Origin of the sequence: Acinetobacter sp. ANC 4218 (assembly GCF_002135245.1) — a bacterium.
Classification (GTDB): domain Bacteria; phylum Pseudomonadota; class Gammaproteobacteria; order Pseudomonadales; family Moraxellaceae; genus Acinetobacter.
Genome location: NZ_NEGD01000003.1, coordinates 1 through 57671, shown reverse-complemented (window position 1 = coordinate 57671; position 57671 = coordinate 1). Strand labels below are relative to the sequence as shown.

Below are 57671 nucleotides of genomic sequence, written 5' to 3'. Positions count from 1 at the left end.
CCGAACAATATACCTTGGAATTTTTATTTGCGGTTTATTCTGATTTGCAGCAAGCTAAACAATATATTGAGCAAAATGTACAAAGCAATTTAGTGCTTGATCAATTGTGTATAAAACTAATGAACATTTAAATATTTTTAAGGGGAATAAAAATGCAACCACGTATGGGCGGTATTATTCATGCCAATATCCCGGATATAGAAACTCTGTATGCCAGCTATATGCCTTATGTTATCGGTGGAGGATTGTTTATTCCGACCAAACAGCCGGTTAAGCTTGGTGAAGAAGTGTTTGTGCTGGCAACCTTACCCGAACAATCACAGAAAATTCCTTTAACAGGCAAGGTCATCTGGGTCTCCCAAAAACAAAATGGCATCAAATTACAAGGTTTTGGTATGCAATTGACCGGAGAAAAAGGCGTTTATTACAAATCAGAAGCTGAAAAGTTGCTTACAGGCCTTAAGTCTGAAGGTCGAACTAGTTACACTATGTAGATATTTAAAAGATTTAGGAAATCACTGTGTTTGTAGATACTCACTGCCATTTAACCATGCTGGATCTAACGCCTTATGATGGCAATCTGGACTTGGCATTAGCTCAGGCGCGTGAAGCAGGGGTATTCAAATTCATGACGATCTCTGTTGATCTGGATGACCATATCGAGCTGGCTAAAATTGCCTCACGCCATGCTGATGTAGGTTACAGTGTCGGTGTTCATCCCTGTGAAGATCCCGAAACTATGGCGCGTGCAACTACAGATTATCTGATTGAACTGGCACAGCCTGAAAAGGTCTGGGCGATTGGTGAAACCGGCCTGGATTATTTTCATAGCACCGATTTTATTGATGAACAAAAAGAATGTTTTGCCCGCCATATTCATGCCTCACAGGCAGTAAAAAAACCGGTGGTGGTGCATACCCGTGCAGCGAAACACGATACAGTCGATATCATTCGGGCTGAAAAATCCACGCATGGTATTTTGCACTGTTTTACTGAAGACTGGGAAACCGCAAAAGCTGTGCTGGATTGTGGTTATTATGTGTCATTTTCCGGAATTGTCTCTTTTAAAAATGCGCAGGATTTACGTGATGTGGCCAAGCAGGTTCCACTAGATCGGGTGCTGATTGAAACCGATAGTCCTTATCTGGCACCGATGCCATATAGAGGAAAATCTAATGAACCAAAATACGTGCCTTATGTAGCCAAAGCCCTAAGTGATGTATATGATAAGTCTGTTGAGGAAATTGCTTTCATTACAATGCAAAACTTTGAAAACCTCCTTAATTTAAAGTAAATAAATTAAATTGATATAAGCGCAGAAGAGAATTACAGAGTGAAGATGGATCGTCAGGCTCAGTTTCGAGCAAGAGAAGCGTTAATTTTTCAGGTTGCAGAGCAGTTGCTGTTAGAAAATGGCGAATCAGGGATGACACTGGATGCGTTGGCAGCAGAACTCGATTTGGCGAAGGGAACTCTATATAAGCATTTCCAGAGTAAAGATGAACTGTACATGCTTCTGATTATTCGTAATGAGAACATGTTGCTCGAGATGATTAAGGATGCAGAGAAGGCTTTTCCCGAGCATCTGGCATTCTTTATGTTGCATCATTTACATCATCCTGAGCGCACGGTACTGTTCCATCAAATTGAAGAACGTTTGTCTACGACCGGTATTGGGATTAATCTACTATTTAGTGAACTGTATCAGGTGAGAAAACAGCGTTTACGGATTATTATCCGTATGACTGAAAGCTATCTGGAAAGTATTCAAAGCAGCATGTCGACACGCGATTATCTGGCCTCTATTTGGGCCCTAACTCATGGTGCTGCGGCTATTCTAAATTCCAGTTTTTACCAGCGTTATTTGGGTTCACGTGACACATTGCGCGTAGCCTATATTGATCAGGCACTGGCAATGCCAAAACAGGTCAGTTCTGCGGAACAGTTTGCTTAAAGGTATGCTATGAAGCCAATCCGACCATTATCAGTTCGTGGTTTTACCTTAATCGAGTTGATGGTGGTCATTGTGATTATGGCAATCATGGCTTCTTTAATTTTGACCAATATTAACGGGGTAGACCAGCGTAAAGCGATGCAGGCACGGGAAGTGTTTATTATGGATTTACGCAGGATTAACCGTGAAGCCAATGATCAGGCGCGCATTTTCGCCCTAGATGTGCACAGCGCGACAGATGTATCACCATTCCGTTACGGGGTGGTTGAATACATCATTCCTTCCATTCAAACCGTAGCCCCGCAAATTGTTGAAGAAAACAAAAAATGGCAACCATATGCGGAATTTGCTCAAAGGGCTTTACCCGAGCATGTTTCTTTTAGCATCACTTCACTCGATCATGCTTATGAAAATGCCAATAATGAGGATTTATTGAATTCGAATGCACCGCAGCTGTTGTGGCTGGGCAATGGTGAGACCAAGCCGGTACGAATTCAATTTTATTTTGAACAGCGTCCGATTGGCGAAGAAATCGAGATTGATCATCTGGGTAAAATCAATGCAAGCTAGATACTCCAGGCATAGCTCTTACTTATGTGTAGCATCGAAACAGCAGTTTATTTATTGCTGCTCCTCAAGCACAGCTTTCGGACTTTCTTGCGAGGAAGCACCTCTCAGGTCGAGTATTACTCGACTTAATCTTCACTCCGAGCATAGCTCTTTGTCTTGCGCAGCGGTGAAACAGCGTTTCACTCATCGCTGCTCAGGTTTTACGCTACTGGAAGTCATGGTTGCTTTGGCGATTTTTGCCACTGCTGCAATTGCTTTTACCAAAGTGGCGATGCAATACACCCAGGCAACATCCAATGCCATTTTAAGAACCAAGGCGCAATTCGTGGCCTTGAATGAAGTCGCCGTGATGGAAATCAATCAGGAATGGTTGCAGGGAACCCAATCCAAACAGGTCACCCAGCAAGGTGAAACCTGGCAAATTGACAAATCTGCACAATCGACCATTAGTCCGAATGTACAACGCATAGAAGTACAGGTCAGTTTGTTTAATGTGGAAACTGGCAAGGTTGAATCAGGAGTGACGCATTTGGTTTTCTTCAACCCGAAGGCCAAAGCATGAAAAAGCAGACTGCAAAAAATAAAAAAGGTTTCACTTTGGTTGAACTTTTGGTGGCAATTGCCATCTTTAGTGTGCTTTCCGCGTTGGGCTGGAAAGTCTTTGATTATTTAATTAAAGTCAAAGACCGTAATGCTGAACATGAGATCAATTTGGGTCAGTTGCAGGAAGCCTACCAGCAGATTCTGCGTGACACCGTTCAGGTTGTGCCACTGAATGCCAATATCAATGGCGATATTCAGCCTGCTTTGGTTTTGCAAAATGGTCGATTTAATTTTAGTAAAACCGGGGTCACTGATCCTTTACAGCAAGGTATTTCTCCGGATGAGCGTGTGGAATATCAATATCGTGCCGATGAAAAGAAACTGTACCGACTGAAATACCGTAATTTAAACAGTACAGGGCGGGATCAGCCTGAATCCAGTGTGCTGTTAAATGATGTTGACCAGTTTCAAATTGTGGTGTTGAATCCGAATGAACTCAATGCATGGCCAGAGGGTCAGGTAGATTTAAACGATGTCACGCAAAAACAGATCTTGCCGAAGGGCATTAAAATTAAACTGACCGTCAAAGATGTGTCCTATGAGTGGATTTTCAGTTTATTAAATACCGATTATTTAAAACAGCAAACTGGCACTTCAAATAACAATGCAAATAGCGATACAAATAACTCTACATTATAAGGTTTGGTCCAATTGAACATAAAGCCGCAACAGGGTGTTGCCTTAATTACGATTTTGGTCATGGTGGCATTAGCCACCATCCTGGTTGCGACCATTGCCAAAAGACAAGCCAATACAGCTGAAAATACGGCATATTTGATGCGCCAAAATCAATCCTTGCTATATGCCAAAAGTGCTGAAGCCTTTTTTTCAGAGCTTTTGGTCGATGATGCTGAAAATGCGGGTGCTATTGATCATTTACAGGAAAACTGGGCCAAACCGATGCCGGCTTTTCCTGTAGAGGACGGTTTTATTGCGGGCACTTTAGAGGATCAATCAGGCAAATTTAATTTAAACAGCTTGGTGAATATGGATGGTACGTCCAATCCTCAGGCAAAAGTATGGTTTGAAAAACTGCTGCTACGTGTGGGATTACCTGAAAAGTTAAGTGAGGCAGTGATTGACTGGCAAGATGCCGATAATGAAACCATTGGCTCGATGGGTGCAGAAGCCAGTTATTATCAGGGATTGGCACAAGGTTATTTACCGGCAAACAGTAAATTCCATAATGTGGAAGAACTGAAACTGGTACGTGGCTTTGAGGGGAAAAAATATCAGCAAATTGCTGATTATGTCAGTGCTGTTCCAACCATGGATAGCAAGATAAACATTAATACAGCTCCGGCGATGCTGTTGGCCAGTCTTGATCCTAAGCTGGATATCAAAGTGGTGCAGCAGGTTTTACAACAGCGCCAAGCCAAGTTGGAGCATTTTTCCAGTGTGAATGAGTTATGGGGCATCGAACCTTTTAGTCAGGTCAGTGCCGAAGTGAGAAGTGAAGCAAACAATCTGTTAGATGTAAAATCTGCGTATTTTAAAGCCAAAATTGAAGTGCAGCTCGGTGGACGTAAACGCCAGTTCAGTAGTGATCTGGTACGAAAAGATAAGTCGGTGTATATCGCATCTCGCAGCATGGCTCCATTCTAATCAGATCCCGAGATATGATGAAAAATGAGAAACACATCCATTCAACTGCATGTGTTTCTTCAATGCTATTGAACAGTAAAATTAATGTTCAGAATTTCACTTTTGCTTTATAACTTTCACTTTTGCTTTATAATCAAATTTAATTCACAGATTTTTGATTGCATCACGGCACATGTTAATTCGTAAGTTATTTAAGTTTGAAAATGCTCATATTGTGCGAAACTGCACATCGGATCGCTGTAAGCGTTCGATTCATGGTCATAGCTATAAAGTGGAATTGTTGCTTAAAGCGTCCAAGCTTGATCATGGTCAAATGGTCTATGATTTCGGATTATTAAAAGGCGTAATCAAAGATATTTTTGACAGTTTTGATCATGCGATCTGCTTCTGGCAATATGATGATGCTGAATATATAGCCGCTTGCAAAAAATTTAGTGCCCGCTGGGTATCTTTACCTGTTTCACCTTCTGCAGAACAGTTCTCACGCATTTTCTTCTATCTGGCACAACAGGTGCTTGCATCGACCATTACCCAAAATGGGGAAGGCGACGTAGAGATTTATTCGGTGATTGTGCATGAAACCGATACCGGTTATGCGCAAAGCTTTATTGAAGATATTGAAAATGAACAAATGGGTGTGCTCAGTCTTGACCAGATTGTATTTTCTGAACAGGTCCAAGCGGAATGGGCAGATCCTGGAATGTATGAAAAATTACAACAAGGCATTAAATTCCAGAATCCAGCGGTCGATCTTCAAGTACAAATTTGAAGAAAATGAAAAAAGTTTGGGCTGGTCAAAAAATTAGGAAGCAAGTATGTCTTTAACGGAACAACAGCAAGCTAAACTCGATAAAATCCAGTTGGATGCAAGTTGGAAAAATGCATTGAGCGATTTTTTGCTCAGTGCCAAAATGGATGATCTAAAACAGTTCTTGCTGACTGAAAAACATGCCGATAAAATTATATATCCCCCTAATTCACTCATTTTTAATGCCTTAAATACAACACCTTTCAACCGTGTTAAAGTCGTTATTCTGGGTCAGGATCCTTATCATGGGCCCAATCAGGCACATGGATTAAGTTTTTCAGTACAAAGAGGGGTTGCATTACCGCCATCTTTACGTAATATTTTCCATGAATTAAATACTGATCTGGGTATTCCTGTTCCCAAGCATGGTGATTTAACCCGTTGGGCTGAACAAGGTGTGTTATTGCTCAATGCGGTATTGACTGTTGAAGCAGGACAGCCGACATCACACCAAAAACGTGGATGGGAGGATTTTACTGATCATGTGATTGATGCTTTAAATGAGCAGTGTGAACATATCGTATTTATCCTTTGGGGAGCCTATGCACAACGTAAAGGACAACGTATTGATCAAAATAAACACCTGGTATTGAAAGCTGCACATCCTTCTCCTTTGTCAGCAAATCGTGGTGGTTTTTTTGGTTGTAAAGTATTTTCAAAAGCAAATAATTATCTGAAACAAAATGGCATTGAGCCGATCAATTGGCAGCTGGACGCATGACACAATCTCCTGAACTAAAAAGTTATCATCCTGATCTGATTGTAGAGGAAGCAATCAACGGCTGGCGCATTGTTCGCCTGAACCGGCCGAAATCTCTACATGCCCTAGATGAATCTATCGTTACTGCACTCTTAGAAGTGTTCCAAGATTTTCACCATGATGATGCGGTAAAAGCGATCTGGCTGGATTCGACCACCCCGAAGGCTTTCTGTGCTGGTGGTGATGTCCGTAAACTTCGTCAGTTGGTCATTAATGATGAAGTTGCAACCGCAAACAAATTCTTTGAACAAGAATATGCGCTAGATTTATTGCTGCATAACTATGCCAAGCCAGTACTGGTTTGGGGTGAAGGTTATGTGATGGGTGGTGGTCTGGGCCTGTTTATGGCTGCACCATTCCGTCTGGTGACGCCTTATTCGCGTTTGGCAATGCCTGAAATTAATATCGGCTTGTATCCGGATGTCGGTGCGACACGCTTCTTGGCCGATCGAGGCGCGATTGGTCTGTTTACTGGTTTAACCGGTTCCATTATGACCTCTGCCGGTGCATATGGGATTGGCTGGGCAACTCATATTTGTGATGCGCAGCGTGATAATGTGCTGGACAAAGTGCTGAATATTGATTGGGGACATTATCCTGCAGGGGATTTTCGTGCCATTGATGATACTTTAAATAGTATGCACCGTCCGGTAGGTCCCGGACCTTTACAAAATTCACTGGATGTCATTCATAGCGTTTGCCGTGGGGTGAACTTTGAACATGACTATGAATCTATTATTGGCCTGAGTGATGCACGCAGTGATTGGCTTCGTCAAGCGAGTGAAAATTTGCAAAAAGGTTCGCCTACTACAGCAGCATTAACCTGGTTATTATGGCAGTGGGGCAAGCGTGTTCATTCTTGGAATGAAGTTTTTGAGCTTGAAACGCAAATCTCCAACTGGAAGATTCGTCACCCTGATTTCGTCGAAGGTGTACGGGCGCGTCTGGTTGATAAAGACCTGTCTCCGGAATGGATAAAAGGCAGTGATTTCTCTTTAAAAACCATCTTGTCTGACTGTCCGCCTGTGACCAATATTCAAAGCTGGAATGATCTGTTGAAGCATTACGGTATCATCAGTTAAGCAGATGACTGATGCTACACAATTGACTGACGAATACTGGATGCAGTTTGCGTATGAGCAGGCTGCTATTGCCGCTTCAAAACAGGAGATTCCTGTGGGTGCAGTCATCGTCAGTCAAAATCAGATTATTGGCGCAGGACATAATGCACCCATTTCTTTAAATGATCCCACGGCTCATGCTGAGGTTCAGGCTTTACGCCAAGCCTGTACAAATCTGAATAACTACCGATTACCTGAAGACGCGGTACTTTATGTGACTTTAGAGCCGTGTACCATGTGTGTTGGGGCTTTGATTCATGCACGGGTCTCCAAGGTCGTGTTTGGTGCAACTGAACCGAAAGCAGGTTCCTTAATTAGCATGCGTCGATTATTTGAAACCGGTTACTACAATCATGTTTTCGAGTATGAGGCAGGGTGTATGCAAGAACAGTGTTCCCAGCAGCTCAGCAATTTTTTCAAGATGCGCCGTGAGCAAAAAAAATTGCAGAAGTTACAAGAAAAATCTCTAAATAATCAAAATCATTAATTAAAATCATATAAACTATAATGACAATGAGTATTGTCAATAAAAATCAGGATAAGTCATGAATTCTATTCAAGTAAAAAAAGAATTTAACGCACCCATCGATCAGGTTTTTGATTTGCTATCAAAGCATGCCACCTACAATGTGGCTTTTGCACCGATTCAGGTTGAACGGATTAAAGACTCCAATGATCCTGAGCGTCCGGATGGTGTGGGCTCGGTACGCCGTATGGGTTTTGGTCCCGTCAAGCCTTTACGGGAACAGATTACCTTGCTGGAACCGAATCAGCGTATCGAATACCAGATTGTGAAAAACCCTTTGGTGAAACACCATTTAGGCATTATCGAGTTTGAGGCTAAAGATGATGACAAAACCTTGGTCACCTATACCATTGAATTGCAGGCACGTGCACCTTTTATCAGTAAATTAATCCTTGCACAGCTTAAATCTGCGATTAAACTAGGTTTTTCGAAATTAGCTAAAACTGTATAGGGTAAAGTGGAAAATTAATGACAGTTCAAATTATTACCATAGATGGGCCGAGTGGTTCCGGGAAAGGCACACTTGCGGCTAAACTGGCAGCACATTATCAATTTCATCTGCTTGATTCGGGTGCTCTATATCGTCTGCTCGGGCTGTCATTACATCAACAGGATTTACTCGATTGCCTGGATTCTGAACTGGAGCAATGCGTAAAAATTGCAACAAATTTAGACATAAAGTTTGTTACAACTGAGTCAGGTACGGTGGTCCAGCTTGATGGTGAAGACGTTACTCAAACCATTCGTACTGAACGAGTAGGAGAGTTTGCTTCAAAAGTTGCGGTAGTTCCTGAACTTAGAGCGGCGCTATTGGAGCGTCAACGTGCATTTGCACAAGCCCCGGGGCTGGTTGCAGATGGTAGAGATATGGCAACGTCCATTTTCCCTGAGGCGCAAGCCAAGATTTATCTGACTGCATCGGCTGAATCCCGAGCGGAGCGACGAGTAAAGCAGTTGCAGGGGATGGGGCTAGATGTTAAAATGAACGACATTTTAGCTAATATACAAGCTCGAGACAAAAGAGATATGGAGCGCACGGTCGCCCCACTCAAACCGGCAGCAGATGCATATATTATTGATAGTTCAGAATTGAATATCGATGAAGTATTCAAATTGATGACCCATTTTGTCGACAAGCAGTTAGCCAATTAACGAATTTTCAGCAAAAGCATAGCTAGATCAGTTTATTACGGACTATGTGGAAGCTTAATTAAACCGGCCTTGTCTGATCCAAGACCGCTGACTTATCAGGTATATCATGACCGAATCTTTTGCAGCCCTCTTTGAAGAAAGCGAATTAAACCTCAACGTTGAAAAGGGTGCAGTCATCCAAGGCGTTGTAGTAAATATCGACTCTGACTGGGTAACAGTTGACACTGGCCTTAAATCAGAAGGTATTGTTGACCGCGCTGAATTCTTAAACGACCAACGTGAACTTGAAGTTCAAGTTGGCGATACTGTTGATGTTGTTGTTGAAGCTCTTGACAACGGTATGGGTCAAACAGTTTTATCACGTGAAAAAGCGAAACGTGCTGAAACTTGGACTAAACTTGAAAAAATCTTTGAAGACGGCGAAATCGTTACTGGTGTTATCTCTGGTAAAGTTAAAGGTGGTTTCACTGTTGACATCGGTCCAGTTCGTGCGTTCTTGCCAGGTTCTTTGGTAGACACTCGTCCTATCCGTGATACAACTCACCTTGAAGGCAAAGAGTTAGAATTCAAAGTAATCAAACTTGATGCTAAACGTAACAACGTTGTTGTATCTCGTCGTGCTGTTATGGAAGCTGAATCTTCAGCTGACCGTGAAGCTCTTCTTGCTCAGCTTGAAGAAGGCCAAACAGTTACTGGTACTATCAAGAACCTTACTGATTACGGCGCGTTCGTTGATCTTGGTGGTATCGATGGTCTTCTTCACATCACTGACATGGCTTGGAAACGTATCAAGCACCCTTCAGAAGTTGTTGAAGTTGGACAAGAAGTTACTGTTAAAGTACTTAAATTCGACCGCGAACGTAACCGCGTATCTTTAGGCCTTAAACAATTAGGCGAAGATCCATGGTTAGCGATCATGAACCGTTACCCTAAAGGTTCTATCGTTAAAGCGCGCGTAACTAACCTGACTGACTACGGTTGCTTCGCTGAAATCGCTGAAGGCGTTGAAGGTTTAGTACACGTTTCAGAAATGGACCACACAAACAAAAACATCCACCCATCTAAAGTTGTTCAGATTGGTGACGAAGTTGATGTTATGGTTCTTGAAGTGGACGAAGAACGTCGTCGTATTTCTTTGGGTATCAAACAAACTCGTGCTAACCCATGGGAAGAGTTTGCTAAAGACCACGACAAAGGCGAAAAAGTTTCAGGTACGATCAAATCAATCACTGATTTCGGTATCTTCATCGGTTTACCAGGCGGTATCGATGGTCTAGTTCACTTGTCTGACATCTCTTGGAACGAACAAGGCGAAGAAGCGATTCGTCGTTACAAGAAAGGTGACACTGTTGAAGCAGTTATCCTGTCTGTAGATGCTGAAGGTAACCGTATCAGCCTTGGTATCAAACAAATGAACAGCGATCCGTTCAACGATTTCTTGGCTGCTAACGAACGCGGTGCGCTTGTTAAAGGTACTGTAACTGCAGTTGACGCTCGTGGCGCTACTGTTAAGTTAGCTGACGAAGTTGAAGCGACTCTTAAAGCATCTGAAATCAACCGCGACCGCGTTGAAGATGCAACTAAGTTCCTTGAAGTTGGTCAAGAAGTTGAAGCTAAGATTATCAATGTAGACCGTAAATCTCGCTCTATCAACTTGTCTATCAAAGCGAAAGACGAAGCTGAAGAGAAAGAAGCGGTTGCTAACTTGAAAACAGCTGCAGCTGGTCAAGACAATGGTCCTAAGACTATTGGTGATTTGATCAAAGCTCAAATGGGTAACTAAGTAGATGTTAAAATGTATTGTTAATGTAAATTAACTAATACTTTTTACACAAATACTGTAAACGGTAGCGTAGTATTAACTTATTACGCTACCGTTTTGTATTTAAACAGGTTATTATCGTTTCATCTACAAAGTAGCTTGATAATTAAAGAGGTCGCAGATGACTACTGAAGCACTGAATAAGTCTGACTTAATAGAGCGAATTTCCCTAAAAAATCCACACTTGGCAGAACCTTTGGTTGAAGAAGCTGTTAAGATTATGATTGATCAAATGATAGCCGCATTATCATCTGATAATCGTATTGAAATCCGGGGTTTTGGCAGTTTTGCTTTGCATCACCGTGATCCACGTGTGGGGCGTAATCCTAAAACAGGTCGATCTGTTGAAGTAGCTGCGAAAGCAGTTCCGCATTTTAAACCTGGCAAAGCATTGCGTGATGCAGTAAACGAATCGGTACAGTAATAAAAAATTTATGGGGTGTTTATGCGTTACATTTTAGTCGCATTGCTCATTGTACTTTTTGGCTATTCATTGGCTCTTGTGCTGCAAAATGGTACTGAACTTTCAGTTGACCTATTGTTTACACAGGTACCGGCAATGCGTTTAGGTTTATTGCTGTTATTAACCTTGGCATTAGGTGTGGCATTGGGTTTGTTGTTAGGGGTACAAATTTTCCGGGTATTTCAAAATAATTGGGAAATTAAGCGACTACGTAAAGACATCGAACATCTTCGAAAAGAACAAATACAGGCTGCACAACTGGCAGCAGCTGAGGCAGCAGCTCATAGCAGACATGAAAAAACAGTTTTAGACATTCATTCGAATGATCGTTCGTCTAATCCCTTGTAGTGCTGTGTGTTAACGATAATGTTTGGGTTTTAGCCAGCCAGCTTGAAACCGAAACATTGAATAAATTTTGGGACACCCTAAAGTAAATGCTTTAGGGTGTTTTTTATTTTTTACAAGCTAACCTTATAAGGAAAATTTAAAGCAATAACGTCAATCAACTAATTTTTTATCACTTTGTTAAACCTTGGAATACCTTTTATAATAAGCTTTCTTTTTTGTCTGAGCGAAGGTAAGTCTCTTGAGTATCATTGTTGCACTGGATGCTAAAAGCCAATATGACGCATTAACGATTGCAGAGCAGTTAGACCCTGCATTATGTCGGGTGAAAGTTGGTAAAGAGCTATTTACTCATGAAGGCCCAAATGTGGTAAAGGCATTACATGACAAGGGTTTTGAAGTTTTCCTGGACTTGAAGTTTCATGATATTCCCAATACTACGGCTCAAGCCGTATGTGCAGCAGCAGACCTAGGTGTTTGGATGGTGAATGTGCATGCATCAGGTGGCCGTAAGATGATGGAAACCTGTGTAGAGCGCTTAAAAGCGGGTAACTATAATACGCAGCTGATTGCAGTGACTGTGCTGACTTCAATGGGGCGTGAAGATTTAAAAGATATTGGTTTAGATGTTGAACCATTTGAACAAGTGCAACGTCTTGCAAAACTCACTCAGGAAAGTGGTCTGGATGGGGTAGTCTGTTCTGCTCAGGAAGCCAAAATGCTGCGTGAAACTTTAGGACAGGGCTTTGCTTTAGTCACTCCGGGCATTCGTCCGGCGGGTGCTGCGGCAGATGACCAAAAACGTATTGTCACACCTAAGCAAGCCATGCTGGATGGTTCTACACATTTGGTGATTGGACGACCAATTACCAAGTCGGACAATCCACGTCAAATGCTAAAAGATATTTTGGCGACCTTGTAACTTTACACCCTCTCCCTTGCGGAGCAGTGCTCCTCATCTCCCAAAGGGAGAGAGAACGTCCCATTATTGTAAAAATGGACAAGTTCTCCTTCTGGGAGAGGAGGTAGGTGAGGGATAAATATAAAAATTAAACTGCTGCCAGCACACTCACCAATATGGGTGCTAGTATAGAAAGAATAAAGCCGCTGACCATGGCGTGTGGAATAAAATCATTGCCACAGGCCTGTTTTACCATCGGCAAAGTGACATCCATTGCTGTTGCTCCTGCTGAGGAAATTGCAGAGCGTGGATAACGCCAACCGATAATATACATAAACACAATTGCCAGAATTTCTCTAAACAAGTCATTCATCAGTGCAATACTGCCAAGATGGGCATTTTTGAGTTCTGTGACCACAATACCGGTCATGGAATAAAAGCCATAACCTTGGGACAGCATGATGAGATCTTTTAAACTGATGTCTTGAATCAGTGTAGCTGTAACGAAAGCACCCAGTAGTGAACCGACTATACAGCCCAATGGCACCAGTAAAATTTTCCAGTTCAGCCAGGATCGGTCTAAGGGTGAATAGGCAAGATCCAAGCCAATCATGAACATGAACGCCAGCAATAGGTTCCAGGTACTTATATGCAATGTGTAGCCCATGTAGGCTGTAGATTCAGAAAGTACATAACCTAATAGTAAGGCAATAAAAGCATAACTGATATTGATGAGGGATTTGCTCACAAGGCTCATAGACACTTTGCCGTGACTCGGTTGATAACCCAAAAGCCTGAATAACACATAACAGCAGAGGAATGCGCCGAGGCTGGTGAGTATGGCTAAAACAGCGGCCTGATTCAGGATTTGCCAAGGCTGAACAATCGTATGCAATGTTTGCCTAAACTCAATGGCAATAGCAATCAGCAGAATATAGGTAAAATAGGGCAGAATCTTAAAAGCAAGATGCTCAAGCCAGTGAGGTAAGCATCTTGCCAAAACAAATCCGAGCGCTAAACAAAGCAGTAACTGGAAAATCAACCAAAAGGATTGCATAAAGAATTAAGCAGCTAATAAATAACTGTTTATTATGACCATTAAATATTTAGGCTGCACGACTTCCAGCTGTTTTATTTAGCAGATGGAAGTCAGCGGGATTAAGCTTTTTTGTCTGTAGCCAGTATTTCCAGGTATAAGTAGGCCACAGGGCAAAGTTCTTGCCGCTATCTTGCTGGTACCAGCTCACACAGCCAGACTGTGCCATCCAGCCATTTTTGTACACGCTGGTTGAATCGGTCTTGTACCTGATCTTTAACTACAATGGCATGACTCTGCGTGTTTTTGACCAGTTCAATCATTTGTAGAATATAGTTCACCTGAGATTCAATCATAAAAATCACGGAGTTGTGTGCCAAAACCGTATTAGGCCCCAGCAACTGAAATAAATTGGGAAAGCCTTTGGTACACATCCCATAGAAGCTTTCTGCACCCTCCTGCCAGGCACCGCGCAAATCTTGTCCGTGTTCACCACTACATTGAAATGATTTTAGATAGATGCGTGGATCTGTAATAAAACCGGTTCCATAAATTAAGCAATCAATCTTACGTTCTTTGCCATCTTTGGTAATGATGCTGTTTTCAGTAAATTCCTGAATAGCCTCGGTCACCAGTTCAACATTGCTTCGGTTAAAAGTGGGATAGTACTTATTGGATACCAAAATACGTTTGCATCCCATGATGTAATCAGGTGTCAGTTTTTGCACCAGATTTTTATCTTTGACCTGAAACTTGATAAAAGCTTCTGTCAGTTTTTGGGTGTATTTCATCACTGCAGGTTGAACAATCGGAACCACGCGAGATTCATTGGACCAATATAAGCGTACCCGGTGCAGTTTTCTAAACCAGTCTAGTTTTTTAAATAATTTCTTTTCAACATTCCAATAGCGGCGTTCATCTCTAGGAATGACCCAAGCCGCAGTACGCTGGAACACATAGAGTTGCTTAACTTTAGCTGCAATTTCTGGAATGTATTGAATTGCACTCCCACCTGTCCCAATTGAAGCAACATTTTTGTCTGTCAAGTCATATTGGTGATCCCATTGTGAGGAATGAAAAACTTTACCCTGAAACTTTTCAATGCCCTTGATATGAGGGATATGGGGTACATGTAAAGGGCCGGATGCAAAAACCACAAATTGAGCAATTAAAGTTTGCTCATTATTGAGGATGAGTTTCCAGTCATAACTTTGTTCATTGTATTGGGCAGCCAGAACTTCACAATTAAATTGGCAATATTTTTCCAGGTTAAAGCCAGTGACTAAATCTTGTATATATTTAAAGATTTCGGGTGCTTCAGCATAGCGTTTTGACCAGTCGCTTTTGGGGGCAAAAGAAAGGGAATACATATGGGACTGGACATCGCAGGCTGCACCGGGATATTGGTTTTCGCGCCAGGTTCCCCCTACATCACTGGCTTTTTCCAGGATCACAAAATCATGCATATTGCTTTGTAGTAGACGTATAGCCATCGCCAAACCGCCAAAGCCTTCACCAATGATAGCGATTTTTGTTTGTGTTGGCATAGATTGCGGCAGTGTTTGATTGTGCATTTTTTATTGGCCTTATTGCTTCTATTATTTTTGTATCTTATAGCAAGGGTGAGATAACCGACATGATAGCCATGACAGAAAAATTGATAGTTTCGGCAATTTGCAAGCATGAAAAATTATAGTAAAAATTAAGAGGTTATTTTGATGTGATCCTGCTATGAAACGTTCCATTCTCGGCTTGATGTATTTAATTCAAGGCATGCGTAAAGCTGGGATTGCTGTTGATCCAAAACTTCAAAGTATTGGACTGCGTGCGGATGCATTGGATCCTAGCTCAATTATTCATCCAGGTCTGGAATGGGATGTGCTTAAAGTTATTGGGCAGGATGTGGCACCAGAAAAAGGTCTGTTTATTGGGCAGCATTATGCACTTGCGGGTTATGGTCCTTTACTGATGTTACTGGTTACCAGTGAAAATATCCGTACTGCTTTAGAGCAGGGGATTCGCTATCAGGCATTAACTCATTTAACAGGCGTGTTAAGTTTAAAATATAAAGCTCAAAAGGTGGCTTTGTGCTATGTACCTGAAGATTTAAACAGTGACCTCGGACTGTTGCGAGCACAATGTGAAATATCGGGAACTTATAAATTTATTCAAGATCTGTATAACATGATGGGCTTAAGTATTCCCCGAATGCAGATTGAACTGCCGTTTGTGCTGCCTGAAAATCAGCAGGATCTAGATGTCTATCAGGATTACTATGGTACTGAATTACAGTTTGCTGCTGAGTCGGCGGCATTCTGGTTTGATGATGCCGTGTTAAATGTACAAATCCCTTCAGCAGATAAAATGACCTTTAATCTTTATGAGAGCAAATGTATTGCTGAGTTGGAGCGTTTAAAGATGAATAAATCTGTACCCTCCCTGGTGCAGCGTGTGCAAGATTATCTGGAGCTGCAAGCAGGTGTAATGCCTAGCATGGCAGAGACGGCACAAGCGCTGCAAATTCCAGAACGTACGTTGCGGCATCAACTGCAACAGTTACAAAGCAGTTATAAACAGATACGTGAACAATTGATTAAAGACAAGGCATTAAGATTGATGGAATATAAAGAATATTCCATTGAAATGATTGCAGAATTGCTGGGTTATTCAGAGCCTGCAGCTTTCAATCATGCCTTTAAACGCTGGTTTGGACAAAGTCCACGCCAGTACTTTAAGTAGTTTTGTAAATAGCCTAAGTATATTAATGCCAAAGTGTTATATATTTCACCTCAACCTTCGCTATACTTTCAATAGCCTAAAATAGTATTCAATCCTATGTCAGATTTAAATTCTAAGCACAGTACAGCCTTTATTCCCTTATCACCTGCGGAGCGCTATGCACAGGCCATCGCGTCTGGTCAGTTCATGCCGGATGAGGCACAGGCGCAAGCTGTACATGAGTTGGATCGCGTTTGGCAAGAGTTGATTCAGCGTTTCAAAGCTTCAAAAAAAGCGTTTCGCCGTTTTCGTCGTCAAACCTCACCACGAGGTGTATATATGTGGGGTGGTGTGGGGCGAGGTAAAACCTGGTTAATGGACCAGTTTTTTGAGTCGATTCCGTTTCGCCGTAAAACGCGCATGCATTTTCATCATTTCATGCAACATGTACATCGTGAGCTGAATAAATTATCAGGGCAGCGAAATCCGTTGGATCAGGTTGCAGACCAGATTTACCAGCAGGCAGTGGTCATCTGTTTTGATGAATTTTTTGTTTCCAATGTCACAGATGCCATGATTCTGAGCGAGTTATTCCAGAAACTCTTTACCCGTGGCATTACCTTGGTGGCGACTTCAAATATTGCACCTGATGGTTTATATAAAAATGGAATCCATCGTGACCGTTTTATACCTACCATTGAAATGGTGAAAAAACATTGTGTAGTTCTCAATGTGGATGCCGGCGTGGATTATCGTTTACGTGTGCTGAAACAGGCACAACTGTTTAAACATCCATTAACACATGAGCATAAACTCTGGATTGCGCAGCGCTTTACTGCTTTAACTCAGACTCAAACTCAATCCCAAGAACCGATTATCATCAATAACCGTATTGTTGAAACCATTGGTCATACTGAAGATGTGTTGTGGTGTGAATATTCAGAGCTGTGTTTAAAACCGCGCAGTCCGGCTGACTTTATTGAAATCGCCAATATCTACAATACTGTACTGGTCAGTAATGTGCCGCATTTGACCGATTATCTATCGGAAGGTACACGCCGTTTTATCTATCTGGTCGATGAGTTTTACGATCGTGGGGTCAAACTATTGCTGACTTCGGAAGACAGTATTATTGACATTTATCAAGGCGAAAAACTGGCTTTTGAAATTGAACGCACACGTTCACGTTTACTGGAAATGCAGTCTGACGATTATCTGAACTCTGAACATAGACAAATACAGGGGTCGGCCTCAGAAGCCAGCTAAAGATCAAGCGCCTAAACAGGCGCTTTTTTTTACATAAATTGTTTGAGTGTTTTATCGACATTTTGTTCTATTCGTGGCTTAATCTTTGCTCGACAGTGATAGAAATAGCGTTTTTGGTTGGTTTTAAAACAAAATTCTGCACTTAAGTCTAATTTCGACATTTTAAAAACTTTATAGACTATAAAAAGGTATTCAGGCAGATAATAATGTTGCATTTGTGATCTTTATTTTATTGAGTGATGTGTACATTCATTTATTAAGAAATGATCATTATTTAGGAATGTGATAATACTATTCAGCTAGGTATAAATCGGTATACTAGAATCTCTTGTTATAAAAAGTAGCAATATCAGGAAAGACAATGACTGCACGTATTCAAAAAGGCAAGTTAGCGATTGCTAAAGAACTTTACGATTTCATCGAAAATGAAGCATTACCAGGTTCTGGTTTGGACAGTGAAACATACTGGAAAAACTTTGAACAAGTCGTTGTCGATCTTAGTCCAAAGAACAAAGCACTATTGGCTAAGCGTGATGACCTTCAAGCTAAAATTGATGAATGGCACCGCAACAACAAATTTGAACTCGAAGCTTACAAAGCTTTCCTTACTGAAATTGGCTACTTATTACCAGAAGTAGAAGATTTCCAAATCAGCACAGAAAATGTAGATGAAGAAATCGCATTATTGGCTGGTGCGCAATTGGTAGTACCTGTGCGTAATGCACGTTACTGCTTGAATGCGGCAAACGCACGTTGGGGTTCTCTATACGATGCGCTTTACGGTTTTGACGTGATCTCTGAAGAAGATGGCGCGGAAAAAGGTAAGGGCTATAACCCGGTTCGTGGCGCAAAAGTTATCGAATTTGCTAAAAACTTCTTAAACGAAACCTTCCCTCTGGTAAATGGTTCGCACGCAGATGCAACCAAATATGCGGTTGAAGGCAAAAAAATAGTTGTGACGCTAAAAGATGGTTCAACAACGACTTTAGCAAAAGAAGCTCAGTTTGTAGGTTTTAATGGTGATGAAGCTGCACCAACTGAAATCGTACTTCTAAACAATGGCTTACACGTTATTGTTGAAATTGATGCAACCAGCCCGATTGGTCAAACTGACGCTGCTGGCGTAAAAGATCTGGTACTGGAAGCTGCTGTAACCACCATTCAAGACTTGGAAGACTCTATTGCAGCTGTAGATGCTGAAGAGAAAGTTGAAGGCTACCGTAACTGGTTGGGCTTGATGCGCGGTACACTTTCTGAATCAATAGAGAAAAACGGTAAAACCGTGACTCGTACATTGAACCAGGACCGTACTCATAAAAACCTGATTGGTGGTGAAACGACGCTTCATGGCCGTTCATTGATGTTGCTTCGTAACGTGGGTCACTTGATGACAAACCCTGCGATCTTGGTAGATGGTCAAGAAATCTACGAAGGTATCATGGATGCGTTAATCACGCCGTTATTGACTTTTGCTGACATTAAAGGCGAAAACACGATCAAGAACTCGCGTAAAGGTTCTATGTATATCGTGAAGCCAAAAATGCATGGTCCAGAAGAAGTTGCATTTGCAGTTGAGTTATTTGAACGTGCTGAACAGGCACTTGGTTTACCTGCGAAAACTTTAAAAATCGGCATCATGGATGAAGAACGTCGTACATCTGTGAACCTGAAAAACTCTATCGCTCAGGCCAAAGACCGTACCATCTTCATTAACACCGGTTTCATGGACCGTACAGGCGATGAAATCCATACGTTTATGGAAGCAGGTCCATTTGTTCGTAAAGGTGAAGTGAAGTCACAAATCTGGTTCCCGGCTTATGAAAACCGTAACGTGATGATCGGTCTTCAAGCAGGTTTACGTGGTAAGGCACAAATCGGTAAAGGTATGTGGCCAAAACCAGATATGCTTGCAGACATGTACAAAACCAAGATTGAGCATCCAGAAGCTGGCGCAAGCTGTGCATGGGTTCCGTCTCCATCTGGCGCTGTGATTCACGCGATCCATTACCATCAATGCAACGTGTCTGAGCGTCAAAAAGAATTGTTGAATACTCAGCCGTTATCATTAGATGACTTGTTAACGCCTCCTTTAGCAACCGATACCAACTGGACTGCTGAAGAGAAAACTAAAGAGCTTGAAAATAACCTTCAAGGTATCTTGGGTTATGTAGTTCGTTGGGTTGATCTGGGTGTAGGTTGTTCTAAAGTGCCAGACATCAACGATGTTGGCTTGATGGAAGACCGTGCAACCTTACGTATTTCTTCTCAACACGTTGCAAACTGGTTGCGTCACGGTATTGTAACCAAAGAGCAAGTGGAAGAAGTATTCAAGCGTATGGCGAAAATTGTGGACGAGCAAAACGCAAATGATCCAGCTTATACACCAATGGCACCAGGTTTTGATGGCTGTGCTTACAAAGCTGCATATGACTTAGTCTTTAAAGGTGCTGAACAACCTTCTGGTTATACTGAACCGCTACTTCATGCATACCGTTTGAAATTAAAAGGTTACACAGGTGATTAATCCTGCGTAATCAAGCTACAATATAAAAAAGCCTCTTCGGAGGCTTTTTTATTGTCTAAAAGTAACAAAAATCCTTTTATTCTGGCACTTTAATACAATAGGTTTTACATTAATCTTCAAAGCAAAATAACTAAAGGATTTGATGATGCAAGCTTATCAATTTAATGATGAACAATTTATAGCAGGACATTGGCTAAAAGGAACGTCAACCCATACGCTTAATAATCTCAATCCTTATACTCAAGAACTTATTTTAAAATTGAAGGCTGCCAGCCTTGTCGATGTGGATAGTGCTTATTCGGCTGCAGAGCGTAGTTTTGCTACCTGGTCGCAAATGCTTCCATCCGAGCGTAAAAGCATTATCCTCCGAGTTTTGGATGTGGTCAAAAATAGACGCGAAGAAATCATTGACTGGCTCATTCAGGAGTCTGGTAGCACACGTTTTAAAGCCAATATTGAAGTAGATGCTGTATTGGGTATTATCAATGAGGCCATCACATTTCCTGAAAGAATGGAAATCCAGAAATTGCAATCTATAGACCCTACTCGCAAAAGCCATGTTGTACGAAAAGCGCTCGGCGTGATTGCAGTAATTAGTCCTTGGAACTTTCCATTTCATCTCAGTATGCGTTCTGTAGTCACAGCCCTGGCGATTGGAAATTGTGTGGTGTTAAAGCCTGCAAGTGATACACCTATTACAGGAGGAATGCTACTTGCTAAAATTTTTGAAGAAGTGGGTCTCCCTGAGGGGGTATTCAGTGTGGTTGCAGGTTTAGGTGGTGAAATAGGGGATTATTTTGTTGAGCACGATACGCCTAAAATGATTTCATTTACTGGTTCTACCTCGGTAGGTAAGCGCGCTGGTGAATTGGCTATGGCTTCGAATAAGATCAAACGGCTTGCCTTGGAGTTAGGCGGTAATGCGCCTTTAGTGGTGCTGGATGATGCTGATCTGGATCTGGCAGTGGAACTCGCTGTGGTGGGACGTTTTTTGCATCAGGGACAAATTTGCATGAGTACCAATCGGGTGATTGTCGATGCTAAAGTTTATGATACTTTTGTTGAAAAACTGGTCATTCGCACTAAAAACATTGTCTACGGTGACCCTGAGCAAGAGGATACTCTCATTGGCCCGATTATTAATGGGGCACAAGTTGAAAAAATAAAACACATTATTGCTCAGGCACTGCAAGAGGGGACTAAGCTTATTGTGAGAGGCGATATTCAAGATAATGTGGTGCCACCGCATATTTTTATTGATGTCAATCCTGAATCCAGTTTAGCTAAAGAAGAAAGTTTTGGGCCAGTCTTACCAATCATTAAGGCTCAAGATGAAGCCGATGCTTTACGTTTGGCCAATGACACAGCCTATGGACTATCCAGTGCAGTATGTACCACCGATCTCGAGCGCGGAACTCGTTTTGCAATGCAGATTGATGCAGGTATGACACATATCAATTCCATAACCGTGGCAGATCAGCCGAATGCACCCTTTGGTGGAGAGCGAAATTCAGGCTTGGGGCGCTTTAATGGACAGTGGATATTGGATGAGTTCAGCCGTACACATTGGTTAACGCTTCCGAATAGTCATGTGAAGTAGAAATGATGTGATTAAAGTTATAATGGAATAAGTTTTAATTTAAATCTTATTGTATGTGCGCTAATTTTAAACCGCTTACTTTAAAGCAGCTTCGTGAGTTGAATCTTCCGGATATTCCTTTTGAATATCCGGATGAGGTCTATCCAAATTATGAGTTGCCCTTGCTGTTCAAATCAGCGCAAGGTTTGGAGTGGCGTAAGGTTGGTTTTGGGATGGTACCTAAATGGGCTGAAGATAAAACTATTGCCTTAAAAACCTATAATGCTCGAAATGAAACTTTGCTACAAAAACCGACATTTATAAATGCTGCTTCAAAATGCAAATTTGGCGTGATGCCGGTGAGTGAGTTTTATGAGTCAAAATATATTGAGAATAAGCCTCAACGTTGGGGGGTACGCCGAAAGGACGGCCATGCTTTTTATATTGCAGCGCTCTATGAAATTTGCCGAATTAGAGATGAAATTATTCGTTCAGCAACCATGCTTACGATGGATGCCATAAATCACCCTATGATGAAAGATTTTCATGAACCCGGAAATGTAAAACGCTCAGTGATTATTATTCCTCACGAGCGTTTAGAGGAATGGCTAAGTTTGAACTCACCAGATATTCGTTCTTTCGTAGAAGGGTTTCCGGAAGTAGATTTTGAATGTTCACATGTTCCAAAGGCAAAAATCGAAAAAATTAGTCCCCAACTTAATTTTTTCGATTAAGCTTAGATGATTACGATAAATTTTTAAAAATATGTTGCAGGCTTTCCATCATTTTTTCAATTTGTAATGGAGTTAGGCCCTGGTAAGATTGTTTGAGAACTATATTGCTCAGATCTTTAATCTTCAGGGTCATTCGTTGTCCTTTCTCGGTTAAGACAACTCGGGTAATACGGGCATCATCTTCACAGGAATAGGTTTCAACCAGTCCTTCATCTTTTAAACGATAGACGATTTTTGTGGTGGTCGACATTTTGGAAATGACCATTTCGGATAGATCTGACACGCTGGCATGAGGTTTGGATTTTAAAGCGAGTAAAATACGGCGACGTGAATTGTCCAGACCATATTTTTTCAAAGCGTGATCTAGTTTTTTTACACTTTGTGCATGAACCTGAGTAATCCAGTAGTAGGGGAAATCTCCTAAATCAAAATTTTCACCAGATAGAAGTAAAAATCTACTATATTTCTTGGGCATTGTTTATTTTCTCCCCATTAATTTTTTATTTATAATTTATTACTTCAACATTTTTTAGAAAATGTAAAAAATGCATGAATTGTATATTATCTGTAAAGTCCAAAAGAAAAAATTCAGTATTAAACTGAAATTTTAAATTTACAGCTCTATTACTATTACATTATCGTGATAAATTTTTAAAAATATGTTGCAGGCTTTCCATCATTTTTTCAATTTGTAAAGGGGTTAAACCATCGAATGATTGTTCCAAAACCACATTGGTCAGGTCATTAATTTTCTGAGCCATTTGTTGTCCTTTCTCGGTTAAGACAACTCGGGTAATCCGGGCATCATCTTCACAGGAATAGGTTTCAACCAGTCCTTCATCTTTTAAACGATAGACGATTTTGGTGGTGGTCGACATTTTAGAAATGACCATTTCAGATAGATCTGACACGCTGGCACGAGGTTTGGATTTTAAAGCGAGCAAGATACGGCGACGTGAATTGTCCAGACCATATTTTTTCAGTGCATGATCAACATTTTGTACGTATTGAGCATGTACTTGACTTACCCAGTAATATGGAAAATTTTCCAGCTCAAAATTGTCTGTAGATGGTAAAAACTTACTGTATTTTTTTGTCATCTATACTCTTCCCAATAATAATTGTTGTAATTGTATTTTATTATTGTAACTTATTTTTAATAAATTTAAAGTGAAAACGATATCTTTTAAAATATTGTAAAGTAAAACTTAAAAATCATTTGTTTACTTTCGAATTTAACCCGACTTAATGGGCTAAATTTTTAAAAATATATTTTAAACTTTCCATCATTTTTTCAATTTGTAGGGGAGTCAGACCTTCAAAAGATTGTTCCAAAACCACATTTGTCAGGTCATTAATCTTATGTGCCATTTGTTGTCCTTTCTCGGTTAAGACAACTCGGGTAATCCGGGCATCATCTTCACAGGAATAGGTTTCAACCAGTCCTTCATCTTTTAGGCGATAGACGATTTTGGTGGTGGTCGACATTTTGGAAATGACCATTTCAGAGAGGTCTGATACGCTGGCATGAGGTTTGGATTTTAGTGACAGTAAAATACGGCGACGTGAATTGTCCAGTCCGTATTTTTTCAAAGCGTGATCTACATTTTGTATATATTGGGCATGCACTTGAGTGACCCAATAATAAGGAAAATTTTCCAGAGAGAAATCTTCTGCAATAGAAGGTAAAAATTTACTGTACTTTTTAGTCATGGAGAAAAGCCTCCCTAAGATTGTTGTATTTAATTTGTTGAAAAGCGTCTTATTTAAATCCAATTTTGCCTAACAACGCACATTATTTTTATTGTTATTAATATATCTCAAGTTTTTTATATTGCAATAAGGAAACTTATATTTATAAATTTCCTTACAAAAGAATTAAAATTTGAGCATAAGGATTAGAAAAGACAGGGTATAGCTGTCTTGGTCTTGATGAAATCCGACAATATTTTGAACGAAATTCAATACGTGTACTTAGATTTCAGGATTTTGATAAGTTCTGAAGATAACGTTGTTCTGGGGATGTTGTATTGTAAAGTGGCAGGCTTAAGCATTTCAAACTTTTGGGCAGTATGCCTGAACATGATCTTATTTATGAGGTATTGCACATCATCCTGTAAATTTTAATAATAGAATTAGAAGCTTGCCTATCTTAAGTTTAGCTATCATTTATTCAATTCAATAATCTTGATCATCCTTGATTCGAATGAAAAAGGCTGGGGAACGGGTCTTGTTAATAAAATATTTTCGACATTGGGATTGTACATACAATAAGTCAATCCTATGTATGCAAGTAAATCCTCTAAATAAGTCTTTAAATAAATAATTGTTTAATAATATTTTTTGAATAATTTATTCATTGAAGGATCAATCTTAATTTTCTTAATCTAAAAATCGGATGAGGTCGAAATAAAAGCGTCAAAAGTAAGCTAAATTGTATGGCAGGCTAAGATGAAACTGCTCAAAATACAAAAATTTGATTACAAATTTAATAGATTGTGCATAATAAATTTATCTATTGTTGAAAAGGTCACTTATATGGATCCGTCGCCGTGCCGGTTTAAATTTTTTTTAACCAAATTCTTGAAAACGGAGATATAAACTAATGGAGTTTTTATTAGATCCGGGAATTTGGGTTGGTTTGCTTACCCTTATTGTTTTAGAAATTGTTTTAGGTATTGATAACCTAGTATTTATTGCCATTTTGGCCGAAAAACTTCCTCCAGAACAACGTGATAAAGCACGTGTAGTAGGTCTTTCCCTCGCTTTATTCATGCGCTTGGGGTTATTGTTTGCTATCTCTTGGTTAGTCACTTTGACCAAACCGCTTATTACCGTCTTTGATTGGACATTCTCAGGGCGAGATCTTATTCTTTTATTCGGTGGTTTATTCCTGGTCTATAAAGCTGTGACTGAACTGCATGAAAAAATTGAGGGCAAGCCTGAAGTTAAAGTTACCACCAATATTGTTTATGCAAGTTTTACCGCAGTTGTTGCACAAATTGTAGTGCTAGACGCGGTATTCTCTCTAGATTCGGTGATTACCGCAATCGGCATGGTCGACAACATCTATGTAATGATGGTGGCCATGATTGTTGCCATGGCTGTGATGTTGCTGGCTTCTAAATCGTTAACTGCTTTTGTAAACAGACATCCGACTGTCGTGATTCTGTGCTTAAGTTTCTTGTTGCTGATTGGTATTAGCCTGATTGCAGAAGGTTTTGGTTTCCATATTCCGAAAGGCTATATCTATTCAGGTATTGGTGTTGCCATTGCAATTGAAGCATTTAACCAGTTTGGTCAACGTAATGTAGCCAAACATGAATCTAAAATTCCATTACGTCACCGTACTGCAGATTCCATCTTGAAAATGATGGGCGGCAAAATGGAAACGGTCACTAACAGTGCTCAGCACTTTGAAGCGCAAGAAGCATTTGCTGATGAAGAGCGTTATATGATTGGTGGGGTATTAACCCTGGCAGAAAGGTCAGTTGCTTCGATCATGACTCCGCGCAGCCAGATTTCTTGGGTGAATCTGGATGACACTGCTGAACAGATTCGTGAACAGGTACTCGCTGTACCGCATAGCTTGTTTCCAGTTTGTCGTGGCAGTCTGGATAAGGTTTTAAGCGTGGTTCGTGCCAAAGAACTCCTTGATGTCATTGAAGAGCCAGAACAGCTCAAGGCTTTAATCAAACGCCATCGTCCGATTTATATTTTTGAAAAAATGAAAGTGATTGATGCCATTAATACTTTGCGTAGCTCGAAAGGTTCATTGGTATTGGTGAGTGACGAGTTTGGAAATGTGCAAGGTTTGATTTCTCCTCTGGATGTATTTGAGGCGATTGCAGGTGAGTTTCCGGATGCTGATGAGCAGCTCGATCTGGTAAAAATTGATGATCATACCTGGAAAGCCTCTGGTATGCTTGATGTGTATCAGCTTGAACTGGAGCTGGGCATGCTGGATTTAGTTGAAGAAGAGGCGGGTTATATCAGTCTTGCGGGGCTGATTTTAGAGAAAACTCATGGCAAAGTCAGTCTTGGGGCGCAACTGGAATATCACGGTATTCACTTTGAAGTGACTGAACTGGAAGATAACCGGATTAAGTCTGTACTCATTACCTATCCTTAGAGAGTGTGATCGAGTAGAGTTGAGTAAAGAAGGTGATTCAGGATTTAAACTCGAGATTTATATCTTTTAATCACTCTTTTTCCCTATCGAAAAAGCCTAATAGACTCGATCTGTTGGGCTTTTTTATTGTGCTTTGCCGTATTTTTATACAAAAAATTTTCCTGAAATACTGCAACAAGATAAAAAATGGATGAATTGAGTTTAAATCCCTATTTCTAGTGATATTTAAGTAGATTGGAATCAGGAATAATTAATATATCAAAAAATTGGATCAATTTGATGCGTATTACAGAAACGATTTTCGATTTTGCAAAACTTGCATCTGAAGAAAAGCATCGTTTTTTTAAACTGGTCTGTGAGTTTGATCAGCACATTTTTCCGGATTCTTGCGAAGAAGAAATTTATAATTTTGTCTATGATCAGGATGCTGTTTCAGTTCTGGTCGTTCATTATTACCATAAGGACACACTGGTCGGACAAAATATTATTCCTGTGCTTAAGCTTTCTCTAGAGGGACAGCCTATCTTTGTGGTGAGTTACCGGGCGAGTATTTTACCCGCTTATCGTAAAGGTAACAGAACACTTAAAACCGCAATCCGAGTGGCAATCAATCAGCGAATTCGACATCCCTCCATTCCATTATGGTTTGTACCGACCATCATACAGCCTAAAATTTATACTTATTTTGCGTCTCGCTCACAGAATTTCTTTCCACGTAGATGCAAAGAAATTCCCCAACAATATTTAAAAGTTCTACAGATGATTCAGCAGCGTAAATCTGAAGTGCATAAACGTCGCGAAGATATTTTTGTCTATCCCTATGTGATGCCTCGCACTACACCTGAGCACATTCAACGTCTTAGAAATAAGGCAACACCGCATAGCAATTTTTTTATGCAGCATGTGCCGGACTATTTTGATGGCATGGGCTTGCTCTGTATCTGCAAATTGGATTTGCCAACGATTTTGGAAACGGTATTTAATTTATTTACAGGTCGAAAAATCTATTAAATTTCCGTCGTCATTCACTTTTTTATACCGATACTGGCATGAATATAAGCCCAGACCCGGTCATTACAATCTGAACCAGGTCAACCTTAGTAACCGGAATGTAGACTAAACTTAAAGGCTAAGAATTTTAAGATCCGCATATTGCTGGATTAAATCCGGATTTAAACTTTGAATTTGATCCATAAAGGCCACATTAAAACGTCCGACCGTTTGAGCTTGATCGAAGGCCAGTTTTCCTGCAATGGCAAAATGGGTATGGGCTGCAATCGTCGCAATAGTTGGTGATGTAACAGCGCAATAAGCTGCGATTAATGCACCCAGTGCACAACCTGTCGCAGTGACTTTGGGCTGTAAATAAGAACCGCCATTGACCTGAATTACGACATCTAGCTCTTTAGTCAAAATAAAATCGGATTCACCAGAAATGGCAATACAGTCAGCATGGGCTAACAGTACTTTAGCCTGATGATAGACATCGGCACTATCCAAAGTGCTATCCACGCCTTTGGATTCTACCTGGTTGCCTGCAAGCGTACTGATTTCTGAAGCATTACCTCGAATGACCGTGGGATGATATTGCAGTAATTTATCTACCATATCCGAACGCCATTTTAGAATAGGTCCATAACCTACTGGGTCGAGCACCCATGGGGTATGGGTATGCTGTGCTGTTTGTGCAGAAATTTGCATGGCCTGCATCTGTTCATGGGTGGGTGTACCCAGATTAATACTGAGTGCAGCGGCAATCGTAGTAAAACTTTCCGCTTCAAATGGATTGTCAATCATAGCCGGAGAGGCACCTGCTGCCAGCAATACATTGGCTGCATAATTTGCTGCAACACTGTTAGTAATACATTGCACCAAAGGCTGCCGGCTTTGCAGTTGTGTCCATGCTTCAACAATCTGCTCGACCAATGTTGACGTTTGATTCATGGGATTATTCCTTGAATTGTACAGGGTAGAGTCGGAGAAACTGGACATATCAATCACCATCTAGTGGGTGAAATTCTATTGGGTAAAATAGTGGTCTTGATGCTTACAGGTTCGACAGCAGAGTGTCACATAATTTTCAGCATCATAATCGACAGTAAGTTCATTAGAACCACAATACATACAGCGTTTTTGTGAATAAAAACTTAATCGCGGTTCAATTTTTTTCCATAACTTCCAGATGGGCTGGAAAAAAATACTTTCATCATAGCCCAGAAAGCGGAACAACAGGATTTCGCTCATCTTGCTAAAAGGAATGTTGTGTGGACGAGGCAGGGTGGAGGTTTCCCATTTTTCAGTTACGGAACGTTCACGATATTGTTGTAAGGTTTTCTTTAACAAATTGGTGTTAATGAAGTTTTCATTGCGTGCTTGTAGTACTTTTTGCTGATGCAAATATTCTAAAGCAGTTTGTACTAAATAGTAGATTTGACCTACTGCCAGAGAATCCATCAGGCGATAGCAGAAGGTCTGAAAGCTGTTGTTCCCTGCAATTTGAATGCCCCAAGTCCGACAATAAAACTGGGCGAACTGAATAATTTCCTGATACAGCACCAGATAAAGCGTATTTTTGACTTCATCGGCATTTTTAAAAGGCACACCCAAGGTTAAATTTTCATAGAACCAGTTTCTCAGTTGCTGGGTAATACTGAACAGACTCGGTTCCGAATAACCGTCCAAACGGACATTGACGTAATAATGATGGGCTTCGGATGCAAAATCCTTGGCAATCAGGATCTGTTCTTTTACCAGTTGCTTGATCAAATAATTCTGGAACAGATAATTTGGTGTAAGGGAATGATATTTAATGTTTTCCCAGTCTATATATTCATGATGCGTAGTATGTTCCTGAACCTGATTATCCAGAATACTGAGTAAAAACAATTTATTTAAAAAACTGATTTGATCCAGCCGGTATTCAACAGCATCTTTGTCTTTGGACTTCAGCTTACGCTGTTCTTGCAGCCGTGTTTCAGCCAGCATTTTTTTACGCTTGGACAGACATGTTTCACAGTGGCAGTTGCCACGTCCATCTTGAAACAGGCGATGATGACAGTGGCTGCATTCATGAAAATTCATTGCTTGATCGTACTGTTCAGCCTCTATCCAGAACATGGATGCCTGACATAAAGGACATGATGTACTTTCATCGAGCTGTTTTTGCAGAATTTGAAGAAGCATGGAATGGGTCGATCACAAGTCGGGTTAATCATTGCAGAGATTATACACCTGTCTTTTGCCAGGACGTGATGGAATAGTACTGAATGGAAAATAATTCGCTAAGCACAAGCTGGCCAGAAAGTAGGATACTGAAAAAATAGCCTAAGTTTTACAATACATTGAAATATGTGGAGGTGAAGACCTGATCTTTCATCTCCACAATAAAGGATAGAGGGCATCAGAAGGATGGGATTGAATCAGAAGGTAAGTTTTCGGTTAATAAGAGGCAGGACAAGGCAGAGACTCATCCTCCTCGCCTAGCTGCTTTGCATTAATCAAGGCCTGAACTTTTTTAGATGGAACTTTTCTGCTTCCTAGAGCATCGTAGTTGTTTAAAATTGCGTAAATATCCGCCGATTGCATCGGAATACCTTCACAGCTCAAAAACATGGCAATCACTTTGTGATCAATTCCGGCAGCATCAAGTGTTTGCATGGTTTTGATATTTTCAACGCGAACAATATGGTCTTTTAAATACATAATACACCTCTTCTCGTTTTGTTTTAATTTTATAGTGCGCTTTACACAGATGAATACAAGCAAAAATCGTGCTCAAAATGTAGTCATCTTGAAAATTAGTGTCAATTTGGGTTAAGTCTTTTTATTTAATCTGAAAAAAATAAATTTATACAAACATATATGAAAAAGGCGCTATCCGAGCCGCAGGAGTATAGGGTGGAAAGTGAAGACATATTCTCGGCATGATGTGTAGCATGTGCTTCTTTTATGCACCTTAAGTCATCAATAGGGACATTAATTGTACCAATGTGCATAACTTGAATTGAAAACTGACAGCAATATGCCCATATATGACTTAAATCAATGGCACAGACAGATTGCGAAAGTTGTCGTATGATCGAAGCGTTTCACAACAACAAAGTCTTGGCTTAAGAACGACAGGATTAGGACATTATATGAATATCGCGGCAAACCCGGTGGTTGAAGCAGACCAAACAGTTTATTTAAAAGACTATCAAAAACCTTCTTTTTTGGTGGATTCAATCAACTTAGATATTCGAGTCTATACAGATCATACCCAGGTCAATGCAAACCTGGTAATGAAGCGTCAGACTGCCGGGGATTTGGTGCTGCTGGGCCGTGATCTGGAATTAAAATCCATTACCTTAAATGGTAAACTTCTGACAGCTGCAGATTACACCCTCGATTCTGAACAATTGGTAATTGCCAATGCACCAGATCAGGTCATTCTGGAAACAGAAGTGATCATTCATCCGGAAAGCAATACCCAGCTTGAAGGTTTGTATCAGGCCAGTGGTGATTTATTCGTAACGCAAAACGAGCCTGAAGGTTTCCGTAAAATTACCTTCTATCCAGACCGTCCGGATGTACTGTCTGTATTTACTACCCGTGTCGAAGCCGATAAAAAATTTCCGGTACTGTTAGCCAATGGTAACCTGATGGAAGCTGGTGAGGCTGGTGAAGGTCGTCACTATACCATCTGGCAAGATCCGACCAAAAAACCAAGCTATCTGTTTGCCTGCGTGATTGGTGATTTGGCGGTACTAAAAGATTCTTATGTGACCTCTGAAGGCCGTAATGTATCGCTGGAAATTTATGCCGAAGAAAAAGACATTCCAAAATGCCACATTGCCATGGAAGCCCTAAAACATTCGATGCAATGGGATGAAGAGCATTATGGTCGTCCCTATGACCTGGACAACTATATGATTGTGGCAACCAGTGCATTTAATATGGGTGCCATGGAAAATAAGGGCCTGAATATCTTCAACACTTCATGCGTGCTTGCCGATGAAGAATATACCACCGATGCTGCCATCATGCGGGTACAGTCGGTCATTGCCCATGAATACTTCCATAATTGGACCGGGAACCGGATTACCTGCCGTGACTGGTTCCAGTTGTGCCTGAAAGAAGGCTTGACGGTATTCCGTGATCAGTCTTTCTCGGAAGATTTACAGTCAGCAGCAGTACAACGTATTGATGATGTAGCTGTACTTAAAGCCCACCAGTTCCCTGAAGATTCTGGTCCATTATCGCATCCGCCACGTCCAGATCATTTTGTCGAAATTAACAACTTCTATACGGCAACGGTGTACGAAAAAGGTGCGGAAATTAACCGTATGATGTCGACCTTACTTGGCAAGGAAAAATTCCGCCAAGGGACTGACGAATACTTCCGCCGTCATGACGGTCAGGCGGTAACCGTTGAGGACTGGGTGGCTGCGCTCACTGCTGGTTCAGGCGTGGATTTATCGGCATTCCTGATCTGGTATAACCAGCCGGGTACGCCAAAATTGCAAGCCACAGGCGAGTATGATGCTGCAACTCAAACCTATCGCTTAAGCTTTAAACAAAGTTTAAAAACGAATGCAAAATATCCTAACCTCAAAGCGGTTCCGATTCCTGTGGCTTTGGCATTGTTCAATGCCGAAACAGGTGAGCAATATACCTTGCAATCTGAAGCACTGTTTGAAAATGGCGTAAAAGATAGCGTGTATTTATTTGATCAAAATGAGGCAAGCATTGAATTTAGCGGCGTAATGGCAAAACCTGTGGTGTCATTGCTGCGTAATTTCTCTGCACCAGTCAATCTTGAATTCAACTATTCAGATGAAGAACTGGCCTTCTTGATGCAATATGAAACCAACGGTTTTAACCAGTGGCAGGCCACTCAAACCCTGCTGGAACGTATTTTGCTGGAAGGGCATGATGCTGATATTTATATTCAAGCCATGAAAAATACCTTGCCTGAAGTCATTAAAAAAGATCCGCTCTTGGCTTCACGTCTGTTTGATGTACCGACCGAAGGCTATTTGGGTAGCCGTATTGATACCGATTATCAACCTGCTAAAATTCAGGAACAGCGTAATGTTTTACTGGACACGTTAGCACGTGAATTGGGCGCATTCTGTAAACAGACTTATCTGGACTTAGATCCGGATAATCAGAGCGAATTCTCTCAGGCGATGGGTGTACGTGCCCTCAGAAACATCATGCTTGCTATGATTGCACGTCAGGGTGATGCCTCTGCCTTTGATTTAGCGTATGAACAGTATCATACAGGCAATATGTCTGAACGTTTGGGTGCACTTAAAGTCTTGGTTTGGAATGATGCGCCACAAGCCAAAGAAGCTTTAGCAGACTTCTATAGCCGCTTTGAAGATGAAGCCTTGTCGTTAGATCAATGGTTTATGGTTCAGGCTGCGCATCCAAAAGCAAATGCAGAAACCATCAAATACTTAACTTCACATCCTGACTATGATTTGGGGAACCCCAACCGTATTCGTTCGGTAAGTGGCGGTTTAAATGCAAATCCAGTCAATACCTGGAGTTTCGGTGTGCAACACTTTATTGATCTGGCTAAATACCTGGATGAGAAAAACCCGATTGTCGGTTCACGCTTATTACAAGTGCTTTCTCGCTGGTACACCTTGGCAGAGCCACAACGTACAGAAGTGAAAAATGCACTGGAAGCCTTAAAGCCACAAGTGAAATCTAAAAACGTATCGGAAACTTTGAATAGTATGTTGAGTATCTAACTGAGCATCCATTAATCATGAAAAGCCTTTTCTTGGTGCAAACTGAGAAAAGGTTTTTTTGTTGATATTTCAAGTCTTGTACGGGCTGAAAATGCTGCTTATGTTTAGATTGACTTAGTTGAATACTGGAATAGTAAGACATAATTCATATTGCATAATTACTTTAAAAGCGTCGAATAAATCACTGTTATGGCTTAAAATAGCCATGTCAAAGCTCATCTTAAGGTGAGCTTTTATCATTTACAGACTGTGATTGCATTAGCCTGTCATTTTACTAAATAGACTGGAGATTGGTTTTGTTAGTTAAAATTGAAGATGGTTTCTACCTAAATTCTCAGCATATTATTGCAATTCGGGTTTCAAAAAATGCGACTGACGGCAATTTTGCTGTGCTGATTGAATATACACCGAATAATATTCAGGCGACGGGAAGCTATCAAAAAAACTTTGCCAGCAAACTTGAAGCAGAAATTTACCTGCAAAATTTACATCAGCATATTTCCAAAACATAAACGGTGTTGAGGTTACTTCAATGCTGATTAAAAACAGTTTCTTTGGCAAATATGCCCCATTCAGTTCATCAGCTTGAGATCAAGTGCATGGCTGGCGGCAGAAGCAAATGATAGACATACTTATGTAAAAAAAAGTCCCTGTGCTACAGGGACTTTTTTATTGCTTAGACTTTCATAATCAGTACTGGAATAGGAGACTGAGTCAAGACTTCTTGGGCCACACTTCCCAACACTAATTTTTTAAATCCGGTACGACCATGTGAGCCCATAATAATCAGATCGGCACCCACTTCATCGGCAACCTGCATAATACCTTCAGCAGGTGATACACCCCGAACGATTTTGGTATCGACCGCAATGCCATCACGAATGAAAGATTGCTTGATTTCTGCTAGGTTCAACTGTGCATTTTTTTCAGCTTCGATAAAGTAATCGGTAATTGCCGGTGCGACTTTATAAAAATCAACTCCAACAAAAGGATCAACCGCAATCACACTGGTAATGGTGACCTGGCAATTTAAAGGCTTGGCCAAAGCCAGAGCCTGTTCAACAGCTGCATAAGAAACAGGAGATTCATCTACTGGAACCAAAATATGTTTATAAGTCATGAAATTACCTTATGAATATTGCTGAATGGATAAGTGTGATGGAGATTTATAATCAGTTATGATGATCATTTTACCAATTGCCGAAATTGATAAAATGAGCCTTTCATCTATGGAGAGGCTCATTAAAAAACTTATTCTTTGACCACTAAAACAGGAATCTTGGTGGTTTTTAGAACATCCTGAGCAAAGCTGCCTAGAAGGAATTTTTGAAAACCTTTACGACCGTGAGAACCCATCACAATCAGGTCAGTTTTCAATTTTTCCGCAGTTTCCAGAATACCTTCTTCTGAAATATTGCCCTTAATGATTTGAGGTATTGCAATGACACCATTTTCAGCGGCAATTGCTTTGGCTTTTTCTAAGGCTTTTTCGGCATTGGCATAAGCCTGCACAAAATATTCTTTCATGATTGGAGATGGATAATAAAAATCTGCTTGAGAAAATGGGTCTTCAGTGACCAGGCTGATCAATGTTAACTGACTGGAAAATGCTTTAGCAATTTGAGCTGCATTTTTAACTGCAGAGAAAGAAATTTCTGAGCCATCAACTGGGACTAAAATATTTTGATAAGACATAAGCATGATTCCTTAGCATTTATTATGTAGCTATTGTTTATACATAGCACATTGTATTGAATTGATCAATTTACTCTGTAAAAAATGTTTTAAAATTCATTAAATTATATACAAATCATAAATATAACGGTATTCACTGTGACATTCAAAAACCGAGTTTAAGACTCAACATTTGGGCCTGTATTTCTAAATGTTTAAACAGTCATTAAAATGCTGCAAAATATGATGATTTTTCTCAATTTTGTGGAAAAGTTGATAGGGCAAATTGTGTATTCGAAATCTTTTAGTCTAAGTGTATGCCTCATTGCTGCACTATCCAGTAGTGCTTGCCAGAATATACAAAGCAATAGCAAGGTCATTGCCAGTGTATTTAATGCCTCGACCAATGTTCAAAAAAAGTTTATTGATCGGCATGCTCCTGAAGTTTTAGCTCAAACCGATATTGCATATCTGCAAAATCCGGCGCTGCATCTGGATCTTTACCAACCCCGTGATATTGCAGAGTTGGGAAACCGGCCTACGGTGGTCTGGATTCATGGCGGTGGCTGGATTTCCGGTTCTAAACAACATGCTCGAGGCTATTTTAAACGTCTGGCGGATCAAGGCTATAACGTGGTTTCAGTCGAATACCAATTTGCTCCGCAAACGATTTATCCTGAGCAGCTGCTGCAAATTAATCAGGCCCTAAAATTCATTAGTGAGCATGCTCAGGCTTATCATATTAATGCCCAGCACCTGTATCTGGCGGGTGACTCGGCAGGTGCAAATTTAGTCAGTCATTATGCAGCTTTACTCAGTAATCCTGATTTTGCCCGAAAGTCTGCGATTTCACCGTTAATCCAGCGTGAGCAAATTAAAGGGTTGATCCTGCATTGCGGTATTTATGATATGAATGCCTTTATCAAAACGGCTCGAGATGAATTAAAACTGATCGAATGGGGAGTTTTTAATCTGGTTCAGGCTTATACTGGCAATAAAAAAGATGATGCAGATTTCTTAAAAAGCATTTCTCCCATTCAATATTTAACTGCGAATTATCCGCCTGTTTTCATTAGTGGTGGCAATAAAGACTTTTTGACCAGGACCCAGTCAGTCCCTTTTGTAAGTGCTTTGCTTAATCAGAAGATACCGGTAACCGAAGTTTTTTATCCTGAATCTAAAGAGTTTTTAGTCCATGAATATCAGTTTATGATGAGTAAAAAGGCCAGTCAGCAGACATTTAAGCAAACCATCCAGTTTATTCAAAAATATAGTGATTTAGCTTTGTAGCTTCGTTTTAGACAGCTCATATCTAAAAATGGGACAGCCCTTAAATTATTCAAAATAGCACTTTAAGGTGAATTGAGGAAAAGATGATCCGAATTTTGTTTTGTTAGTTTATCCCTTACTGGGTTTAGCTATTATTTTAGAAGTAACAGAACTCACTTTTTGCTCACAACGGAAAATTCTGGCAAACAGGGACCGAGTTTGCTGGTAGTTGTGTTTTCTAAATTCATCGAGCAGGGTTCAAGCAGGAAGATTAAGAATTATCATCCTGCATGTAAAGCACATAGCTATAAACGTGATCTTGGCTTACCCTGTGCCGGAATATCCATAACCAGATCGATAAACCACAAAAGTTATTTGCAGGATTGTGCTACCTTAAACTTTAATATGATAGATACGATAATACCAAAAATTAAACCCCAGAAGGCTGAACCAATTCCAAAAAACTGAATGCCGGAAGCGCTGAATAAAAAGGTCAATAATGCGGCTTCTCGTTCGCGGACATCCTGAAAGGCGATAGCTATGTTGTGGCTAATGGTGCCCAGTAAGGCAATACCTGCCAGCGCGACAATAAAAATGGCTGGGAAAGACATCAGTAAACTGGTCAGTGTTGCTGCGAAAACCCCCATCAAGATATAGAAAAATCCACAGCTTATGCCGGCAATATAGCGTTTCTCTGGGTCAGGATGAACCTGATCATCCAGACTGACGGCTGCACTAATGGCTGCAATATTGACCGTGTAACAGCCAAATGGAGCCAGCAGGGTCTGGGTAACTCCGGTCCAGCCAATCAGCTGATTGACATGGGGCTGATAGCCATAGCTTTTGATCATGGCAATACCGGGTAAATATTGTGATGCCATGTTAATGACGAATAATGGCAGTGCCAAACCCAAAAGGGCGGACCAGCTAAATTCAGGACTAATCCATACCGGTTGCGCCAAACTCCATTGTAAAACTGGATGATGAAACTGCATAAACATTGGACAGAGCATAAGTCCGGCAATCACGGTAATGACGATGCTGTAACGTGGAGACAGACGTTTAGACAGAACATACGCTGCTAACAATGAAATGATAAAGCCCCAGTCATTTTGCATGCTGGCAAACAGGGCAATGCCGAATTTGAGTAACACGCCTGCCAACATGGCACTGGTTAAGCTTTGTGGAATATAAGATAAAATTTTCTGAAAAATACCCGAAAAACCTAAAATGGCACTGAGTAAACCACAGACCAGAAATGCACCGATGGCTTCGTGCAAGCTATAACCATTGCCAGTGGCTAAAATCAGGGCTAGTCCAGCAGTTGACCATGACGTGGCAACTGGATATTTAAATTTCCAGGACAAAATTAAACCAGACAGTCCAATCCCTAAACCTAATGCCCAAAACCAGGAGCTAATTTGCTCTGGCGTAGCCCCTAATATTTGTGCAGCTTGAATGACCAAAACTGCCGAGACACTGATACCAATCAGAAAGGTAATGAAACCTGCAAATACCGCAGGAACGGAAAAGTCTTGGAGAAATTTGTGCATACATCCTTTGCGTGCTGGATTTGTTAAAATTTGAAAAGTGTAATAATCATACGCCTGTGGTTGATAAGCGGAAAGAAATTATTGCCTCAATTTATAGGCTTTTTGCAGGTTTAATTTGCTTCTTTAGACCGTAGAACTACAGGGTTGAGGTTGCGAGTTTAATTCCGAAACCACAAAATAACAGTCCCACAGCTGCTACACATGAGGCCGTTACTTTATAACGCGAAGTAAAATAAGATGCCAGTTTTGCACCGGAAAAAATCAGGACGGTTAAATAACTCATGCTAATGATCTGCAAGATGACTGCAAGTGCAGTAAAGGTAATTGCCGGATAAGGATAGTCCGGATCGACAAACTGCACAAAAAAGGACAAATAAAATAAAATGGCTTTGGGGTTTAAAATACTGATGGTTAATGCTGTTTTAAAGGGTTGCAGCTGTTCAATATTTTTTTCTACTGTTGCTATTTGCGTTGTGGAGTGCAGGACATTCCAGGTGTGATAGGCAGCAATCAGTAATTTTATGCCCAAATAACTTAAGTAAATCGCACCAATAATCTTCAGTAAGGTAAATACCCAAGGGAAAGCATGCAGTAATGAGGCTGCACCCAATGCTGTCAGTAGAATTAAAATCAGGTCGCCGGTATAGACACCAAAAGCACTTTTATAGCCGGCTTTGATACCGAAACGTGAAGCGATGGACATCACATACAGTGAATTTGGACCGGGTAGTAATACGATTAGGGTAGTGCCAATAATATAGGTGCTAAGATCGGTTATGCCGAACAAAATATACTCTCAAATCATCAAAAAAGCCGACCTGTTCACTATAACAAAATCGGCTTTTTTTAGGGAAAGATAGGAATAAATTAAGCTTTAATTTCAGCATCCAGGCCGAAAGATTGGCGCAGTAAGGTATTTAACTGTTCACGCGCTTTAATAAATCCGTCAATGCCGCTTTGTAACAACTGAGAAGACATTAAATCTTTTTCAATCTGAGCTTTAAAGCTTTCTTGGGTTAAAGGCTCAACCTGATGCTGGCAATGGGCTTGGGTATGATCGTTGCTAAGCTGGGCCACCACTTCACGCTGGTCCTGTTCCAGTTCTGCCAGAAGGTTAGGAGAAACGGTAAGCAGATCACAGCCAGCCAATCCAAGTACCTGATCAATACTTCGGAAACTTGCGCCCATTACTTCTGTTTTGATGCAATGCTGCTTGTAGAAATGATAAATCTGTTTGACTGAAAGTACACCCGGGTCTTTATCAATTGGATAATGATCGACATTTTCCGCTTTTTTATACCAGTCCAGAATACGGCCGACAAAAGGTGAAATCAGGGTGACATTGGCGTCCGCACAGGCTTGAGCCTGATGCAAGCCGAATAACAGGGTCAAGTTACAATGAATGCCTTCAGCTTCTAATGCTTTGGCTGCCTGAATGCCTTCCCAGGTGGAAGCGATTTTAATCAGGATACGGTTCTGATCGATACCATAGGTTTTATATAATTCCAGAAGTTCTTTGGCTTTGGCAATGGTGCCTTCAGTATCGTAAGAAAGTGCTGCATCGACTTCGGTAGAAACACGTCCTTGAATCAGTTTTAGAATTTCTACACCAAACTTGACTGTCAGGATATCGATGGTACGTTCAACCAGAAGATCACCACTATACCCTTCAGATTTCGCCTGTTCAAAGGCAGCTTCAATCAGTTCCTTATTTTCAGGCTGATTCGCTGCAGCTGTAATCAGTGAAGGATTTGTTGTTGCATCAAGAGGGCGAAATTTTTCGATTGCGGAAAAATCGCTACTGTCGGCAACAATTGTAGTAAGGTTTTTTAATTGATTTAAGGCTGATTGAGTCATTGTCGTCTGGTTCTTAAAGTTATTTCCCGTTTATTTGTTATATCACAATCTCCTGTTATCCAAAGTAAAAAGCGCGTATAAGGCCTGTCTATTTTATGTTTTTTCTTGAATTTCGGATGTGATTAATCAAAAAATGAGCAGCTGCACCCAGCTGGCTTTCACGACTCCAGACCAGATCAACAAAATATTCAAATTTTGGAGTGAAATCCAGAAAGTTAAGAATCTTAAGTTGCTGTTGAATATGCGGATTCTGGTTTAGCATTTCTAAAGGTAAGACTCCCCATCCTAGCCCTTGCTGGATCATGGCACAGGCAGATAAATGGTTATCTGTGCGCCAGTATTTTTTTGAAAATAACAATTCCGGCTTGATGCTGCGATCGCGACTTGCCACTACAATTTGCCGGCTTTGCAAAATTTGCTCATAGCTCACCTGTTCAAATCTGGCTAATGGAGAATCAATAGCCGTAACCGGCACCAGAGCCTCACGTTTAAGTTCAACAAACTGTTCGCGCGTTTCTAACTGTTCGCGTTCAAACATGAGTGCTAACTGCGCAGTCTGGTTGAGCAGCATTTTCAACGCATCTTCCTGTGGCGCTGAAAAAATGTTGATTTGCAGCTCAGGAAACTGTTTTTCCAGCAATGAAATATAGTCAATCCACTTCGTGTGCAGCAGTTCAGATACCACCACAATATTTAAAGCAGATTCCAGACCTTGACTTAGGGCAAAAGCCTGCTGTTTCCATTGATTTATTTCAATTAAGAGCTGTTCGGTTTTTTCATACAAGGTCAGCGCTTGTGGGGTCGGTACAGGCTCACGGCCAGCACGGGTGAAGAGGGTTAAATTGAGATCAACTTCTAGGTTGGCAATCGACATACTAACTGCCGAAGGCACTTTGCCGAGCTGTCTGGCAGCCGCAGAAAATGAACCGCTTTCAATCACGGTTTTAAAAATGATCAGTTGTTCTTGATTAATATTCATCTATCAAAACTTCTGAAAGAATCTAATTCGATTAATCAATATTATCAAAATAAAATGTCTGCATTCAAATGAAAGAGTTTTAAAATGTTGATGTCCAAAAGAAGGATAATCCATGCGCTAAGCTATGAAACGATCCTGCTGCTGATCATTGCAATTGCGTTAAGCTTTATTTTTGAAATGCCTATGGAGGTGACCGGTAGCTTAGGTTTTGCAATGGCCGTGACTTCCGTGATTTGGAATATGACTTTCAATCATTTTTTTGAAAACTTTGAAGCCAAACGTCAACTGAAAAGAACAGTCGGTGTACGTATTTTACATGCTATTGGTTTTGAAGGTGGTTTGATGCTGGCGACCATTCCAATGGTGGCTTATGCTTTGGAGATGTCAATTTGGCAGGCAATTTTGACTGACCTCAGTATGACTTTGTGTATTCTGGTCTATACTTTTATTTTCCAGTGGTGTTATGACTATATTGAAGCTAAATTGAACATTAGTCATCATGTGAAATCTACAGCCTGATTTAAATCTGTGATCTAAAAAACATGGTTGATGCATGGTTTTTGATAGATACTCATCTTATTTGTATTTTCGCGTATTCAAGATATTAGTGAGCATATAAATAGCCAAATAATAAGATGATAATAAAAAAGCCCCTCATTCGAGGAGCTTTCCTGAATCAAAGATTCAGATTATTTTTCAATAATCGCTGTTACACCTTGACCACCAGCAGCACAGATTGAAACTAAAACACGACCAGAACCTTTCTGGTGAATCAGTTTTGCTGCAGTTGCAATAAGACGGCCGCCAGTTGCTGCAAATGGGTGACCCGCTGCAAGAGATGAACCTTTCACATTCAATTTGCTACGGTCAATAGAACCCAGTGGAGCATCCAGGCCTAAACGTTCTTTACAGAATTTGGGATCTTCCCATGCTTTAAGGGTAGAAAGAACCTGTGATGCAAATGCTTCATGGATTTCATAGTAGTCGAAATCTTGCAGGGTAAGACCAGCACGTTCGAGCATACGTGGAATGGCATAAGCAGGTGCCATCAACAAGCCTTCTTTTTTCTCAACAAAGTCAACTGCTGCAGTTTCCTGGAATGTTAAGTAAGCTAAAATTTCGTGACCATTGGCTTTAGCCCATTCCTCAGAAGCTAACAATACACAAGATGCACCATCAGTGAGTGGAGTTGAGTTGCCCGCAGTCATGGTACGTGCATCGCCTTTACCAAAGGCTGGTTTAAGTTTTGCAAGTTTTTCTACAGATGAGTCAGCACGTAAGTTGTTGTCACGTTCCAAGCCCAGGAAGGGCGTGATCAAGTCATCAAAGAAGCCTTCTTCGTATGCAGCCGCCATTTTTTGGTGAGATGACGCTGCAAGTTCGTCCTGTGCTTCACGAGAAATACCCCATTCAAGTGCGGTAATCGCCTGATGGTCACCCATAGAAAGACCGGTACGTGGCTCACCATTTTTAGGAGCATCCATCAAGTCTTTAATATTAATTTTGGTTAATGCTTTTAAACGGTCTTTCGCAGTTTTCGCAATGTTCAGTTCAAGCAATGCTTTACGTAATCCATCACCGAAAGAGATTGGCGCATCAGAAGTCGTATCTACACCACCCGCAATACCCACTTCAATTTGACCCAGTGCAATTTTGTTGGCAATCTGGAATGCTGCTTGCAAGCCTGTACCACAGGCTTGCTGAATATCATAAGCAGGTGTTTCTGGAGCAAGTTCAGTATTTAACACGCACTCACGGGTCATGTTAAAGTCACGGCTGTGTTTTAAAACCGCGCCGGCAACGACTTCGCCTAAACGTTGACCTTGTAAATTAAAACGCTCAATCAGACCATTTAATGCTGCAGTAAACATGTCGCTGTTAGAAGCAGTAAAGTAAGCACCGTTTGAACGGGCGAAAGGAATACGGTTACCACCGATAATTGCAACGCGGCGAACTATGTTTTGGCTCATGGTGTTATCCTGTTGAACAGACGTTGGTGTTGTAGGTTGAGTTTTTGGAGTTGTTGAAGTAGTCATTTTACTACGTGGTGACGTAGAACGAGTGCGGGTCGTTTTAGGCGCAGTATCTCCTGATGTGGCCGCCGTGCCAGAAGTTTTAGTTGTGCGCGCAGTATTTTTTGATGGTTTTGACACAGTTTCCGTAGCAGAATTATCGACTGCCGGATTTTCTTGAGTTGTTTTGCTCATCAGGCTTTTCCAAGCATTTTACAGTATTCTTGGCGTGTACATTAACATAATCTAAAAACAGCTGAATTGACTAAAATGACATTAGGCAAAGCATTCAGGTCAAGACATCTATAATTTAACTCAAGTATGATTCTATGGAAACTGATGGATGTATTGAAATATAAGTGCCTGACATCATATTGAAGTTAAAAAGATATTTTCAAAACCATCAAAAATTAATTTGTATGAGAGATAATAAACATGACTGATCAATACCAAACCTTTGCAAAATCTCCTATTGGTAAATTTGTCATCAAAAATTTAGGCTTGCCATCGCCAACTTTTTTAGAGCGTTTTGAGTCTGCGACACCTGTAGTGAAAGGGGCGGTGTTATTTGGTGCTGCATCATCAAGTACATTATCTGGTGCAATCGCACAAGTGTTGGCCAATATTCATGCCAATAGCTACGCAGGTAACAACTCCGAATTACAGCAAGCAGCTGCAAAAACAGGTTTAAATCTGGGCGCTTTTCACCCGGGCGATAAAGAGTCTAAATTTAAAGCAGTCATTTTTGATGCGTCTGGTATCCAAAACTCTGAACAACTGAAAGAACTTTATAACTTCTTTAACCCAATTGCGCGTCAAATCCAGGCTTCAGGCCGTGTCATCGTTGTAGGGATTAGCCCTGAGACTGCAAAAACGGTAAAACAGGCCATTGCCCAACGTGCACTTGAAGGTTTTGTAAAATCAGTCGGTAAAGAGTTTAAGAAAGGTATAGCGGCAAATCTGATTTATGTTGATGAAGGTGCTGAAGCAAACCTTGAATCTACAGTGCGTTTTGCATTATCTCCGCGTTCTGCTTATGTGTCTGGTCAAGTTATTCGGGTTTCTAAAGCTGAAGTTGTCGATGTAGACTGGGCCAAACCTCTTGCTGGAAAAACTGCTGTAGTCACAGGTGCAAGCCGTGGGATTGGTGAGGCGATTGCCCATGTACTTTCACGTGATGGTGCACATGTCATTTGCCTGGATGTCCCTCAACAACAAGTTGATCTGGATCGTGTTGCGGGTGCCATTGGCGGTTCAACTTTAGCAATTGACATCACGGCTGCGGATGCCGGTGAAAAAATTAAGGCTGCAGCAGCGGCGAAGGGCGGTCTGGATATTATCGTGCACAACGCCGGAATTACCCGTGACAAAACTTTGGCCAATATGAAACCAGAGCTTTGGGATTTGGTGATCAACATTAACTTGTCTGCAATTGAGCGTGTCAATGATTACCTTATTGAAAATGCAGGTTTGAACAGCAACGGTCGTATTGTTTGCGTATCGTCAATTTCAGGTATTGCGGGTAATTTAGGGCAAACCAACTATGCTGCTTCTAAAGCGGGCGTGATTGGTGTGGTGAAATTCACGGCACCTATTTTGAAAAATGGCGTAACCATTAATGCCGTGGCACCGGGCTTCATTGAAACGCAAATGACAGCGGCAATTCCATTTGCGATTCGTGAAGCAGGTCGCCGTATGAACTCAATGAGTCAAGGTGGTTTACCTGTGGATGTTGCTGAAACGATTGCATTATTTGCATCTTCAGCGTCTACAGGTTTAAATGGTAACGTGGTTCGTGTGTGTGGTCAAAGCTTGTTAGGGGCTTAACACATTAAAGTCCTCTCCCTTGGGGAGAGGATTTAGGAGAGGGAGATAAGGGGATATATTATTAACCCTCTCTCTAGCTCTCTCCCAGAGGGAGAGAGAACTCCATTAAATAAATTAGAAAAACTTCTCAAAGGTTCAGTATGAATACTCGCCATTTTAGTCAACTTCCAAAACCTTATTTAGCCTATCCGAAAGTGATTCAAGGCTTGATTTTTAAAAAGCCTAAAGGTGAACAAGTGCTGCCGCAAGTTGAATATGTGGTGGATTCATTCAAGGTCGATCAAAAGCATCTTAAAGCCTATAATGAAGTGTGCGGCTTCAAAAATAATGGTTATATTCCTGCAATTTATTTAGCGGTGCTATCGCAAAGCCTGCAAATGCATATGATGACGACTGAGACTTTCCCATTTGCAATTTTAGGTCTGGTACATATTCGCAACCAGATTAAACAAAACCGCAAAGTGGGCACCAATGAAGCATTAACATTGTCCTGCAAGTTTGGTGATGTGCAACCGCATGATAAGGGCGTGCAGTTTGACTTTATGACCACGGCGAAAGTCGGCAATGACGTGGTGATGGAAGGGGTAACTACCTATTTGGCCCGTCAAAAAACCGATGTTAAAGCGGCGCCTAAACTGGTGGACAATAAAATACCGGCTTATGAATTGAATGCAGAATGGAATGTATCTGAGAATACTGGGCGCCGTTATGCTTTAACTTCAGGTGACTTTAACCTGATCCATATTCATGCGGTTACAGCAAAAGCATTCGGCTTTAAAAAGGCGATCGCGCATGGGATGTGGAGTAAAGCGAAAGCACTTGCCAGCTTAAGTTTGCCGGATGCTTATGAAGCTGATGTCTTGTTTAAACTGCCACTGTATCTCCCTTCAAAAGTCGAGTTCTTAACCGCTCAGGAAGGCAAAGATACTGAATTCGTCATTCGAAACAGTAAAAACAAAAAACCGCATGTCACGGGAACTGTGAAAGAACTTTAAGACTAAAGCCTAAGTCACTGTAGATTTAGGCTTTTTTGTTTTAAGCTCAATAAGAATATCACTGGTCTACGGAAAGCACAGTTGAATGAAAAGAATCAAAGAATACATCTTAGCCAATACAGCAAATTATCAAGGTCATGTAGATGAGCGATTTATAGACCTTGCCACACAATTCAGCCGGATGCAGGATACGCGGACAAATTTAGGTGGCGCTGCTTTGGTGGTATATTTCCAGGGGCTGAAAGTTGTTGATATCTGGACCGGGAAAAAGTCGGAAACTGAAAACTGGCAAGCAGACACTTTGTCGGTCTGTTACTCTACCGGTAAAGGCGTTTTATCAACCTTGGCGCATATTTTGGTCAGTGAGGGCTTGCTAGATTACGACATACCCGTTGCCGAGTATTGGCCTGAATTTGGGCAAAATGGTAAAGATAAAATCACCTTAAGGCATATGCTGAGTCATCAAAGTGGTTTATATGATATTCGCAATCTTGTTGCTGATGCCTCGGAAATGGCGGATTGGCAGCATATGCTTGCTGTTATGGCACAGGCCAAACCACGTTTTGCAGTGGCGACAGATGCAGCATATCAGCCCTTAACCTTTGGCTGGCAAGTCGGTGGGTTATTGGAAAAAGCCACAGGTAAAACACTGGCAGAACTGATGCAACAATATCTGGTTGAACCATTGCAATTAGATGCTGCCTATTTTGGTGTACCTAAGGAAAAACTGGCTGAAGTTGCCCGGATTATTCCTCAACAAAAAGTTTTAAAAGATAAGCTTCAAAATCCCAAACCTAAAGTAAAACCTGCACAGGCACGCAAAGCATCTCCATTCGATAAATTATTGGAGTTATCCGGCCAAAAACCGCAAGACTTTCAGGATGCGATGATTCCAAAAGGAATGAAAAATTTCAGCTTTTTTAGTGATCAAGGTTTACAAGCTATAATTCCTGCGGCAACAGGTGTGTTTAGTGCCAATAGCCTAGCTCGAATTTATGCCATGCTTGCCAATGGCGGGGAGTGGCAAGGGCAGCAGTTGATAGGCACTGAAATCTTTAAGCAGTTAAGCCAAATTCAGTACACCCGACGTGACCGGATTATGCCGTTACCTATGCATTGGCGGTTGGGTTATCACCGGATTTTAACTTTAGGCAAATCATCATCAGGGTTTGGGCATATGGGCTTTAATGGCTCTGGTGCATGGTGTGACCCGGAGCGTGGTTTAAGTTTTGCCTATACCCATAATTTTTCCACGGCTTCCATCACAGGCGATTACCGGCTGTGGGGCTTGACCCAGGAAACACTACGCTGCGCGGATCGTATCTTAGCAGGTCGTAAGGGTTGGTTTTAATGTGCAACATGTTGCTGAGGAAAATAACGGGAAAATATGCTACTTTGCCTGAGATTCTAGCTGCTGTTGATATTTCATGAAAAATGTCGTGTTAATTCCTTTGCTGGCAAGTACTGCATTATTGGGATGTCAGGATGCTAACCAATCGAATACGCAAGGTAAGGCATCTATAGAATCGCAAAAGCAACTGGCAGCGTGGGCAGGAGAATATGAGGGTACAACACCGTGCATGAGCTGTTTATCCCGTTGCGAAGATTGTCCAGGTATGGCTGTGACTTTGGCATTGTATGAAGATCAAACCTATACCTTAACCCGTGAAAGTTTAAGTGGTCATAGTGAAGTCGAAACCTTGAAAGGTAAGCTGCGTTTTACAGATGAATCAAAGCAAAGAATTGAGCTGATCAATGTGGCAACGCGTAATTTACTCTATGTGAATTTAGATGAAAAAGTTCTTGAAATTCGTGAAGATCAAAGCGGTAAAAGCTACCAGATGCAAAGTGATTTTCTTTTGGGAAAACTGAGCTAATTTTATTGAATGTATAAATAAAAATTTCGTCTTTGTTTCGGCAGAATACAAGATTTTTATTGTTCATACCTCCGCCATTTATTTCACTATTTTATAAAAAAACAGTATGCTTAGACCTGTAAAAAGGAGCATACATGTATCAAGTACTTGCACGAAAATACCGTCCACGTAATTTTAATGAATTGGTGGGGCAAAACCATGTGTCGCGCGCACTGACGAGTGCCTTGGAACGTGGTCGGTTGCATCATGCATATTTGTTTACTGGGACGCGCGGAGTAGGTAAAACCACCATTGCCCGTATTTTGGCGAAATGTCTGAACTGCGAAACTGGCGTGACCTCAACGCCTTGTGAAGTGTGTGCAACCTGTAAAGCGGTGAATGAAGGCCGTTTTATCGATTTAATTGAAATTGATGCGGCATCACGTACCAAAGTTGAAGATACACGTGAATTGTTAGATAACGTTCCCTATGCGCCTACGCAAGGTCGTTTTAAGGTTTACTTGATCGATGAAGTGCATATGCTCTCAACGCATTCCTTTAATGCGCTGCTCAAAACACTTGAAGAACCGCCAGAACATGTAAAATTCCTTTTTGCCACGACTGATCCACAAAAATTACCGATTACCGTTATTTCCCGTTGCTTGCAATTTACTTTGCGTCCACTAGCAGTCGATGAAATTACCGAACATCTCACCAGTATCTTAAACAAAGAAGAAATAAAAGCCGAACAGGATGCCATCTGGCAAATTGCTGAATCTGCCCAGGGTTCATTACGTGATGCCTTATCTTTAACCGATCAGGCCATTGCCTATGGTCAGGGCGCAATCCAGCATCAAGATGTCAAAGACATGCTGGGTCTGATTGACCGCACCATTATTTATGATTTGATCTTGGCCATTCATCAGAACCAGAAAGCCCGTGTCAGTGAATTGCTGATGCAATTTAGGCAACAGGCTTTGGATGTGTCACTGGTTTTAGATCAGCTGATTTCGACCTTGCATGAGCTGGCTTTGTTGCAATATCTGCCTGAGCTGAGCTTGAAATATAGTGCTGAAATCAACCAAAAGATTATGCAGTTGTCTCAACTCATTTCAGCACAAGATTTACAATTGTATTATCAGGTGGCCTGCAAAGGCCGGGCCGACCTGCAACTTGCCGTGACACAAGAGCAGGGCTTTGAGATGTGCGTGCTACGTTTGTTGGCGTTCCGTCCATTACAGCCGAATGAAATTCCTGTATCACAAGTACAAGTTGCTACACAAAATGTTCAGCTCCTCGTACCACAGACGGTTCAACCCGAGAGCCAGCAGCAAGCATCACAACAAGTAGCGGTAGAGCCGACCGTATCTATTGAATCAGCACCGGTATATGATGATTTTGATGATGCTCAGTATGATGATGACCCATTTAATGAAGTTACAGCTCAATCTGTTTCTGTAGATGAACCAAGTTCGGATGATTTCCTGGAACCAGAAACAGTAGAAGCTGAAGCGCTATTTACACCATCAAATACACAAATCAATCCGGCTCAAACACAGTCGGAAAAAATTATCTTCGATCCATCGAGTGACGATGCTTTATTTGGCTTTGATGATGAGCCTGAAGCAATAAGTACTACAGCTGATGAAAGCAGCAGCGATGATTTTCTGTTTGATGAACTAGTACCCTTAGTACCTTTAGCAGCCAATGAATCAACTCCTGTTGAAGCTTCTGCGGAAGTTCAGGTGCAAGTTCAGCAACCTGTAGAAGAAACAGCACAAGATTCATTATTTGATTTGGCAGCTGAACCGGCTGTTCCAGCACCCCAAGATGTACAAAGCAATTATACTGATGCTTCTTCGAAACTGATGCCACAAGATATTCTAAAATTAAAGCCTCAAGTTCTTGAAGGCGAGTGGACGGTGGATAAGTGGGAGTATTGGTTCCGTAACAGTGATCTTTCACCGGCAGTCCAAGAATTGGCTCAACATGGCGTGATGATGGGGCAAATTAATGGTGATTCAATCTTCCATATTCCAAAACAATATGAAGCCCTGTTGACCCAGTTACAGTATGCCTTGGAGCTGGCATTGAAAACAGAATGGTCGGGTACACATTTTCAGGTTCATTATGCAGATGTAGAAACCACAACGCCGTATAGCATGCAAAGTGAGCGTAAAGAAAAAGCCTATGCACGTGCGGCAGAGCTACTGCATGCAGAACCAGCGGTCAAAGAGCTTCTGCAAAACTTTGAGGGTGAAATACAGAATATCCAGCTCAAATAAACTTATTCATTCACATTATATGGATATAAAGCATCCCGTATTTTAATTGGAATCGGGGTGCTTTTTCGTGTCTTGCGGTCTACAAATACATGCATGAAATGACCCTGCGCAGAAGCCACCTCATGACCCTGTTTAAAAATCGCTAAATCATACTGTACGGATGAATTTCCCAGTTTCGAAATAGCTACGCCGACCTCAATGATTTCAGGATAAGACAGTTCCTGAAAAAAGCTACATGCCGAATCGACCACCAAGCCAATCACGGGCGAATAGCGAATATCAAAGTCGGCCTTTTCAATCAGTAAGGCATTGGCAGCTGTATCAAAATAACTGTAATAAGTCACATTGTTGACGTGTCCATAAATATCGTTATCCGACCAGCGGGTTTGAATAGGTAAAAAGTATGAAAAATCGGCACGATGTTTGGGTATTTGTTTCATTGGCATAGTTGTTTTGATGATTTCATTTGTTTTACTGTGAAGTCCATAAAAATACAAGTGAAAAAATAGATCATCTCAATAAAATGGGATGACCTGTAATAAATCATTATTTGGTTATTTTGATATCACTTAAATCTGTTTTTATCACAAATATAAATAGAAATTTATGCATAAATAGCTTGGTAAATTTCCCGTGCATCCTGTTGAATCAGGTCACGCGGGTTATTTTGCAACAGCCGGGTTTGCAGCATCGCATCACTTGCCAATTGATCCAGCATATTTTTAGGAACATTTAAATCTTTCAGCTTTAAAATCAGGCCACTTTGGTCTAAGTGATTTTGCATATGATCAATAAATAAATCACATAAACCATCTGTACTGCCAGTACTTTTCGGGTCCAACCAGCACATCAGCTCGGCATAGTACTGTTTGGCATTTGGTGCATTGAATTTTAATACTTCGGTCAAAACCAGAGCATTACTATGGCCATGTGAAATATGAAAATGTCCGCCTAAGGGATAAGCCAGTGCATGGATTGCTGCCACAGGAGCATTGGCAAAGGCCTGTCCGGCGAGCATTGATCCAACTAGCATATTTTGACGTGCTTCTAAATTCTGCCCATCTGCTAAGACTAAACTTAGATTTTTATTGAGTAATCTTAAAGCCTGTTTGGCGAGCATATCTGCATAGGGATTCTTTTTGATTTTTGAGGTATAGGCTTCAATCGCATGCACCATCGCATCAATACCGGTTGCTGCGGTAATATGTGCAGGTAAGTTTTGGGTAAAAGTCGCATCTAAAATGGCGACATCGGCAAATAAAACTGGAGCAACGATGCCGGTTTTGGTAGTTTCACCTGTAGTGACAATCGAGATGGGAGTGACTTCGGAACCTGTACCGGCCGTTGTAGGAACTAAAAACAGCGGCAATCGCGGTGGTTTAGCATTATTGATGCCATATAAATCCTGCAAATTTTGTTGTTGCTGCGGATGAGCCAGAACCGCGATCACTTTGGCAACATCCAGTGAACTGCCACCACCAAAACCCAAGATGATGTCTGCTTTTTCATTTTTGGCGAAGTTTACGGCATCCAATACAATATGTTCAGGAGGATCAGCCTGAACGTTTGAATAAATTGCATAGGGCAGTCGAATCGTATCTAAAATTTCAATAATCGGCATATGCAATTGCTGCTGAATGATGCCTGAATCGGTGACCAGCAGCAGTTTTTTATACGTCTGTTGTTGTAATAATGGTTTTAACTCATAGATCGAGCCCAGTCCAGAAATAATATTCGAGACGGTTTGAAATTGAAAATGGCTCATCTATTGCTTCCTTTTTGATATCAAATTCAAGATTATTGTTTTAGTGTTCTATAGGATTCATCCTGTAAATAACTTAACATAAGACACCTGAAAATAAAGCAGTAATTGAGGTTGTTATGTCATCCAAAACGCCCTATAAGGTGTTATGTGTATGTTTAGGAAATATTTGTCGCTCTCCTACGGCAGACGTTGTTCTTAGACATTTTTGTGATAAACAGCAACTGAATATTATGATCGACTCTGCAGGAACCAGTAATTACCATCCCGGAAAAGCACCAGATGAGCGTAGCCAGAAACATGCCTTAAAACGGGGCTATGATTTATCATCGTTACGGGCGCGCCAGTTAAAAGCGCAAGATTTTCTTGAATTTGATCTTATTCTGGCGATGGATCATGAAAATTTATTCAATATTCAAATGCTTTTAAAACAGGCTCAAACCGCATATGCGGCCCACCAGATTCGGGCAAAAATTGCATTGATGAGTGAATACGATCAAACTTATCCCAAACAGGCCTTGCCAGATCCTTATTATGGCGGAGCAAAGGGGTTTGAGCGTGTACTCGATCAGTGTGAATCGAGCAGCTTGGCTTGGGTCAGCATTTTTAAACAGCAGTTCAAACAACAGATCGATGTGAAATAAAGGTTTAAGCACATGAATATTCAAACTCAAATTCAACTTAAGCCTTTTAATACCTTAAGTCTTGATGCAACCGCATCGCATTACTGCAAAGTTCAGTCCACAGCTGAATTGGTGGATGCCTTACATTATGCCAAGCAACAGCAGTTAAATGTTTTGATTCTGTCCGGTGGCAGCAACATGCTCTTGCCGGAAAAAATCCATGCGCTGGTGATTCATATGGATATTCGGGGCATTGAATATGTGGCTGAAGATGATTACAGCAAAACCATTTGTGTGGGTGCTGGTCAGGTCTGGCATGATTTCGTACTCTGGACTACCGAAAATCATTTATATGGCCTGCAGAATCTGGCACTTATTCCAGGTTTGGTCGGTGCATCTCCAGTACAGAATATTGGTGCTTACGGGGTGGAAGCGGGCGAGTTCATCGAGTCGGTTCAGGTCTATGACCGTCAGCTGGAACAATTCAGCACCATTCTGGCTGCAGACTGTGATTTTTCCTATCGGCACAGTATTTTTAAAGACGACCCGAACCGTTTTGTGATTACTCATGTGACTTTTAAGTTGCTTAAGCAAGCCCACTTAATGTTGAATTATGGCGATCTCAAGCAGGCAGTAGGCGAAGAACAAACCGCTGAAAACCTGCAAAAACAAGTGATTCAAATACGTCAAAGCAAATTGCCAGATCCAAAAGAATACCCGAATGTGGGAAGTTTCTTTAAAAATCCGATTATTTCAGAACAGCTTTTTGACCATTTAGTACTGACATTTCCGAATTTGCCCCATTATCCTCAAGCAAAAGGTGGCGTTAAGATTGCAGCGGGTTGGTTGATTGATCAATCGGGTTGGAAGGGTAAGAAACTGGGTGTTGTGGGTATGTTCCATAAGCAGGCTTTGGTACTGGTCAATTATGATCAGGCCAATCTGGCGGATGTTCAGACCACGTACCATGCTGTACAACACGATGTGCAGCAAAAATTTGATATTTTGTTAGAACCGGAGCCGGTATTGTTTGATGAAACCGGTTTAATTCGTTCACATATGGAATAAGAGAAAGATGGCGAAATCGCATTGGATGGTTCGACTGGTACAAATTGCTTCAGTGCTATTTGTACTGTTCGGCTGTTTCATGGTTTTGCTTTATTCACCCTTTTATTCTGGTTGGGTGGTGAGTGCATTAAACAGTTTTGTGCCTGTAGAAGTGAATCAGGTCGCGGCAAAAAGCCAGCAAATGGCAGCTTTAAGTGAACATGAAGATCTGGAACCTGGTTCTAAAGTCTGGATTGCCCGTCAAGCCTATCTGAAATTGATGGAAGAGGCGATACAAAGCCATAATTCACAGGATCTGGTATTGATTCAAGCGCGTTATAAAGCCTTGCAACAAACGATTGAAGATGCACAACTCCAGGAAAAAGAACAACAGGACAAACCGCAAATTCCGCTGCTGGCAAATCCGGTCGAAGCTGCCTCTGAAGCAGAAGATCCAACTCAAACCGTTAAAGACTTGCTGGATTTGAACAGTACTGAAAATAAAGCCTTAATGGAAAAATATCTGGATTTTCTGCGCACGCATGAAATAGAACCGGAAAAGGTCGCTGAAGAACCGGTAGACGAAAGCATTTATCAGGATATTGCCCTGATTCATGAGCAAAATGAACAAGCACAGCCTCAAAGTTCTAAACCTTATGCGATTGTGGTCTTGGGAGGTGGGCTGACGCTAGATAAAAATAGCAAGGATATTGTGGTAAACAAATATACCCGTCTGCGCCTGGAAAAAACCTTAGAAATAGAACAACAGTACCGTTTACCGATTGTGCTGAGTGGTGTTGAAGCACCGTATATGCAGCGCTGGTTAAAAGCATATAATGTCGATGCGAAACTGCTGGAAGACCGCAGCATGAATACCTGTGAAAATTCGCGTTTTAGCTCATTGCTATTGCAAAAAAAAGGTGGAGCGCCACGGGTGATTTTGATTACCGACCGTTATCATATGCCGCGGACCCGTCGTTTATTTGCCTTAAATGGTATTGAAACTGTACCCGTAGAAGCACCCATGCCGACTCAATTGACCCGGTGGCGTCCAAGTGAACAGAATTATGATCATAGTCGCCGTGCCAATTATGAAATGTTAGCCACTATTCGTGATATCTGGTTTGGTTCCAGTGATTGCCGAGAGGTACCTTAATGCCTGATATTCCATTTTTAAATCCTGCCATTTTAAAACGGCTGGATTTACCCGTTCCAAGTCGTGAAACCACACCTCAATTACTTGAAGCATTGAATCTGAACCAGCCTTATCACCCTTCAGTCGAAATTCAGGCCTATCGCAAGTTATATGGTTTGCATTTGCTGAACTGTGAGCATTGGCAAGGTTATGTACAAATGCCTTTGTTTAAACTGCATGTACAGGTATTTCAACCGAATCTGGAAAAAAATGCCTTACCGAAAATACGAGGCACGGTATTTTTACTGCACGGCTATCTGGAACATAGCGGGATTTACCAGCCGATTATTCGTGAATTGCTGGAACAGGGTTTTAGTGTCATTACCTATGATTTGCCCGGTCATGGCCTCAGCGACGGTTCGCCGGCAAATATCAAGAATTTTGATCATTACCAGCAGGTATTACATGCTGTTTATCACTACATTAAAAATGCCGAGCAATTACCGAAACCCTGGTTAGGGATTGGCCAGAGTACTGGTGGTGCCATCTGGATGCATCATTTACTGGAATTTGCCCAGCGTCGTGAAAATCCGTATGTGGATCGTGTATTATTGCTTTCACCGCTGCTTCGACCAGCCAAGTCGGCGTGGTGGCATAATTCGGTCGGTCTGGGCATTATCCGGCGCATTAAGCGTCAGGTACCACGGCATTTTAGACGTAATAATCATAATCCTGAATTTCTGCGTTTTGTCCGTTTAAAAGATCCGTTACAGCCCCGGATGATGGGAATGGACTGGATTCTGGCCATGTCGAAATGGATGCAGGAAATGGAAGCACGTCCTGCTTGCCGCATTCCCGTCTGGCTGGCACAGGGGGCACAGGACCAGACGGTCGACTGGCGCTATAATATTGAGTTTATTCGTCGCAAGTTCCGTTTACAGACCTTATTGATGCTCGAAGAAGGGTCACATCAGTTGATTAATGAACGTGCTGATATTCGTGCGGCCTTAACCGGTTTGATTCCAGCTTTTTTACATGCTCAAAGCTCGTCAGGTTATTATTGATTTTTGATTGCATCAATACATAAAAGAGGCCAGATGGGCCTCTTTATTTTTTTTAAATGAGTTTCATTGAATTTGTGCCGTGATTAAAATCTATCTGCATGGGCTAAATTCCAGATGCGATAATAGAAGTTTTCATGATCTCCTGCTTTGCAGTTGAGTAATTCACCTTCTTTTAACCAGAAGTGTAACTGGGCATAATTCTTTATTTCCCGGTCATTAATGCGCTGGGCTAAATGATGCGGCTTGATATCCGCTGGATGTTTTAAGCCTGCAACTGCAATCATTTCGGATAAGGCACGCAGGGTATTTTTTTGAAAATTCAAAACACGAACTGCCTTGCTGGGAACATGCAGGGCTTTTTGCCGTTCCTGGTCCTGGGTGGTAACACCAACCGGGCATTGGTTGGTATGACAACTTTGCGCCTGAATACAGCCTACGGCAAACATAAAGCCACGTGCCGAATTGACCCAGTCTGCCCCAATCGCCATGGTGCTGGCAATGTCAAATGCACTGATAATTTTGCCGCTTGCTCCTATCTTGATTCGATTTCTTAAACCTGCACCGACCAGGGTGTTATGGACAAACAGTAAACCTTCACGTAAAGGCGTACCTACATGGTCAATCAGTTCAATCGGGGCGGCACCACTACCACCTTCAGAGCCATCTACCACAATAAAGTCCGGTACAATTTGAGTTTCAAGCATGGCTTTGACAATACTCATGAATTGCCAGGGCTGACCAATACAGAGTTTAAAGCCCACCGGTTTACCGCCAGACAGTTCACGCAGTTGCTGTATAAAATGCATCATTTCAATCGGAGTGCTAAATGTAGAATGTTGCGAAGGAGATACACAGTCATGATCACGGCTCACGCCACGAATTTCGGCAATTTCTGCTGAGATCTTGCTTTTGGGTAAAATTCCGCCATGACCCGGTTTTGCCCCTTGAGACAACTTGATTTCTATCATCTTGATTTGCGGTAATCGGGCTTGCTTGGTAAATTTTTCCGGATCGAACTGACCCTCCAGAGTACGGCAGCCAAAGTAGGCACTGCCGAGTTCCCAGACAATATCTCCGCCATTTTCCAGATGGTAAGGACTGATACTGCCTTCACCCGTATCATGGTAAAAATTGCCCATTTTCGCCCCCAGATTCAACGCCCGAATCGCATTGGCGCTCAGGCTGCCAAAACTCAGGGCAGAGATATTCATAATGGCGGCGTTATAGGGCTGTCGACACTGATCATTGCCGATTTGAATACGGAAGCTTTCAGGATCGGCAGGTTTGCATGGCGTAATGGAATGGGTAATAAAGCGATAATCTTGCTGATAGACATCAATCAGGGAGCCAAACGGTTTATCGGCATTTTTATTCTTGGCACGTTGATAAACCAGACTGCGTTGCATCCGTGAAAATGGCAGGGCATCCTGATCATCTTCAATAAAATATTGCCTGATTTCAGGACGAAACTCTTCAAAAATAAAGCGAAAATGTCCAATGATGGGATAATTTTTCAGGATTGAATGCTGATTTTGCAAGATATCGTATACACCAACCAGGGTCAGGATTCCTGAGATCAGCCATAAAGAATTCAGAAAGGGATCGGAAAGAAAATAATGAATAGATTGAGGCTCATAGATAATTCGAAACCAGCTAATCGTTAAGGTAATAAAAATACAGCTAAACCAAACCGAGTATCGTGAGAAAAAAGTATTTAAAAGTCTATGTCTGACGGCTTGGGCTGGAACTGGCATTTTCATGTTTCCATCAAATGGTTCATAATATGAATTTGCCTATTTTATATACACTGTACAAGTTCTGATTTGTAAAACCACTAAAAGGAGGTAAGAGTAAATCTTAGCTGTTAAGGTTGAGTACAGGCATTGTTGAATTGAATGAAAGTTGGGCTGAACACTACAGAAGAATATATAAACACAGGGAAATAGAAATTCAGAATAAATGCTTAATAAATAATCAGCTTAACACTGCTGATCTTATGCTTTCACAAAGCGGAGAGTTTGAATTACATTGGTTTTATCTAAGCCACAGAGGTAATTTATATGACGATGAAATCCATTCGCTATAACAGCGGAGAACTGGCGTGCTAGAGCACAATATGTTTTTCTCCACGTGTAAAATCAGTCACCATCAATCTTTGTGTCGGGGTGAGAAAATAAAGCTTGATGTTCTAGAAGCCTACCAGACAATACTAAAAATAGATCCAAGCAGAAATATTCTATAGTCCCAAAGATTGGAGACTGTAAATTAAATTGTGTAATTGCCTGAATTTGCTATGTTCATATTCACAACGGAGTCAGGCAACATGATGAACGAACAAAAACTAAAAGACCTTGCAGCAGAATTTGCTAAA

The 57671-nt window shown here is 41.2% G+C and carries 55 protein-coding genes and 1 pseudogene (1 of these 56 running past the window's edge); 38 read left to right on the top strand and 18 right to left on the bottom strand.

Going from position 1 to position 57671, the window contains the following annotated elements; all coding sequences use genetic code 11:
* The 18 genes from B9T38_RS03520 to pyrF form a co-directional block, all read left to right on the top strand.
* Positions 1-131, top strand: partial view of a DNA polymerase III delta subunit-related protein gene (locus tag B9T38_RS03520; RefSeq protein ID WP_086195480.1) — the final stretch only. The gene continues 853 nt to the left of window position 1, outside the view; only the last 131 of its 984 coding nucleotides appear in the window; its start codon lies off the left edge, out of view; it ends in the stop codon at positions 129-131.
* A gap of 21 nt (positions 132-152) precedes the next feature.
* Positions 153-494: a PilZ domain-containing protein gene (locus B9T38_RS03515; protein WP_086195479.1), complete on the top strand. Its 342-nt coding sequence runs from the start codon at positions 153-155 to the stop codon at positions 492-494.
* Between the two features lie 26 nt (positions 495-520).
* Positions 521-1294: a TatD family hydrolase gene (locus B9T38_RS03510; protein ID WP_086195478.1), complete on the top strand. Its 774-nt coding sequence runs from the start codon at positions 521-523 to the stop codon at positions 1292-1294.
* A 45-nt stretch (positions 1295-1339) separates the two neighbouring features.
* Positions 1340-1954: a TetR/AcrR family transcriptional regulator gene (locus B9T38_RS03505; RefSeq protein WP_086195477.1), complete on the top strand. Its 615-nt coding sequence runs from the start codon at positions 1340-1342 to the stop codon at positions 1952-1954.
* A gap of 9 nt (positions 1955-1963) precedes the next feature.
* On the top strand, positions 1964-2524 hold the full coding sequence (locus B9T38_RS03500) for a type II secretion system protein (protein WP_086195476.1): 561 nt from the start codon (positions 1964-1966) through the stop codon (positions 2522-2524).
* A 166-nt stretch (positions 2525-2690) separates the two neighbouring features.
* Positions 2691-3086, top strand: a complete 396-nt coding sequence (gene gspI / locus B9T38_RS03495) for a type II secretion system minor pseudopilin GspI (RefSeq protein WP_286086726.1) — start codon at positions 2691-2693, stop codon at positions 3084-3086.
* Positions 3083-3766, top strand: a complete 684-nt coding sequence (gene gspJ / locus B9T38_RS03490) for a type II secretion system minor pseudopilin GspJ (protein WP_086195475.1) — start codon at positions 3083-3085, stop codon at positions 3764-3766. Before gspI ends, gspJ begins: the two co-directional genes overlap by 4 nt.
* 18 nt (positions 3767-3784) lie before the next feature.
* On the top strand, positions 3785-4732 hold the full coding sequence (gspK, locus tag B9T38_RS03485) for a type II secretion system minor pseudopilin GspK (RefSeq protein ID WP_171263170.1): 948 nt from the start codon (positions 3785-3787) through the stop codon (positions 4730-4732).
* A 172-nt stretch (positions 4733-4904) separates the two neighbouring features.
* A complete protein-coding gene (locus tag B9T38_RS03480; RefSeq protein WP_086195474.1) occupies positions 4905-5501 on the top strand; it encodes a 6-pyruvoyl trahydropterin synthase family protein in 597 nt (198 codons plus the stop codon).
* Between the two features lie 46 nt (positions 5502-5547).
* Positions 5548-6261: a uracil-DNA glycosylase gene (gene ung / locus B9T38_RS03475; RefSeq protein ID WP_086195473.1), complete on the top strand. Its 714-nt coding sequence runs from the start codon at positions 5548-5550 to the stop codon at positions 6259-6261.
* Positions 6258-7382, top strand: coding sequence for an enoyl-CoA hydratase/isomerase family protein (locus B9T38_RS03470; RefSeq protein WP_086195472.1), 1125 nt, complete (start codon positions 6258-6260; stop codon positions 7380-7382). Before ung ends, B9T38_RS03470 begins: the two co-directional genes overlap by 4 nt.
* A 4-nt stretch (positions 7383-7386) precedes the next feature.
* On the top strand, positions 7387-7908 hold the full coding sequence (gene tadA / locus B9T38_RS03465) for a tRNA adenosine(34) deaminase TadA (protein WP_086195471.1): 522 nt from the start codon (positions 7387-7389) through the stop codon (positions 7906-7908).
* A gap of 58 nt (positions 7909-7966) precedes the next feature.
* Positions 7967-8398, top strand: coding sequence for an SRPBCC family protein (locus B9T38_RS03460; protein WP_086195470.1), 432 nt, complete (start codon positions 7967-7969; stop codon positions 8396-8398).
* 17 nt (positions 8399-8415) lie between these two features.
* Positions 8416-9099 carry a (d)CMP kinase gene (cmk, locus tag B9T38_RS03455; protein WP_086195469.1) on the top strand — a complete coding sequence of 228 codons (684 nt, stop codon included), beginning with the start codon at positions 8416-8418 and terminating at the stop codon, positions 9097-9099.
* Positions 9100-9205: 106 nt separating this feature from the next.
* The gene (gene rpsA, locus B9T38_RS03450; RefSeq protein WP_086195468.1) at positions 9206-10882 is read left to right on the top strand and encodes a 30S ribosomal protein S1; all 1677 of its coding nucleotides are present in this window, start codon (positions 9206-9208) and stop codon (positions 10880-10882) included.
* A 160-nt stretch (positions 10883-11042) separates the two neighbouring features.
* Positions 11043-11345, top strand: coding sequence for an integration host factor subunit beta (locus B9T38_RS03445; RefSeq protein ID WP_086195467.1), 303 nt, complete (start codon positions 11043-11045; stop codon positions 11343-11345).
* Between the two features lie 21 nt (positions 11346-11366).
* Positions 11367-11732, top strand: a complete 366-nt coding sequence (locus tag B9T38_RS03440) for a lipopolysaccharide assembly protein LapA domain-containing protein (RefSeq protein WP_086195466.1) — start codon at positions 11367-11369, stop codon at positions 11730-11732.
* Between the two features lie 238 nt (positions 11733-11970).
* Entirely contained in the window at positions 11971-12651 is a 681-nt protein-coding gene (gene pyrF / locus B9T38_RS03435) for an orotidine-5'-phosphate decarboxylase (protein ID WP_086195465.1), read from the top strand.
* Positions 12652-12778: 127 nt separating this feature from the next.
* Here pyrF and B9T38_RS03430 read toward each other — a convergent pair whose 3' ends face one another.
* A complete protein-coding gene (locus B9T38_RS03430) occupies positions 12779-13687 on the bottom strand; it encodes a LysO family transporter (RefSeq protein WP_086195464.1) in 909 nt (302 codons plus the stop codon).
* A 49-nt stretch (positions 13688-13736) separates the two neighbouring features.
* Positions 13737-15240 (bottom strand): annotated as a pseudogene (locus tag B9T38_RS03425) (flavin-containing monooxygenase).
* Positions 15241-15397: 157 nt separating this feature from the next.
* Here B9T38_RS03425 and B9T38_RS03420 point away from each other — a divergent pair.
* The 5 genes from B9T38_RS03420 (at position 15398) to B9T38_RS03400 (ending at position 22487) form a co-directional block, all read left to right on the top strand.
* Positions 15398-16405, top strand: coding sequence for an AraC family transcriptional regulator (locus B9T38_RS03420; protein ID WP_086195463.1), 1008 nt, complete (start codon positions 15398-15400; stop codon positions 16403-16405).
* Between the two features lie 96 nt (positions 16406-16501).
* A complete protein-coding gene (gene zapE / locus B9T38_RS03415; protein WP_086195462.1) occupies positions 16502-17650 on the top strand; it encodes a cell division protein ZapE in 1149 nt (382 codons plus the stop codon).
* Between the two features lie 361 nt (positions 17651-18011).
* Positions 18012-20174 carry a malate synthase G gene (locus B9T38_RS03410; RefSeq protein ID WP_086195461.1) on the top strand — a complete coding sequence of 721 codons (2163 nt, stop codon included), beginning with the start codon at positions 18012-18014 and terminating at the stop codon, positions 20172-20174.
* A 142-nt stretch (positions 20175-20316) separates the two neighbouring features.
* Positions 20317-21774: an aldehyde dehydrogenase family protein gene (locus tag B9T38_RS03405; protein ID WP_171263162.1), complete on the top strand. Its 1458-nt coding sequence runs from the start codon at positions 20317-20319 to the stop codon at positions 21772-21774.
* Positions 21775-21827: 53 nt separating this feature from the next.
* Positions 21828-22487 (top strand): SOS response-associated peptidase family protein, encoded by a 660-nt coding sequence (locus B9T38_RS03400; protein WP_086195459.1) that lies wholly within the window; start codon positions 21828-21830, stop codon positions 22485-22487.
* A gap of 10 nt (positions 22488-22497) precedes the next feature.
* On the opposite strand, the gene B9T38_RS03395 is transcribed toward B9T38_RS03400, so the two are convergent.
* The 3 genes from B9T38_RS03395 to B9T38_RS03385 all read right to left on the bottom strand — a co-directional run bounded on the left by B9T38_RS03395 (position 22498) and on the right by B9T38_RS03385 (position 24200).
* Positions 22498-22962: a MarR family winged helix-turn-helix transcriptional regulator gene (locus tag B9T38_RS03395; RefSeq protein WP_086195458.1), complete on the bottom strand. Its 465-nt coding sequence runs from the start codon at positions 22960-22962 to the stop codon at positions 22498-22500.
* A 160-nt stretch (positions 22963-23122) separates the two neighbouring features.
* Positions 23123-23587, bottom strand: coding sequence for a MarR family winged helix-turn-helix transcriptional regulator (locus B9T38_RS03390; RefSeq protein WP_086195457.1), 465 nt, complete (start codon positions 23585-23587; stop codon positions 23123-23125).
* 145 nt (positions 23588-23732) lie between these two features.
* Positions 23733-24200 (bottom strand): MarR family winged helix-turn-helix transcriptional regulator, encoded by a 468-nt coding sequence (locus tag B9T38_RS03385; protein WP_086195456.1) that lies wholly within the window; start codon positions 24198-24200, stop codon positions 23733-23735.
* A gap of 892 nt (positions 24201-25092) precedes the next feature.
* Here B9T38_RS03385 and B9T38_RS03380 point away from each other — a divergent pair.
* Both B9T38_RS03380 and B9T38_RS03375 read left to right on the top strand, forming a co-directional pair.
* Positions 25093-26619, top strand: a complete 1527-nt coding sequence (locus tag B9T38_RS03380; RefSeq protein WP_086195455.1) for a TerC family protein — start codon at positions 25093-25095, stop codon at positions 26617-26619.
* A gap of 279 nt (positions 26620-26898) precedes the next feature.
* On the top strand, positions 26899-27630 hold the full coding sequence (locus B9T38_RS03375; protein ID WP_086195454.1) for a hypothetical protein: 732 nt from the start codon (positions 26899-26901) through the stop codon (positions 27628-27630).
* Positions 27631-27741: 111 nt separating this feature from the next.
* Here the strand turns inward: B9T38_RS03375 and thiM are convergent, their stop codons facing one another.
* The 3 genes from thiM to B9T38_RS03360 form a co-directional block, all read right to left on the bottom strand.
* Positions 27742-28563: a hydroxyethylthiazole kinase gene (gene thiM, locus B9T38_RS03370; protein ID WP_086195453.1), complete on the bottom strand. Its 822-nt coding sequence runs from the start codon at positions 28561-28563 to the stop codon at positions 27742-27744.
* Between the two features lie 75 nt (positions 28564-28638).
* Positions 28639-29802 carry a hypothetical protein gene (locus B9T38_RS03365; protein ID WP_086195452.1) on the bottom strand — a complete coding sequence of 388 codons (1164 nt, stop codon included), beginning with the start codon at positions 29800-29802 and terminating at the stop codon, positions 28639-28641.
* 255 nt (positions 29803-30057) lie between these two features.
* Positions 30058-30321 (bottom strand): hypothetical protein, encoded by a 264-nt coding sequence (locus tag B9T38_RS03360; RefSeq protein ID WP_086195451.1) that lies wholly within the window; start codon positions 30319-30321, stop codon positions 30058-30060.
* A gap of 434 nt (positions 30322-30755) precedes the next feature.
* Between B9T38_RS03360 and pepN the strand changes: the two genes are divergently transcribed.
* Together pepN and B9T38_RS03350 are read left to right on the top strand one after the other, a co-directional pair.
* Positions 30756-33362, top strand: a complete 2607-nt coding sequence (gene pepN / locus B9T38_RS03355; RefSeq protein ID WP_086195450.1) for an aminopeptidase N — start codon at positions 30756-30758, stop codon at positions 33360-33362.
* Between the two features lie 296 nt (positions 33363-33658).
* Positions 33659-33874, top strand: a complete 216-nt coding sequence (locus B9T38_RS03350; protein WP_086195449.1) for a hypothetical protein — start codon at positions 33659-33661, stop codon at positions 33872-33874.
* Positions 33875-34038: 164 nt separating this feature from the next.
* On the opposite strand, the gene B9T38_RS03345 is transcribed toward B9T38_RS03350, so the two are convergent.
* A complete protein-coding gene (locus B9T38_RS03345) occupies positions 34039-34482 on the bottom strand; it encodes a universal stress protein (RefSeq protein ID WP_086195448.1) in 444 nt (147 codons plus the stop codon).
* Between the two features lie 131 nt (positions 34483-34613).
* A complete protein-coding gene (locus tag B9T38_RS03340; RefSeq protein WP_086195447.1) occupies positions 34614-35057 on the bottom strand; it encodes a universal stress protein in 444 nt (147 codons plus the stop codon).
* Positions 35058-35282: 225 nt separating this feature from the next.
* Here B9T38_RS03340 and B9T38_RS03335 point away from each other — a divergent pair, with 225 nt between their 5' ends.
* Positions 35283-36326, top strand: a complete 1044-nt coding sequence (locus B9T38_RS03335; protein ID WP_086195668.1) for an alpha/beta hydrolase — start codon at positions 35283-35285, stop codon at positions 36324-36326.
* 350 nt (positions 36327-36676) lie between these two features.
* On the opposite strand, the gene B9T38_RS03330 is transcribed toward B9T38_RS03335, so the two are convergent.
* The 4 genes from B9T38_RS03330 to aceR all read right to left on the bottom strand — a co-directional run bounded on the left by B9T38_RS03330 (position 36677) and on the right by aceR (position 40694).
* Positions 36677-37858 carry a benzoate/H(+) symporter BenE family transporter gene (locus B9T38_RS03330; RefSeq protein WP_086195446.1) on the bottom strand — a complete coding sequence of 394 codons (1182 nt, stop codon included), beginning with the start codon at positions 37856-37858 and terminating at the stop codon, positions 36677-36679.
* A gap of 136 nt (positions 37859-37994) precedes the next feature.
* The gene (gene leuE / locus B9T38_RS03325) at positions 37995-38645 is read right to left on the bottom strand and encodes a leucine efflux protein LeuE (RefSeq protein WP_086195445.1); all 651 of its coding nucleotides are present in this window, start codon (positions 38643-38645) and stop codon (positions 37995-37997) included.
* Positions 38646-38725: 80 nt separating this feature from the next.
* Positions 38726-39715: a transaldolase gene (gene tal / locus B9T38_RS03320; RefSeq protein WP_086195444.1), complete on the bottom strand. Its 990-nt coding sequence runs from the start codon at positions 39713-39715 to the stop codon at positions 38726-38728.
* A gap of 88 nt (positions 39716-39803) precedes the next feature.
* The gene (gene aceR, locus B9T38_RS03315) at positions 39804-40694 is read right to left on the bottom strand and encodes an HTH-type transcriptional regulator AceR (RefSeq protein WP_086195443.1); all 891 of its coding nucleotides are present in this window, start codon (positions 40692-40694) and stop codon (positions 39804-39806) included.
* An 84-nt stretch (positions 40695-40778) separates the two neighbouring features.
* Here aceR and aceI point away from each other — a divergent pair, with 84 nt between their 5' ends.
* On the top strand, positions 40779-41213 hold the full coding sequence (aceI, locus tag B9T38_RS03310) for a chlorhexidine efflux PACE transporter AceI (protein ID WP_086195442.1): 435 nt from the start codon (positions 40779-40781) through the stop codon (positions 41211-41213).
* A 170-nt stretch (positions 41214-41383) separates the two neighbouring features.
* Here aceI and B9T38_RS03305 read toward each other — a convergent pair whose 3' ends face one another.
* Positions 41384-42901 carry an acetyl-CoA C-acetyltransferase gene (locus B9T38_RS03305; RefSeq protein WP_086195441.1) on the bottom strand — a complete coding sequence of 506 codons (1518 nt, stop codon included), beginning with the start codon at positions 42899-42901 and terminating at the stop codon, positions 41384-41386.
* Between the two features lie 240 nt (positions 42902-43141).
* Here B9T38_RS03305 and B9T38_RS03300 point away from each other — a divergent pair, with 240 nt between their 5' ends.
* From B9T38_RS03300 to dnaX, 5 genes are all read left to right on the top strand, one after another.
* On the top strand, positions 43142-44533 hold the full coding sequence (locus tag B9T38_RS03300; RefSeq protein ID WP_086195440.1) for a 3-oxoacyl-ACP reductase: 1392 nt from the start codon (positions 43142-43144) through the stop codon (positions 44531-44533).
* A 140-nt stretch (positions 44534-44673) separates the two neighbouring features.
* On the top strand, positions 44674-45528 hold the full coding sequence (locus B9T38_RS03295) for a MaoC/PaaZ C-terminal domain-containing protein (RefSeq protein ID WP_086195439.1): 855 nt from the start codon (positions 44674-44676) through the stop codon (positions 45526-45528).
* Between the two features lie 85 nt (positions 45529-45613).
* Entirely contained in the window at positions 45614-46879 is a 1266-nt protein-coding gene (locus tag B9T38_RS03290) for a serine hydrolase domain-containing protein (RefSeq protein WP_086195438.1), read from the top strand.
* A 76-nt stretch (positions 46880-46955) separates the two neighbouring features.
* Positions 46956-47405, top strand: coding sequence for a copper resistance protein NlpE N-terminal domain-containing protein (locus B9T38_RS03285; protein ID WP_086195437.1), 450 nt, complete (start codon positions 46956-46958; stop codon positions 47403-47405).
* A 134-nt stretch (positions 47406-47539) separates the two neighbouring features.
* Entirely contained in the window at positions 47540-49669 is a 2130-nt protein-coding gene (gene dnaX, locus B9T38_RS03280) for a DNA polymerase III subunit gamma/tau (RefSeq protein WP_086195436.1), read from the top strand.
* A gap of 2 nt (positions 49670-49671) precedes the next feature.
* On the opposite strand, the gene B9T38_RS03275 is transcribed toward dnaX, so the two are convergent.
* Together B9T38_RS03275 and B9T38_RS03270 are read right to left on the bottom strand one after the other, a co-directional pair.
* Entirely contained in the window at positions 49672-50109 is a 438-nt protein-coding gene (locus tag B9T38_RS03275; RefSeq protein WP_086195667.1) for an acyl-CoA thioesterase, read from the bottom strand.
* Positions 50110-50273: 164 nt separating this feature from the next.
* Positions 50274-51434 (bottom strand): iron-containing alcohol dehydrogenase, encoded by a 1161-nt coding sequence (locus tag B9T38_RS03270; protein WP_086195435.1) that lies wholly within the window; start codon positions 51432-51434, stop codon positions 50274-50276.
* A gap of 116 nt (positions 51435-51550) precedes the next feature.
* Between B9T38_RS03270 and B9T38_RS03265 the strand changes: the two genes are divergently transcribed.
* Genes B9T38_RS03265 through B9T38_RS03250 form a run of 4 tightly spaced genes read left to right on the top strand, consistent with a single transcriptional unit; the run spans position 51551 to position 55300 of the window.
* Positions 51551-52075 carry a low molecular weight protein-tyrosine-phosphatase gene (locus B9T38_RS03265; RefSeq protein ID WP_086195434.1) on the top strand — a complete coding sequence of 175 codons (525 nt, stop codon included), beginning with the start codon at positions 51551-51553 and terminating at the stop codon, positions 52073-52075.
* Positions 52076-52087: 12 nt separating this feature from the next.
* Positions 52088-53122 (top strand): UDP-N-acetylmuramate dehydrogenase, encoded by a 1035-nt coding sequence (gene murB / locus B9T38_RS03260; protein WP_086195433.1) that lies wholly within the window; start codon positions 52088-52090, stop codon positions 53120-53122.
* Positions 53123-53129: 7 nt separating this feature from the next.
* Positions 53130-54257 (top strand): ElyC/SanA/YdcF family protein, encoded by a 1128-nt coding sequence (locus tag B9T38_RS03255; RefSeq protein WP_086195432.1) that lies wholly within the window; start codon positions 53130-53132, stop codon positions 54255-54257.
* Positions 54257-55300, top strand: coding sequence for an alpha/beta hydrolase (locus tag B9T38_RS03250; protein ID WP_086195431.1), 1044 nt, complete (start codon positions 54257-54259; stop codon positions 55298-55300). The genes B9T38_RS03255 and B9T38_RS03250 overlap by 1 nt, the downstream gene beginning before the upstream one ends.
* Before the next feature lie 83 nt (positions 55301-55383).
* Here the strand turns inward: B9T38_RS03250 and B9T38_RS03245 are convergent, their stop codons facing one another.
* The gene (locus B9T38_RS03245) at positions 55384-57054 is read right to left on the bottom strand and encodes an FMN-binding glutamate synthase family protein (protein ID WP_086195430.1); all 1671 of its coding nucleotides are present in this window, start codon (positions 57052-57054) and stop codon (positions 55384-55386) included.
* Positions 57055-57671: the final 617 nt, after the last annotated feature.

Coding starts and splice junctions, on each gene's coding strand:
- B9T38_RS03515 (WP_086195479.1), top strand. CDS start 153: ATGCAACCACGTATGGGCGGTATTATTCATGCCAATATCCCGGATATA.
- B9T38_RS03505 (WP_086195477.1), top strand. CDS start 1,340: ATGGATCGTCAGGCTCAGTTTCGAGCAAGAGAAGCGTTAATTTTTCAG.
- B9T38_RS03500 (WP_086195476.1), top strand. CDS start 1,964: ATGAAGCCAATCCGACCATTATCAGTTCGTGGTTTTACCTTAATCGAG.
- gspJ (WP_086195475.1), top strand. CDS start 3,083: ATGAAAAAGCAGACTGCAAAAAATAAAAAAGGTTTCACTTTGGTTGAA.
- B9T38_RS03480 (WP_086195474.1), top strand. CDS start 4,905: ATGTTAATTCGTAAGTTATTTAAGTTTGAAAATGCTCATATTGTGCGA.
- ung (WP_086195473.1), top strand. CDS start 5,548: ATGTCTTTAACGGAACAACAGCAAGCTAAACTCGATAAAATCCAGTTG.
- B9T38_RS03470 (WP_086195472.1), top strand. CDS start 6,258: ATGACACAATCTCCTGAACTAAAAAGTTATCATCCTGATCTGATTGTA.
- tadA (WP_086195471.1), top strand. CDS start 7,387: ATGACTGATGCTACACAATTGACTGACGAATACTGGATGCAGTTTGCG.
- B9T38_RS03460 (WP_086195470.1), top strand. CDS start 7,967: ATGAATTCTATTCAAGTAAAAAAAGAATTTAACGCACCCATCGATCAG.
- cmk (WP_086195469.1), top strand. CDS start 8,416: ATGACAGTTCAAATTATTACCATAGATGGGCCGAGTGGTTCCGGGAAA.
- rpsA (WP_086195468.1), top strand. CDS start 9,206: ATGACCGAATCTTTTGCAGCCCTCTTTGAAGAAAGCGAATTAAACCTC.
- B9T38_RS03445 (WP_086195467.1), top strand. CDS start 11,043: ATGACTACTGAAGCACTGAATAAGTCTGACTTAATAGAGCGAATTTCC.
- B9T38_RS03440 (WP_086195466.1), top strand. CDS start 11,367: ATGCGTTACATTTTAGTCGCATTGCTCATTGTACTTTTTGGCTATTCA.
- B9T38_RS03430 (WP_086195464.1), bottom strand. CDS start 13,687: ATGCAATCCTTTTGGTTGATTTTCCAGTTACTGCTTTGTTTAGCGCTC.
- B9T38_RS03420 (WP_086195463.1), top strand. CDS start 15,398: ATGAAACGTTCCATTCTCGGCTTGATGTATTTAATTCAAGGCATGCGT.
- zapE (WP_086195462.1), top strand. CDS start 16,502: ATGTCAGATTTAAATTCTAAGCACAGTACAGCCTTTATTCCCTTATCA.
- B9T38_RS03410 (WP_086195461.1), top strand. CDS start 18,012: ATGACTGCACGTATTCAAAAAGGCAAGTTAGCGATTGCTAAAGAACTT.
- B9T38_RS03405 (WP_171263162.1), top strand. CDS start 20,317: ATGATGCAAGCTTATCAATTTAATGATGAACAATTTATAGCAGGACAT.
- B9T38_RS03400 (WP_086195459.1), top strand. CDS start 21,828: ATGTGCGCTAATTTTAAACCGCTTACTTTAAAGCAGCTTCGTGAGTTG.
- B9T38_RS03395 (WP_086195458.1), bottom strand. CDS start 22,962: ATGCCCAAGAAATATAGTAGATTTTTACTTCTATCTGGTGAAAATTTT.
- B9T38_RS03390 (WP_086195457.1), bottom strand. CDS start 23,587: ATGACAAAAAAATACAGTAAGTTTTTACCATCTACAGACAATTTTGAG.
- B9T38_RS03385 (WP_086195456.1), bottom strand. CDS start 24,200: ATGACTAAAAAGTACAGTAAATTTTTACCTTCTATTGCAGAAGATTTC.
- B9T38_RS03380 (WP_086195455.1), top strand. CDS start 25,093: ATGGAGTTTTTATTAGATCCGGGAATTTGGGTTGGTTTGCTTACCCTT.
- B9T38_RS03375 (WP_086195454.1), top strand. CDS start 26,899: ATGCGTATTACAGAAACGATTTTCGATTTTGCAAAACTTGCATCTGAA.
- thiM (WP_086195453.1), bottom strand. CDS start 28,563: ATGAATCAAACGTCAACATTGGTCGAGCAGATTGTTGAAGCATGGACA.
- B9T38_RS03365 (WP_086195452.1), bottom strand. CDS start 29,802: ATGCTTCTTCAAATTCTGCAAAAACAGCTCGATGAAAGTACATCATGT.
- B9T38_RS03360 (WP_086195451.1), bottom strand. CDS start 30,321: ATGTATTTAAAAGACCATATTGTTCGCGTTGAAAATATCAAAACCATG.
- pepN (WP_086195450.1), top strand. CDS start 30,756: ATGAATATCGCGGCAAACCCGGTGGTTGAAGCAGACCAAACAGTTTAT.
- B9T38_RS03345 (WP_086195448.1), bottom strand. CDS start 34,482: ATGACTTATAAACATATTTTGGTTCCAGTAGATGAATCTCCTGTTTCT.
- B9T38_RS03340 (WP_086195447.1), bottom strand. CDS start 35,057: ATGTCTTATCAAAATATTTTAGTCCCAGTTGATGGCTCAGAAATTTCT.
- B9T38_RS03335 (WP_086195668.1), top strand. CDS start 35,283: ATGATTTTTCTCAATTTTGTGGAAAAGTTGATAGGGCAAATTGTGTAT.
- B9T38_RS03330 (WP_086195446.1), bottom strand. CDS start 37,858: ATGCACAAATTTCTCCAAGACTTTTCCGTTCCTGCGGTATTTGCAGGT.
- tal (WP_086195444.1), bottom strand. CDS start 39,715: ATGACTCAATCAGCCTTAAATCAATTAAAAAACCTTACTACAATTGTT.
- aceR (WP_086195443.1), bottom strand. CDS start 40,694: ATGAATATTAATCAAGAACAACTGATCATTTTTAAAACCGTGATTGAA.
- aceI (WP_086195442.1), top strand. CDS start 40,779: ATGTTGATGTCCAAAAGAAGGATAATCCATGCGCTAAGCTATGAAACG.
- B9T38_RS03305 (WP_086195441.1), bottom strand. CDS start 42,901: ATGAGCAAAACAACTCAAGAAAATCCGGCAGTCGATAATTCTGCTACG.
- B9T38_RS03300 (WP_086195440.1), top strand. CDS start 43,142: ATGACTGATCAATACCAAACCTTTGCAAAATCTCCTATTGGTAAATTT.
- B9T38_RS03295 (WP_086195439.1), top strand. CDS start 44,674: ATGAATACTCGCCATTTTAGTCAACTTCCAAAACCTTATTTAGCCTAT.
- B9T38_RS03290 (WP_086195438.1), top strand. CDS start 45,614: ATGAAAAGAATCAAAGAATACATCTTAGCCAATACAGCAAATTATCAA.
- B9T38_RS03285 (WP_086195437.1), top strand. CDS start 46,956: ATGAAAAATGTCGTGTTAATTCCTTTGCTGGCAAGTACTGCATTATTG.
- dnaX (WP_086195436.1), top strand. CDS start 47,540: ATGTATCAAGTACTTGCACGAAAATACCGTCCACGTAATTTTAATGAA.
- B9T38_RS03275 (WP_086195667.1), bottom strand. CDS start 50,109: ATGAAACAAATACCCAAACATCGTGCCGATTTTTCATACTTTTTACCT.
- B9T38_RS03270 (WP_086195435.1), bottom strand. CDS start 51,434: ATGAGCCATTTTCAATTTCAAACCGTCTCGAATATTATTTCTGGACTG.
- B9T38_RS03265 (WP_086195434.1), top strand. CDS start 51,551: ATGTCATCCAAAACGCCCTATAAGGTGTTATGTGTATGTTTAGGAAAT.
- murB (WP_086195433.1), top strand. CDS start 52,088: ATGAATATTCAAACTCAAATTCAACTTAAGCCTTTTAATACCTTAAGT.
- B9T38_RS03255 (WP_086195432.1), top strand. CDS start 53,130: ATGGCGAAATCGCATTGGATGGTTCGACTGGTACAAATTGCTTCAGTG.
- B9T38_RS03250 (WP_086195431.1), top strand. CDS start 54,257: ATGCCTGATATTCCATTTTTAAATCCTGCCATTTTAAAACGGCTGGAT.
- B9T38_RS03245 (WP_086195430.1), bottom strand. CDS start 57,054: ATGCCAGTTCCAGCCCAAGCCGTCAGACATAGACTTTTAAATACTTTT.